Raw genomic sequence first — 56,673 nt, forward strand, 5'->3', positions numbered from 1 at the left:
AAGCGGCCATATTGTTGGTCATACGCGCTTTGCAGCTCGGAAATGCCCAGGGTGGCGCGCCAACCCTGTTCCGCATCCTGCTCGGACTGCGGCAGCATAGCCGTTTGCATGTTGACGTCGAGCATGCGCGCCGTGTTTTCCGCCCGCTCCGTGTAGCGGGCCATCCAGAACAAATGATCGGCAGTGCGGCTCAGCATGTTTTCTCTCCCGCAAAAGCGGCTGTGGCTTCCAATACCCAGGTATCCTTGGTGCCCCCTCCTTGCGAGGAATTGACCACCAGCGAACCTTCGCCCAGCGCCACGCGGGTCAGGCCGCCTGGCACCATGGAAATCGTCTTGCCGGACAGCACGAATGGACGCAAATCGATGTGGCGCGGCGCAATGCCGGCATCCACATAGGTGGGGCAGGCGGACAGGGCGAGTGTCGGCTGGGCAATGTAGCCGCCCGGATTGGCCAGCAGGCGCTGGCGGAAATCCTCGATCTGCGCCAGGCTGGACGCCGGCCCCACCAGCATGCCATAGCCGCCCGCGCCATGCACTTCCTTGACCACCAGCTTGGCCAAATTGGCCAGCACATAGGACAGGTCGGCGCTCTTGCGGCACTGGTAGGTAGGTACGTTGTTGAGTATCGGTTCCTGCGACAGGTAAAACTTGATCATGTCGGGCACGAAGGGGTAGATGGACTTGTCGTCGGCCACGCCCGTGCCGATGGCGTTCGCCAAAGTCACCCGGCCCGCCCGGTACACGGACAGCAAGCCCGGCACGCCCAGCGAGGAATCGGAACGGAAGGCCAGCGGGTCGAGGAAATCATCGTCGACCCTGCGGTAGATGACGTCCACGCGCTTGGGTCCCCGCGTGGTGCGCATGTAGACGGCATTGTCGTTGACAAACAAATCCTTGCCTTCGACCAGTTCCACGCCCATTTGCTGGGCTAAAAAGGCGTGCTCGAAGTAGGCGGAGTTGTACATGCCCGGCGTCATGACGACGACCGTGGGGTCATCCACGCCCATGGGAGCGACGGAGCGCAGGTTGTCGAGCAGCATGTCCGGGTAATGGTCGACGGGGGCGATGCGGTTGCGGGCGAACAGTTCCGGGAACAGCCGCATCATCATCTTGCGGTCTTCCAGCATGTAGGACACGCCTGAGGGCACCCTTAAATTGTCTTCCAGCACATAGAATTCACCCTGGCCCGCGCGCACGATATCGACGCCGGCGATGTGCGCGTAAATGTCGGAGGCGACGGCAATACCCTGCATTTCCGGGCGATATTGGGCATTCTTGTAGATTTGCTCGGCAGGAATGATGCCCGCCTTGATGATGTTTTTCCCATGATAGATGTCATGGATGAACATGTTCAAGGCTTGCACGCGCTGCACCAGGCCCGTCTGCATCTGCGCCCATTCGGCGGCGGGAATGATGCGCGGGATGGTGTCGAACGGTATCAACCGTTCCGTGCCGGCATCGTCGCCATACACGGCGAAGGTGATGCCGACGCGGCGAAACGTCAGGTCGGCTTCGGCCAGCTTGCGGGCGATGGTCTCGGGGGATTGCTGCGCCAGCCAGTTGTCAAATTCACGATAGTGTTCACGTACCTTGCTGTCCGACCCCACGTCATCCGCAGTCATTTCATTGAAAAAATTTGCCATGTTGTGATTTCCCTTGAGCCGTGTCTATGTAGAGCTCAGCAGGAAGCGTGCCAACAGCGGGGCCGCGAACAGGTGTAAATATGACCACTTTTGTGGCGTCGCACCGTTCTTCGCACCGATTTGGTGCGCTAGTTGTCACTCTTGGGGACGTCGGCGGGCTGGACGAAGGGACGGCAATCGACGGGCACGTCGAAGATGAAGCTGGTGCCCGTCTCTGGAGCGTTGTCGACGGCGATGCTGCCGCCGTGGCTTTCGGCCACGTTTTGCACGAAAGGCAGGCCGATGCCCCAACCTGGCGCGGGGTTGTCGTTCTCGCGGCGCAGGTAGTCGAAGATGCATTCGGCCTGTTCCGGCGCGATGGCGCTGCCGCCATTGTGGACGGTGACGATCAGGCGTTCAAGGACCGCTTCCACGTGCACACTGACGGGGGCGTCGTTGCCGTACTTGAGGGCATTGCTCAGCAGGTTTTCCAGCGCGCGGCGCAGCGAGTTCTCGCACCACCAACCGGTGATGGATTGCCCGCTGAGCTGGCATTTGTCGGGCCGTTGCAGGTTGACCTGGCTGGCCCCGGTGGTAGCTGAGACTATCGCGCAATTCTTCGATCATGCTGTCGAGCCGCTTGCTGTGCTCGGCAATCTTGTGCGCCAGCAATACCACCCGTTCCGGGTCCGCTGGCCTGAGCAGCAACTGTGCACTGGTGCTGATGACGGCCAGGGGATTGCGCATGTCGTGCGACAGGCCGGCCGCGATGCGGCGCCGGAAGCCTTGGTGCATGCTGGTAAATTCGCGTATCGATTCGGGGATGCCCATATCGATCGATGCGTTGAGCACCTGCCTATCCTTGCCGCGCAGGGTGATGCCGGACTCCTGCGCGACGGCGGCAAAGCAGTCGCGCAAGATCTGGTATTCCTGGATCACCTGTTCCGGTCCGTAATTGGTCATGCGTGCCCGTTCATTGCCATGCACGGCAGGCACGTTGCTGTTGCTGGCGGCGTTTTCGCGTGGGTGGCCCGGGGTCAGGGCTTCGGCCAGGTTATCGAAAAAGGCGGGCAAGGTATTGGTGAGTATGGGCGTGAGCCACTGATCCGCGCCGCGCACGCTGCAGTGGATGGCGCGCGCCTGCCTGATCATCCGTGGCAATATTCACCTGAACTCCCTGACAGGGCTATTCTCTTAATAGTATGCGCCGAATCCGCCGGCAGGGAAACGCCTTATTGTCGAGTATCGGCCTGCCCCAGGGCCGAATGCAGGCGGGAAAGCGAGGCTGACCACTCGGCCAGGGAAAAGTTCTGTGGATCATCATGACCGTTCGCAAAACCCGTATCGAGCACGGCGTGGAAGGCAGGGATCAGCCACTTGCCCTTGCGCACGCTGGCGGCGATGTACAGCAGGGCCAGCCGGTCGTATTGCGCGGGCGTAAAGCCCGGATCGGGCGCCAGGCCGTCGTTGCCCTTGCCGCCGCCAGGTACGGAATTGCGCGGCTGCACCAGCTCCACGTGCAGGAACAGGCCCGTCAGTGAAGGCTTGTCCTTTTCCAGTTTGCTGGCGTAGCCGGGCCTGCCAAAGTCGCGCACCGCCAGCGAGCCCCCCAGGCGGTTCACATACACATGGCCTTTCGGACCGCCGCCCAGCGCCGGATTGCGCAAGCTGAAGTCGTTGAAGTCCCAGTCGGCATCGTTGATGTGGGCAGGAATGGATTCCGCCAGGAAATTCGGGTAACTGGTGTCGTGGATGACAAAGTAGCGCGCCATGGGCGCCACCAGCCGGCCCACGGCGCGCGACAGCGGTGCGTCGACGGCGCCACCCACGTCCTTTTCATCGATACCGTGCGCGGCCAGGTAAGTGCGCAACCGGGCCGCTTCCAGCGTGATTTTCTTGCCGACATGGCTATCGAGAAACTCCGGCAGCGGCGCGCTGGCGCCCAGCCGCGCATATAGCTTGACGGGGCGCAACAAACACGTGGCTTGCGCCCGCGCATCGCCCTTGAAACCGCTTTTCCAGGCGGCATATGGGCATGCAGCTTGCTTTTGGGCAGCAGCGGGCAGGGATAGGCACAGCAAGAGCAACAGGGCAGGGAGTCGTTTCATGCGGGCATTGTCGCCGAATCGCGCGCCCAGGCACAGGCGCGCACGCGAAGCCGCCCCGGGAAGGGCAGCTTTTCGTGGTGCGACAGGTGTTCGGCCAGTTAAAACGCCACGCTGGCCGAGACGACCATGGTGCGCGGCGCGGCCAGCACCAGCGAGCCGATATTGAAGGACGATACGGCCGAGGACCAGTAATTGCGGTCCGTTACGTTGTCCACGCGGGCGCGCAAGGTCACGTCATGGCCCGCCACCTGGGTCAGGTAGCGCGCGCCGATGTCGAGACGGGTCCACGATGGCAGCTGCTTGCTGTTGGCCTGGTCCGCATACTGCGCCGAGGTGTAGATGCTGCGGGCGTTCAGGGTCATGCCTGGTGCGCCGGGCAGGTCCCATGCGCCGCCCACGCTCATCTGCGTTTCCGGTGCGCCGATGGGTTTCTTGCCATTATTCGCGGCCACGTCGGTATTGCTGAGCTTTGCATCGAGCCAGGTCAAACCGCCCAGCAGGCGCACGCCCTGCATCGGCGTGCCGAAAATCGACAATTCCAGGCCACGGTTGCGCTGCTCGCCATCGAGTTCGGCCCGCTTGCCGACCACGGCCAGCAGGGGCTTGGCGGTGCTGAACAGGGCGGCGCTCATGCCCAGCTTGCCGCCGTCATACTTGACGCCGATTTCCTTTTGCTTCGATTTGTACGGCGCAAACACGTCGCCCATGTTGTCGACATTGACCTGCTGGCCGTTTTCCACGTACGTTCCCGTGGCCGCCGGGCCCTTGACCAGCGCCTCGATGTAGTTGGCGTACAGCGACACGTTCCGGTTTGCCTTGAAGACGATGCCTGCCACGGGCGTCGTGGCGCGCTCGTCATAGGCCTTGCCTTGCGGCGCCGAGGTGTTGTAGTCGTAGCTGGCATCCTTGATCTGCTGGCGGCGCAAGCCCACGGTCAGCAGCAGCTTGTCGTCCAGGAATGCCATGGTGTCGGCCAAGGCATAGCTGCTGAGGATGGTTTTCTGGGTGATGCGCGGGTCGCTCATGATGCCGCCCGTGTACGGCGTTGGCGGCGGGGTCACGCTGACCGGCGCGTCAATGTTGGTGGCAAATTTGTCGCCGATGGCATACGCATTCTTCGCCTCATTCCAGTGCCCGGACCAGCTGGCCACCAGCGTGTGCTTGACGGCACCCGTCACGCGTTTGGCGCGAATGCCCAGTTCGCCCGTGCGGATTTCCTGCTTGCGGGCATTGTCGAAGCGCGACACCGTGGCGTCGCCATTGATCGAGGTCAACGACGGCTCGGCCAGGCTGTTGGCTTCCTTGGTCGAACGGCTGCCAAATGCGGCCCAGGCCACGACATCCCTGGCAAGGTCCACCTCGGCGCGCGCCGTGCCGAACACATCGTGTTCCTTCGAATAGCTCCACGGCTGGGCAAAGTTCTTCGAGGCATCTGGTGCGGATGGCAGCACGGCCACGGCGCCAATGGCGACGGACGGGCGCGGCGATGTCAGGTTGAAATTCTGGTAGCCGGCATCGGCCGACAAACGATAGCTGCGGCCGCGATAATCGAGGCCGACCGAGAACATGCCCACGTCGTGGTCTTCGCGCTTGATGCTGGTCTCGCCCTGGCGCTTGGCGGCGTTCACGCGCACGCCGAATTCCTGCTGCTCGCCAAAGCGGCGCGCCACGTCGATGGCCGCATAGGCGTGGCCGCCCGATTCCACGCCCAGCGTCAATTCCGTCAGCGGCGTGTTGCCGGCGCGCTTGGGCATCAGGTTGATGGCGCCGCCGATGCCGCTGCCGCCAGGCGCCGCGCCATTCAGGAAGGCGCTGGCGCCACGGAACACTTCCACTCTTTCCAGCAGTTCCGGCGATACATATTGACGGGGCAGCACGCCGTACAGGCCGTTGTAGGCCACATCGTCCGAATCGAGGGCGAAGCCGCGGATCACATACACTTCCTGGAAATTGCCGTAACCGCGCGACATGCGCACGGCCGGATCGCTCTGCAGCAAGTCGCCCACGCTGCGCGCTTGTTGGTCGGCAATGAATTGCTGCGTGTAACTGGTGCTGCCGAAGGGCGCATCCATCATGTCCACGGCGCCGAGAATGCCCATGCGCCCGCCGCGCGCCACCTGGCCGCCCGCATACGCCTTCGACAAACCTTCCGCCGATGCATCAGCCGAGGCATTCACGACCACTGTCGGCATGCTTTGCGCGTCGCCGGCCGGCGTGGCGGCAGTGGTTTGGGCGTGGGCGGCGCTGCTGGCCAGCAGGAAGGCGGCCAGGGCGAACGGGGTAGGGACGAGGTGGAAGGGGCGCATGGCGTTATCTGGATATCAATGAGAATGATTATCATTATATTCCAGCGCGGCGCGGGACGTGGGAAAGTGTGAGAATGTTGAAAAAAATTCGCCATTCGTACCACACACGTCAAGCCAAGGCACTGGAATCTGGCGTCAAAAGGCGCGCCAGACGATACCTTGTGGATTTATCAATGCTTGTCGCACCATTTCGCTAGAATGGGTGATCGCGCCCGGCGCCCACAAGAAACCGCATGCCATTGCACCGCCATCTACAGTCCGCTTCCAGGCGCATGCGCAGATGGCGCGGCTTGAGCTTGAGAAGCGCGGCCGTCGCGCTGATCCTGGCCATGCACGCGCTGGGCCTGTATTTCCTGCTCTTGCCGGCGCGGCAACTCAAGCAATACACGGAAGTGGCGTTCATGACCCTGCTGCCGTCCCGTCCGATGCCGCAGACGCCGCCGATGGCCTTGCCGTTGCCCATGCCGCTTCCATTGCCGCGCGCGCGGGCCAGTGTGCCGCCTGTCATCCTTGCGCCACCGGCCGTGGCTGCCGAAGCCATCACCGCTCCCGCCGAGGATTTCCCCGCCGCGCCCGCCACGGCGCCATCCACAGCGGACCTGCGCACGCGCGCCCGGCTGGCGGCGGGGGCCGCCGACAAGGCCCTGCGCAGCGAGCTGAAGCAAGACCAGCCGTGGCTGGCCGCCGCCGACCTGAAGAGCGAAAGCCGCTTCCAGAAGCTGGTCGCCTCCGCCTGGCGCGGCGGCCCCGTCATCCGCGTGGAGGAATACCTGACGGCCGATGGCCGGCCCGCCACGCGCGTCGTCAGCGCCGCCGGCGCCACCTGTTATGGCCTGGATGCAAATCCGGGCGCAGGCGCCGACCCGTTCAAGACGGGCGGCAAGGTGAAACGCGTGCCTTGCCCGGGCTAAAGACTGCGCAAGGCACAGGGTTATCACGGCGCTTGCGGGGCAGTCGCCCCCCGGCTGGGCGTCAACTATGCTAAGTTGCGTCTGCAATTCATGTGACACGACCCAGGACGCCCATGCCACCCGAACTCCTCATCCTCGCTCCCAGTCCCTCGGCTGCCGTCAACGCGCAGCTGGAACAGCAATATAGCTGTCACCATGCCTGGCAAGTGCCGGCGGACGAACGCCATGCCTGGCTGGCCCAGCGCGCACCTGGCATCCGCGCCGTCGTCACGACCGGCGCGCTGGGCTTGAATGCCGCCGACATGGCCTTGTTGCCCGCGCTGGAAATCATCGCCGTGAATGGCGTGGGCCTCGATGGCGTGGCGCTCGACGCAGCGCGCGCGCGCGGCATCGCCGTCACCACCACGCCGAACGTGCTGACGGACGACGTGTCCGATGTCGCGCTGGGCCTGCTGCTGGCCAGCGCCCGGCACATTGTGGCGCTCGACCGTTTCGTGCGCGATGGCGGCTGGGAACGCCGGGAAGCGATCGCCCCCGCGTCCAGCCTGCGCGGCAAGACGGCCGGCATCTTTGGTTTCGGCCAGATCGGCCAGGCCATCGCGCTGCGCCTGGCCGTTTTCGGCGTCCAGGTGCGCTACTTCCAGCCGCGCGCCATTGCCGGCACCAGCGTGCCGCGCGCCGAGTCTCTGCTGGCCCTGGCGCAGGAAAGCGATTATCTGATCGTCTGCGCGCCGGGCACGCCGGCCACGCGCAAGATCATCGACCGCAGCGTGCTCGACGCGCTGGGTCCGCAAGGCACCCTGATCAATATCGCCCGCGGCGCGCTGATTGATGAAGTGGCCATGATTGCCGCCTTGCAGGATGGCCACCTGGGCGCGGCCGGCCTCGACGTGTTTGCGGATGAACCGCGTGTGCCTGCCGCCTTGCGCGCCTTGCCGAACGTGGTGCTGACGCCGCACGTGGGCAGCCTGACCGTGGAAACGCGCCATGCGATGGGGCAACTGGTGGTCGATAACCTGCAAGCCCACTTTGCCGGCTTGCCGCTGCCCACGCCCGTGTCCTGACCTTGCACCGCCGCGTCAGGGCCGCACCACCCAGCGCACGTCGTCGAGCGACAGCAGCAGTTGCTCGGGCGCGCCGTCCGTAAAGAAGTTCAGGCGGAAATCCATGGCGGCGCCGCCACCCGTGGTCGGCTGCTGCGTGTCATACCATTGCTGCACCTGGGCCACCAGCGCCATGGGCGCGGCGGGAGGCTGGGCCGCATCGATGGGCGCAAGCACGGCCGGCAGCAGGCTGACCGGCAGCGAGGTGCGGGGAAAGCCTGCCACGGCCGGCATCACGCTGTAGGAATAGCTGCCATCCATGGCGATGCGCACGCTGCCCGAGGCGCCCGTGAAGAGGGCGTTGAAGAAGCCTCTCATGTAGGCCGCCACGTCGCTGCCGCCCACCGGTGCGACTTGCCGCAAATCATAGCCTTGCCAGCTCAGGCGTGGCAGGATGGGGTCACTGAACTTGACGACCGGCGTCTGGTACAGGAAGGCGGGCATGGTCGACACCTGCGTCTGGCTGGGCGGGCACAGGTAGCGGTTGCGCTGCACGTACAGCGAGGCCTGGGCATTCTTGTACACCATCACGTTCAGCCCCGGCATGCGCACCTCGCGGCCGGTATTGGCCAGCGCGGCGGCAAACGACAGGTCGGGCGCGTCGGCGGCGATGGCCGCGTAGCGGTAGGCCAGCAGCGCATCGGGCGGCGTGGGCGTGGCCGGCGTGGCCCGGTACTGCTGCGCATCGATGTCGAGCACTGGCACGGGCACGCTGACGGCCCCGTTGCTCAGGGTGCCGGCCAGCGGGTGGTAGGTGGCGGGCGCGCCGCCAACGGTGACATTGAGCAGCGCATACCAGGCGTCGCCGCCATGGTCTTCCAGGCGCGCGTCGAATTCCACGGCCACGCTGGCTTCGCCTTGCGCCGCCGCCAGCCGCGCCGCGCCGAAATGCCCGCCATAGCTGGCTGCCACCTGGGTCACCAGTTGCTGCAAGGCGGTGGTGGCCAGTGTTGCCTTGGCGATACTATCGGCCGTATCCTGCTTGCCATCGAGGGGCGCGAGGAACGCGTCGAGGTCAGCCGAGATGAGCGGATAGTTGCTGACGAAGGCGGCCAGCGCCGTAAACAGGTCGGGACCGGCCGCCGCGGACAGCCTGGCCGTCTGCGGCGGCACGTTGAGCACGACGCTGACGTGCACGGCATCCTGCGCCGCCTGGCGATAGGTATAGCTGAAGCTGTAATCCCACTGGGCCAGCTGGGCCGGCTGCAAGCCGGCGGCGGCCAGGCGCATGCGGCCGGCCTGCGGCGCGGCGGACGCGGTGGCGCTCTGCCGGTTGACCGTGGGCGGCACGGGCAGGGCGCGGTTCAGCACGGGGATATATTGCGTGCCATTGCCCAGCGCTACCTCGAACGGACCGGTGATGAACAGCAGCCACTGGCTTTGTGCGTAGTTTTCGATGCCGGGCACGAATTGCTGGTCGAATTCCATGTGCGTGATCTGATAGCGCAAGTCCAGCGGCACATAGGCCTGACCTTCGACATTCTTCGAGATGAAGTTGAATGACAGCCGGCTCTGCTCTGGCGCGGCCGTGCCTTGTAGCGGCAGCCGGGTCGGGAACAAGGTGTAGTTCTGGTTGCCGTCGCCGGCCGCGCCGTCCGCAGTGCCGCCGGCTGTGCCCGCGCCGGCGGGCTGGCCGTACAGCGCGGGCGGCCCGGCCGCGTAGATGCCGTCCACGCCCGTGATCTGGTCCACGCCGTACACCACCACGGCGCCGGCGGCAAAGGCCGGCCCCAGGGTGGTCAGCAGCTGCTGTCGCATGGTGGCGGCCGCGCTGACGCGCGTGGCTTCGTCCGCCGCGCTGCTGCTGAGCACGGGGCTGACCGTGGCGCTGATGGCGTCGGCCAGCGTCTGTTTCGCCTTGAGTACGAGGCCCAGTTGGCCGCTCTGCAGCGGATCGGCGATGCCGTTGAGGCGATCGAGGATGTAGGCGGGCGGCGCATAGGTGGCCGAGAGGAACTTGTCGATGGCGTCGAGACAGCTTTGCAGCCACAGGTTCAGGTCGACGCTATTGAGCGTCAGCGCATGCGGCGTATTGGTCGGATAGGCGTCGATGCTGACCATGCGACTTTCCAGCGAATTGGCGACGGGCAGCGGCGCGTAGTAGCTGGCCTGCTGGCCCAGGCGGAAATGGATGCCCTGGCCGGGCGTGTCGCTGAAACGCACGGCGAACAACTGCTGCGTCTGCTGACCGGCGCTGCCCACGCGCGTCAGACCCGCGCCAGCGCGCATCGACCATTGCGGCGTCTTCAGGCATGCTTCGAGCGCCTTGGCAAACGTGGTGTAGCTGGACGCGCCGCCATCCGTGTCGGCCTGCGGCAGCACGGCGCTGACCACGCTGGCGCCGTCCGGCAAGGCCGCCAGCACGGGGTCGAGCAGGATGGCCTGGCGCGTCAGCACCAGTGCCACGTCGAGTGCGATGCGGTTGGCGCCGGCCAGTTGCGCCAGTTGCACCGGCACCGACAGCGTGGCGGCGGGCGCCGTGGCGCTGCCGCCGCCGGCCAGCGCCTGCAAGTAGATGGCGCAGGCGGCGACGAAGTCGCGCACCTGCCGCGACTGGGCCTCGCCCAGCGGCTGCAACGGCGTGGCCAGCAGGGAGTTGCTGAGGGAGATGCTCACCGCATTGCCGCTCAGTCCGGGCACACCCAGGCCCGTATAGTCCTGGTGCAGCTGGAAGTACAGGCGCTGGTAGGTGGGCAAGTCTTGCGCCGCGTCGGCTGGCGTGGCATACGCCAGGCCATCCATGCGCAAGGTCAGCAGCAGCGCGGGTGCGCCGCCCGCATCCGTGTCGTACAGGTAGCTGGCCTGGACTTTCGGCCAGGCGGACAGGCCCAGCAGGCGATCCGTGTAGCGCAGCGCGGCGGGGGCCTGGTCCAGCGCCCCCGTGTAGCCGACCGGCGGCGCCTCGAACGGCGTGACGGTGGTGTTGCCGAACAGGTCTTGCCAGCGCAGGGCCAGCGACGCATGGCCGCCCACGCCCAGGTAGGGATTGTCGGCGGCGGGCGGCAGGCCGGCCGGCGGATTGGCCGGCGCCGCATTGAGCGTGGCGAACGGCCGTCCGTCGCTGTTGTTGCCCAGGTAGCCCAGCGCCTGGCGGTAGTCGTAATCGGCCAGGGCCGCGGCCGCATAGCGTCGGCGGTGCGCTTCGCCATCGCCGCCGTCGCTGTCGTTCGCATGGTCCTGCGGTCCGAAGGGCAGGCTGTAGGGACTGGGCAGGAAATATGGGTTGTGGCCCAGGCCGGCCGACAGCGTGTTGTACAGCGCAGACAGGGTCGCTTGCGCATATTGCTGCTGTTGCTGCGGCGTGGGATCGGGTGGCAGCACGGGCACGCCGTCGTTGCTTCGCTTGAGCTGGAACGACAGGTTGCCCGGCGCCAAGGTCGCTTGCGCATCGTGGGCCAGGCTGTCGATGTCGAGCACGGCACCATCGGCATACAGGCCCGCAGTGGCGGCCGCGCCCAGGGCCAAGGCGTCCACCGACAAGCCATAGTAGGCGGCCATGGCGGCGAAGGTATTGCCGGGACCGTCAGACGTGACTGGCACGCGATAGACGAGCGGCGGAATGCGCATGGTCGCGCCCAGCGCCACCGTCACGCCGGGATTGTAGGCGGCGATCTGCGCCGCGCTCAGCGCGGTGGCGCCGGCCGAGTAATACGCGGCCAGCTGCTCCAGCGCTTGCGCGGGCGTGGCCATGTCTTGCTGGTTCAGCTGGTGCAGAATGCCGGTCACGGGCACGCTGGCGCCGGCGCGCAGCGGCCGCACGGCGTTTTGCCGCGCCAGCTGCCCCACGCCCATGCCATACGTGGCGGCCAGGGCCGTCAGGGTGCTCGTGGCGGCGCTGGCCAAAGGCTGGGTCTTGGCCGGCTTGCTCAGCGATTCGAACACCAGCACGTCCTGCTGCGGATCGATCGCCTGCGTTGTCAGCAGGGCGTTGACGAAGTTCGGCACGGTGTCGGCGGCGCCAGCCGCCGGGCGCGCCAGCGGAACCACCAGCGTCAGCGTGGCCGTGCCCGTGGCGTCGAAGACGGATGGGGGCAGGCCGGCGCCCGACACCATGTCCTCGAAATACAGATAGTAGCCGCCGCCGCGCACCACCGATTGCTCCCACAGCAGCTTGATGAATTGCGAGGGGCTGTTAGCTATGCCGCGCGGAAAGGCCGTCCCCGCCGCGTCCAGCAGCATGCGGCTGGCCGGCGGATGGCTTTCCGTAGACAGATTGGTTTGCGTCAGGAAGCACAGGTAGTCGGCATCGGCCTGGCCCGTCAGCGCCACCTGGTCGCTGCCGCCTTCGCTATATAGCAGGAACAGGCCGGCCACCAGGGTTTCGCCCACGGCGGCCATGCCGCTCAGCAGGTATTGCAGACGCTGGGCATCGGCGGCCGACGGTCCCACCAGCTCGTAGACGTGGGCCAGGGTGGCGGCGCTGGCCAGCGCGGTGCCGCTGGCGTCGTTGGTGGCCACGGTGGCGGCCGGCATGCGCGTGATCTGGAAGTCCACGCGCGTGGCGTAGGCATAGCCGCTCAAGTCCTGGAACACCGTGCTGCTGCTGTTGGGCGGCGTGTTGCCGATGCGGGGACGATAGGCGGGCATCAGAGCCAGCATGTCCGCGTACTGCGCCTGCTTGTACAGCGCCTGCAGCGTATCCTGGCGCTGGGCGATGCTGGCCAGCATGGCGTCGGGAAATTGCCACAGATACGGCGCGGGCGTGGCCTGGCTGGCGGCGCGCGCCCCTGAAGCGGCTCCGGACGTCACGCCCGTCAGGCGCGCCAGGTCGGCGGTGATCCAGGCGGCGTAGCCTGCCGCAGGGAACTGCCGCGGCTGCAAGGAAGCCAGCGGCAAAATGTGCAGCGCAGGCGACGGCACGAAGCTGCCCGCCTGCGCATACGCCAGCACGCCCGACAGCAAGCCGTAGGCGGCGCCCAGGTCGATGGGCAGGCTGGTGCCGGGCGCGCCGGCGAAGGTGATGAAATCGAGGGCGACGCCATGCGAAATGGCATTGCGTCCCAGGCCGATGCGGTAGCCGTTGGCGGCGCTGGCGGGCGTGGGGAATTGCTGGCCCGTCAGCTGGTACAGCGCGTAGTCCGTTTGCGTCCTGCTATACAAAAAGGATGGCGACAGGCTCAGGCCCGTTGCCACTGGCAGGCGCAAGCCATAGGTGATGAAGCGCGCGACCTGGCCGGCGGCCTGGGCCACGGCGCCGCTCGCCTGCACGCCGCACCACAGCTGCTCCAGCGGCAAGGCGTCGAGGCGGGCGATGGCCAGCCGGCCCGGGGCCGCGGCGAACAGATTGGCGACGCCGGCATTGTCGCGCCCCAGGGCGGCGACCGTGGTGGCGAAGCGGCTGGCGATGCCGGCCAGGGTATCGCCGGCAACCGATGCATACGCCAGCGGCGGCACGGCGAGGAGGGCCGTCGGCAGCAGCAGGTCGGCGCGCGCATACAGCGATGCCTGCTGCGCCAGGGTGGCCAGTGGCACGCCCAGCGCGGCGGCGATGGCGCCGAAGCTGTCGCCGGGCGCGGTGACGTGGCTGACGGCGGCGGCGCCGAAGTCGAAGACCAATGTTACGCCCGTGCGCAGCGCGCGCGGCGCCGCATTCGCGCCGATCAGCTGGGCCGCAGTGGTTTGCCAGCGCCCGCCGGCGCCGGCCGGATCCGTGTAGCGGGCGGCGATGGCCGCCAGCGTATCGCCGGCCTGGATCACGGCGGACAGGCCGCCGACCTGCAGCGCCAGCGCGCCGTTCAGCCCATACGTGGCATTCGGCAGCGACACGTCGTCCGCGTCGACGGCGTTGCCGGCCAGGTTGAAGGCGGCGACGATGCTGGCGATGCTGTCGCCTGGCTGCAGCGCATAGCTGTAATTGTCGAAGGCGTCGATGGCCGATTGCAGCAGCGCGCGGCCGATCAGGCTGAAGACGTCGACGAAGATGAAAGCCGCCATCGATTCGGCGCCAGCGTCCTCCTGCGCCAGCAGCGCGGGCCTGGCGGGCGCCTTGCCCACCTTGGCGGCCACCTGGCGCAGCACGCCGGCCACCGTGCTGCGGTACTGTTCCGTCGCCGTCGCGTAGGTCTCGAGGTCGATCGCTTGCGTGCCGGCGCCGCCTTGCGGGTCGGGGACGTCCAGCCGCAGCCCGTCGAACAGCGGAAATAGCGTGGCGCCGTCCATATTCGCGCCCGGCGCGCTGATATTCACGCTGAAGCTGTCGGCAAGAAATTGCAGCAGGTCGCCCATGCCGAATGGTTGCGTGGCGGGGTCGGCCAGCACCTCGATGCCCGCCACCAGCTGCGCCAAAGTGACGCTGGCAGTCGCGGCGGCGGCCAGGTCCAGCGCCGCGCCGTCGGCCCGCATCGCCGGCTGCAAGGCGTCGAGCAGCCACGGAAAATACGCCTTGCACAGTAGGTCGAACGAGGTCGTGCCTGTCCCCGCGCCGCCGGCGGCCGGGTCAGGCGCATCCATGGCGAACAGGCAGACGAACGCGCCTTGCTGGGCGCTGCTGACGGTGGCGCCCTGCGGCGCCAGCACCGTGAATTGTGGCGCCGTCACCAGGTGCAGCAGCGGCTTGGCATCGGTGCGCAGCACGCGTCGCGGCTGGCGGCGCGGCCCGGCGCGCAGCATGGCGGCCTGCAGTTCCATCGGCAAGGTGCGCGCGCGGCCGCGCGCCAGGCTTTCCAGGCGCAGCGCGGCGCCGCCATCCCACGGCGCGCGGCTGTCGCTGCCGATGCGGAATTGCGCGCTGACGGTGGCGGAAAAGCCCACGGAAATGGTGAAGCTGAAGATGCCCAGGTCGATCTTGACGCGCAGGCTGATGCGCACCGAGGCCGTCACGGACAGGGGGATGGCGCGGTAGGATTCGTAGCCGATCTGCACCGACACGGTGATATTGACGAGCAGCGAAGCGCTGATGATCTTCAAGTCCACTTCGCCGTACAGCATGCCGATCACGCCGAACGTGCCCGTCAGCTTGAAGTAGCTGCTTTCCTGTACGCTGGCGGATGCGCCGGCGTTGGCCAGCGCGACGGCGTTGCTGCGGTCGTACGGATGGTAGGTGGCGATCACGCCTTCGATGATGCCGAACACGGTCAGCGCGAAGCCGGCTTTCAGTGGCCCCTTGACGAAGTTGTAGCCCAGGCCCAGCTGCAGGCCCAGGCCGAAGACGATGACGGGATTGAAATACCCGAGATCGGTTTTCGGCACCTGCGTCGCCGTAGCGCTCGACAGCTTGCCGAAATACACGCCGCCCGAGCCCATCACTGGCACGCCGTAGACGATGGCGCTAAAGCTGAACGAGCGCGTAAAGTCCATATTGTAGGGAAAGCCGATGTCGATCAGGAAATCGCCATTCGTGTAGATCTTGATGCCTATCATCGGCAGCACCACGCTGACGGCGCCGAAGTTCAGGTTGCGTATGCTGTCGGGGAAGGTGAAGTCGATCTGGAACAGGCCCACGTCGTCACTGATTTTCTTGTACAGGATATCGACTACCAGGCCGGCCAGGCCGCCCATCTTGGGGCTGCCGAGTGTCAGGCGCAAGCCGTACAGGTTGGGATCGTTGAAGACGATCTGTACGTCGACGGCCCACACGCCGGCTGTCTGCAGCACGCCGAAATGCGCGGCGATCAGCCAGTTGCTGTCTGGCTGGTAATACGGCTGGCCCTGCACGCCGCTGTCCGGGTTGACGGGATTGTTCTTGCCCGTGGTGGGCGGCACGCCGGCCAGCGCGTCGATCACGGCCTTGGTCGAACTGAAGTCGGACGCGCCGTTGATGGCCACGCGCTGGCCCAGCATCAGCAGGAAGACCTTGAAATAGCTGGAACCGGCGCCCGGCACGCTGGGCATCTCTTCCACGTCCTGTCCCTTGTCCGGGTCCAGCAAGTCGCCCATGCTGCCTTTAAGCAATGGGGGCACCGTGGCGTCGAGCGCCAGGGTCACCTTGCCGTCCGTATTGCGCTTGAAGACGATGCTGCGGATGACGATGAAGGCGAGGTTGAGGGGGGAACTGAGCGTGTAGGTGGCGCTGAGGCGGTTCTTTTCGCCGCTTTTCAGCGACACGTTGATGGACAGGCCGTCCAGCGTGACCTGGTTCAGCAAGTCCCACGGCGACGGCAGCACGAAATACGGATCTCCCAGCGTGCGTACGAGCGCCTGGATCAGGCTGCCCAGAGACCAGCCCGCCAGGGTGAAGCTGAGCATCTCGTTGCCGCTGGTATAGGTTGCCGTGAAACCTTCCCAGCTCACGTACAGCGTGTGGTTCGGCCCCTTGTCCGTCGGCTGGAACGCATAGCCGAAGCCCAGTTTCAGATTGATGGCGGTATAGATCCAGACGGCATCGGCCTTGCCCGAGAATTGCTGCGCGGCCGGCTTGGCGCCGTCATACTGCACCGAGAGCGTGGCTTTCTGCAAGCCGATCTGTTGCTGGCCAAGCATGAACAGCCAGGTAAAGGTGGTGTCGACCGTGTAGTTGGTGGCCAGGTCCGTGCTGGGCTTGCCGCTGGGAATGACCGCTTCGATGGCGAACGCGGAAATCTTCAGGTTGCCCGGCAAGAAGAGAGGGAAATCATAGATGCCGCCGGCGGCAAAGAATTGCTTGATCATCTCGCCCACGTCGAGTTCCTGCGCGAGGGAGGCGGAAAGGGTCCAGCGGGGCGGCGTTTCCTGGCTGCTGTAGGCCACGCTGACGGCCGCCTGCAGGCTGGCGCCCACGCCCAGCAAGCCGGAAATGGAACCGGCCCAGGCCGTGCCGGCGCCCGCCTTGCCGGCATCGACCAGGGCCAGCGCGCCTTCCTGCTTGTCCGCGGCTACGGTGGCGCTGATGCCCGACAGGCTGATCTGGCCTTCCGAAATGCTCAGGATGGGCGCGCCGCCCACCGTCAGGAAGGACAGGCTGATGGCGTAGTCGCTGGAAAACGCGAAGCACTGGGCCGCGCCGTCTATGCTCAGCGCGATATTCGACACCTCGGCCTGGATGCTGTCGGGAAGGCTGACGAGGCCGTTCGAGACGACGGACAGGAAGTCCGACAGCGTGGCCTTGCCGGGAAAGCGGGCCTGGAACAGTTGCGCCGAGCTGAACTGCACGTCGAATTCTCCGCCCGGCGTGCCGTCGAGGTTGCGAAATACCGTGGGCAACAGGGTGAAGGTAGTGCCGAACAGGTATTCATAGCGCGACTGTCCGCTGGCCTTGCTCGCCAGCGGCTGGTAAGCCGTCCAGTCGAGGAAGAACGAGGTGACGGTAAAGCTCAGCGCGGGCGTGGGCGCCGGGATAGGCTGCCAGCTGAGATCGCGCACGCTGCGCAACTGCAGCGTGACCTGGTCCACCGTGGGCGGCGCCTTGGGCGGGATGCTGCCGCTGATGGTCATGCCGCCGAGGCCGAACGACGTCAGGAACTCCTGCAGCACGGCCGGGGTGGCGCGGAAATAGCTGGCGCCCCCGCCGATCAGGCTGATGGCGGCGCCGGGACTGAGGGGCGGCCCGTCGCTGCCCGCTTCCAGACTGACCGCGTAGTTGCCGTCGCCGTCGGCGTTCGATGGCTGCAGCAGCAGCGACAGCGTGTAGTCGGTGGCGCCTGCGCCTTCCACGCTGAGCGTGGCCGTCAGGGCCAGCGTGGCGGCCTGGTCGCCGTCGGCCGCTTCCTCGTCGGCCAGTTCGCCGGTGCCGCGCAGCAGCAGCTGCATGCCGGCGTCGAGCAGCAGGGCGTCGGGCGGCGGCGCATCGACGGGCGGGGGGATCGTCACGGTCAGGCTGGGCGCAGCCACGCGCAAGTAACCGGCGAAGGTGCAGTCGAGCTTGCTGAGCGTGGCCGACAGCACGCCGCTGGGCATCAGGCCGCCCAGTTCGAACGTCTTGCCGTCGTACAGCGCCATGTCCAGGTAGCCGCCGATCTGCAGCTTGCCCGGCGGCGCCGCCAGGTCGGAAAGGAGTTCCAGAAATGGCGTCACGAAGGCGGGCAGGGCCACACTGGCGCTGAGGTTCTGCTTGGCGCCGCCCGTGACGGCCAGCGCACCGTCTTCGGCTCCCCACGGATAGACGCCGTCGACGCTGGAAAACACCAGCAGCGCGCCCGACAGCGGCAACTCGCTGAATGGCCAGCCGCCCATAAAGGGAAAGCTGCTGTCCCAGTTCCAGTCGGCGGGACTGGCGGCCACTTGCACCACCAGCACGGCCGCGTCATCGCCGTCTTCCTCGCCGTTGGCGCCCGGCTGCGTGGAAAACACCAGCGTGGCTGGGGTCTGCAGCAGGCCGCCGATGAAGGGCAGGCTCGCCCTGCTGACCGTAAAGACGCCGTCGCTCACGGCGCCCACGTCGGCTGCCGCGCAGCTGATCAGGAACTGCGCCGTGTCGATCTGGAATGCCTGGCCGATGATGGCGTCGAATTTTTCGGGCGGCGCGACGTCCGGGTCGGCCAGGCCCGCTTCCAGGAAGGCGGCATCGAGGGCGAACGGGCCGCGGCTGGCGGCGTTGACGATGGCTTGCTGCAGGTTTTCCAGCGCGGTATCGGTGGTGGCCATACGAACTTGCTCCTTGAATCAGTCATGATGTCCAGGGCGGACGCTTGCACCCGCCCGACGCTGTGTCTACAGCACGGCAAACAGCGCCAGGTGGTCGCTGGTGCTGCGCAGGTAGCCGTAATTGGCCCAGCCGTTCTGCGTGCGCGCCTGGCCAACGGCATACACGGCCGCCGGCGATTGCGGCCAGGCCATGCCGGCAGGCAAGTTCGTAAATTGCGCGGCCAGCGGGCGCGTGCCGATGGGCACGCCAGCGGGCATGGCGCCCGCCACCGTGAACGGCGTGCCCGACACGGGATTCATCACCGTGAACTGGTAGTTATTCGCCACTACCAGCGGGTTGACGAGCATATTGTCGATCGAGAAAAAGTTGCTCACCATATCGCTGCCGATATAGTTATAGCCTGGATACGGCGACGGCGTCAGCGCGCCGCCGGCCGTATTGTCGGACCACAGGAAGCGCGACTGCTGTGTCAGTTGCTGCTTCGTGCGTTTGGGGCGGATATGCGTGGCCAGGTAGCCCTGATACGCGTCCAGCGTCAGGTTCGGTGCCACCGGCATGGCAAGTGGTGGGTCCAGCAACGGCATGTAGTTAATCGCGCGCAACTGGTCGTAGGCCGTGGTGCGCCCGCCCGCGCCAGGCGGCAGCGCATAGATGGCGTTCAGATTGAAGTCGCCGCAGATCAGCTTGATTTCATTGTGCGGCGCGCCGGCCGGCGCCGCCGCTACGTCGAGCACGCCGCGTAGCAGGATATTGATGAAATTGGTGGCGCCGCCGTGGTTGGGCGGCGCATGCACGGCAAACAGGGTCAGGTTGCGCGTGATGACGTTGGCCTGGTTGGTTTCCACGAAACTGACCATGAAGGGCTGGCGCAAGCCGTTGAAGTTGACCAGGCCGCCAACGACGGGTGCCACGGCCGGCGCCGGTGCGGGCGCGAAGGCGATGCGCGCCGCCGCCATGCCCTCGGCCAGGCCGCCGTTGTACTGCGCGCCGGCCGGGATGATGCGCGCCGGCTGGCCCGGCGGGTTGAGCAAATCCTGGATGTTGGGCGCGCCGGCGCCGCCGGCCGGATAGGCAGCAGGCACGGCGCCGGCCGCCACAGCCGACACGCCGCCGCCCGTCCACACGTTCGGGCCCGTGAAATAGCGCCGCACTTCCGTGGGCGTGCCAGCCGTGCCCGATATGCCGCGGTACAGCACGGCGACCGATTCCGTGCGCCCGCCAGTGCCCACTTTTAGCGGCGGCACCATGCGCCAGGCCGCGCGGTTGGGGTCGGTGACGTCGTTGCGCAGCAGTTGCAGCAGGAAGAGCGCGCCCTGCAGGCCGCCCGTGTCGGGCGCCAGGTCGCCGGCGCCGGTCGCGCTGGACGACACCTCGATCAGGACGAAGATATCGGGCTGCGTTGCGCGCAGGATGGTCAGGATGTGGTTGCGGCGCTGCAGCGCGGCCACGGCCGGCAGGTTGCCGCCGCAGCGGCCGCCTTCGCCATAGCGGGGCCGCTTGCGGCTGGGATTGTTGACCTTGTTGATGGCGAACTTCTCGATATTCCAGTACACGACGTTGGTCATGCAGCGCTCCCCAATGAAATGGCAAGCAATGGCAGCGCGGCCTGCTCCTGCTCCTGCCGGGCGGCCGCATCGGCGATGTAGGCGGCATACCAGCCCAGGCTGCCCGTATTCTTCGGGTCGCCAAACAGGAAGAACTGGATGTTCGCGTCGGGCGGCAGCTTGGCAATGCCGAGGAACTTGATGGCGATATTGTCGAGCCGCAGGCAATAATAGTAGGCGTCGCCGTCGGGCACTTTTTGTCGCATCAGCCCGATATTGTCGATGGCCAGCTTGAAGATGCCTTGCAGGCTGATCAGCCTGGCGCCGGGCGCCGCGCCGGGCAGTGAGAGACCGACGAAGACGGCTTGCTCGTCGTCGCCGGCGGTACTGGCGGGCGACCAGGCCAGCAGCAGGGTCGAATGGAAGCCGGCGGCCGAGACGAGCGCACCCGGCCCGCCCATGGTGACGTCGTACACGACGCCGTGCCAGGGCCCGTCGAGCGTGCCCAGGTTCAGCGCCGTGCTGACGGGCAGGAAGCCGAAATCGGCCGGCTTTTGCCCGTCGGCGGCGGCGATAAAGCCCGACAGTTCCAGGCCGAAGCCCTTGAACATGCTGTCCGGCCTGGCCTGGCTGGCATCGAGGTCGTAGGCCAGATTGACCGTCACCTCGTCGAAGCGCACGGCCGACGGCGTCGTCTGCGGATAGCGCATGTCGATCACCAGGTTGGAGAAGGCCAGGCCTGCGCCGTCCGGCGGCAGATCCGGCGCCAGCGCGCCGAACGACAGCAGGTCCAGCACCGCGCCCGTGCGGTCGTCCAGGCTGGCGAAGTCCAGCGTGCCCCACACGGAAAAACGGTTCAGCACGGTCGCGCCCGCGTCGATGGTGCCCAGGCAGTTGAACTGGATGCGCTGGAAAGCCACGTGGCGCAGCAGGTTGCTGTCGAGGCTGAATATCGACGGCGTGGCTTGCTCGAAGATGTAGATGCCGGTGCCATTCTGGTCGATATAGCTGCCGTCGAGTACCACGCCGTTGTTCGGCATCGCATTGCCGCCGAAGGTGGTGGCCGTCACGCGCGAGCCGAGCAGGCCGTTGACGGCCAGTTGCACGTAGCTCTTGAAGGTCTTGATGACGGCATTGTCGAACAGGACCTGCAATTGCAGCACGCGGAACGCATAGTTGTCGGTGTCGGGCAGGGCGATGGGTGTATCGGGCGGCAAGCCGTTGCGCTGGCCTGCGGCGAAGGCCGGGTCCTGGTAGTCGACCAGGCCGAAGGTGCTGGAATTGCCGTCGAGGGTGATGCTGCCGTCGCCATGCACCGTCACGCGGCTGGCCGTGAAGCCGAAATGGTGGGCGACGAAGCGCGTCAGGTCGAGGCCGGCCGCGATGCCCTGCAGGCCAGCCGGCAGACTGGACGGATCCAGGTCCGCCTGCAGCACCAGCACGCCCGTCCAGGCGGGATCGCTGACCAGTTCCAGGAAATGCCGGTACGGCGATTCGGGCTTGTCCGCCGCCAGTACCTCGGCAGCTTCGATGACATCCTGCAACCACTGCGACAGTCCCGTGTAGGCGATGCCCTGGACGCTGGGGCCGGCGTCGGCGGCCAGCGAAAAATCGGGCGCGCCCGACCAGGCGTTCGGATTGGCGACGCGTTCCCTGACACTGCCGCTGCAATACTTGAGCAGCATCACGTTGCGGTAGGACGTGGGCGTCACGCCCAGGCCCACCTGCGCTTGCATGGTCCAGCCCGCGATGCCCACGGTACTGTCGAAACGTGCGCCGCCGTCCGACAGGTGGGCCGCGTTGACGGCCACCAGGAATAGCTGGTTGGTCTGCAAGGCATCCTGCAAGGTAGCGTCCGGGAAGCGGAAGCCGAACGGCAAGACCTGCCCGCCGTCGCCCAGGGTCTGGCCCAGGGTCACCGACAGGAAGGCGTCCTGGTCCTGCTCCTGGCTGGACACGGTGGCGACAGCTCCCTGCGGCGTGGTGCGGTAGTGCGGCGCTTCCGCCACCGCCTCGCCGGCGGCCAGCCCGCGCACGCGGTGGCTCGCGGCCGCGCGTGCCTGCCAGGTGGCGCCGGCGCCGCTGGAAATGACGGCCTTGCGCGTGGCGGCCACGATGCTGCTTTCAAAGCTCGACAGCAGGGCGGCGCTGATCTCCAGCGGGCCACCACTGACGGCGCCGCCATACGGCAGCAGGGGAAAGGCGTGCGCGGCGCCCTGCGGCACGGGCAACGCGGGCGGGGTCGAGGCGAGCACGGTATCGGCGGCCACGGCGCGCAGCAAAGCGGCTGCCCGGGCGGCAGGCGGCAGGCCGTACATGGGACTGCCCGCCGGCTCCGCATGGTATTGCGGCATGGCCGCGCCGCCCTTGAGCACGCTGGCCCAGGAACTGAGGTAAGCGGCCGTCAGCGGCGTGGCCACGTTACCAGAATCGGGCAAGTCCAGCGTCGCGGCCTGGAACGGGAAGACGGACGCGTAGGCGGGCGAGGCGGGCACGAACAGCAGGGGGTCATTCTCCGGCGCGGCGCCATCGTACGTTGTCATGCTCAGCTGTTCCGAGCCGAAGATGCCGCATAACAAGTTTGTCTGTGTCCCGGCAGCCTGGCCGCTGATGCTCAGGCCGAAGCGCCCGGCCGGCGTCAGCAGGGCCTTGCTGGTAGCGGGCTGTGAGGGTGACCGCGCGGCGCAGCCAAAGGCCAGGGCGCCCGACTGCAGGCCGACCACGGGCGGCTGCCCGCTGGTGGCGCCCAGCGGCAGGAAGGTCGTCGCATGGCCCAGCGCCGTGCGGTAGGTGGACGGCAAGGCGGGATGGCCGGCCGGCAGCAAGCCGCAGCGCAATACGCCTTCCAGCCTGGCCTTGGCGGACAGCTTCTGATTGTAGGGATCGAGCGGGTCGACCGTGCCGACCCAGGCCAGGTTGGCCGGCAGCGCGGCGGGCGCGCTCAGCGCCGGGTAGAACAGCTGCTGCAGCTGGCCGCTGGCCGTGTCGCGCGCGCTCAGGGGGAAGCCGACGGCCAGGCCGCCGGGGCCGAAGGTGACGGCAGGGTTGACTGTGGCCGTAAACGTCAGGCAGCCCGCATTCGGGCCCGCCAGCGGCACGAAAGTACGGATCGTGTTGCCGCTGCCCGTGACGCGTATGCCGATATCGCTGGCGTTGCGCTGGAAGGCCAGCGCCGGCGGCGTCGCCAGCGGCGCCGCCAGCCGCAGACTGCCGCTGGCGGCGTCGATGGACAGGCCGACGCCGGACAGCACGTTGAACAGCAGGTCCTGTCCCAGCCGGAAATTGACATTGCTGCTGGTGGCAAAGCCCTTGGTCAGCTGGTTATAGCTGTAGCTGCAGCCGTAGTTTTTGAAGGAATCGGCCGGTGCTGCATCGGCGTCGCGCAGCCACAGCAGCGCGTTCAGGTTCAGTCCCGGCGCCGGCGACTGCTGGTCGATATACGCGGCGAGGGCGGCGATAAAGGGGCCGGGTGCCGCGTCCAGCGCCACCGGACGGGCGCTGGCAAACACGTAGCCGCCCATGCGCTGCGGCGACAGGCTGTCGGCATAGCTGATGCTGTCCGGCGGCGTGGCCGGCGGCGCGACGGGCGCCAGCAGGTAGCCGGCCCAGGCATGGTCCGCCTGCGGCGGCGATTCATATAGGCTGACCTTGCTGGCGGGATCGGTGGCGACAAAGCTGAAACCCATGACTACCTCCACTCAAGACGCGACTCGGGCGGCAATGCGCCGGCATGGCGGCCGCGCGGCATCGCAATCGTATACAACGGGTGGGCCCGGAAGGGCGTCGGATGGCCAGGCTGCTTGCCTGGATGCGGTGGCGGGCGGCCATCCAGGGCGCCCGCCCGCAGGCGGGCGCGGAACCGCCGCTTACTGCGCGTTGGAGGTAAAGGTAGCCAGCACGAAGCCCGTGTAGGTATACAGGGTGCCGCTGTCGACGATGTCGCCGGAGAGCAGCACGTTATACAGCCCCGTGCTCTGCGGCGAGTAGGTGACCGTCAGGCCGGCTTTCCACGTGACGACGCCATTGCCCGTGTCGCTCGCCAGTTTGGCCGTCGTGAAACCGGTGCTGACGCTGGGATTCCAGTACGTGGTGCGGCCCTGGAACTGGAAGGCGATGCCGGTCTGGTTGTTGCTGTCGCTGCTGGCGATGGACAGCGCGATGCTGTTCGGCGTGGTGTTGGTGGTGACGCTTTGGCCGGAGGCCAGCGTATGGTTGCTGACTTCGACGCGAGGTAAGTTGGACATGACATTCTCCATGGGGTGATATCGGCCTGCACTTGCGGTGGGCGCCCCGTGGCCGACAGGTCCGGGGCAGTTGGGTAAGTCGGTGGAAACGGTATTGCAACGACTTTTCGACCATGCCATAAAAATATGGCGGGACAATACGCGATTTCAAATAAAGACAAGACATTTGATATTAATCAATCCGGAATTGATTAATATATTTTTCTATTTTCTTATTCGAAACATAGTTTCTGGCTATTCTAAATATAACCATGCCGGCTCTTGCACATCACGAGTAGCGATTCTAGGCCTATTTTTTTGCGCGATTCTCTCGAATTGTCGCAAAGGCAGTAATGGTGAGCTATCCGGACGCGGCGCGGGAAAACGCCGCCGTCCATTTTTCGCGGCGGCAGGCAATCCGGACAGGGAATGCAATTGAATATAAACGGTTTATTGACTTAAATAGATGGCATGCGCGGCTTTATTGCGCGGCTGGTGCGGGCAGGACCGGACAGCGTTCAAAAACGGCTATCACCTTGCCAGTCAGCGTGTACTGCGTGCCGTCATCGAGAATGGGGCCATCGATGAGGATTTGATATTGCTGCGGTCCGAGGGCCTGGAAACGCAGGGTCAGTCCTTTCTGGAATCTTACGATGGTATCGCCGCGCTCGACGCCCAGCTGCAGCAGGATATTCGCTGTCGACAATAAAACCGTCCAGTACGCGGTCCCGTTGGCGCGCAGCGCCACCAGGGTGTTGTCATTGATATCGTTGCTGGCCGTGGCGATGGCGTCGCTGTTGACCGTCAGCGCCATGGTTTGCGGGGCCCGGCACGCGGGGGCCGGTTCGGCCAGCTGGCGCGCCAGCGCCGGGGCGTCGCCGCCGAGCGATAGCAGCAGCACGGCAGCCAGCCAGGGGCCGCGCCAATTCAGCTGATACATGGTGGAGGTGGTGTCCCGCGCATGCGACCCATCGTAGCGAAATTCGGCCGGAAGAGCAAACGCCTGCCGACCGCAGCGCGCCGCCATGGCCGCCATCCCCATCTGCTATCATCGTGCCGTTTTGGCCGGTGCCGCGGGTGCCGGTCCGATATTTATGCAAGGAAAAAAATGAATAATCGCATTTCCCTGCTGCGTCAGCGCGGCGCGCAGGACAGCGGCAAGGTGGGCATGATCGAGCTGTTCTTCGACCTGGTGTTCGTGTTCGCCGTCACGCAACTGTCGCACGGCTTGCTGGCGCACCTGAGCGCCATGGGCTGGCTGCAGACGGGCTTGTTGCTGATGGCCGTCTGGTGGGTGTGGATCTTTACCTCGTGGATCACCAACTGGCTCGATCCCGAGCGCATTCCCGTGCGCATCAGCCTGTTTGCGCTGATGCTGGGCGGCCTCATCATGTCGGCCTCGATACCCGAAGCGTTCGGTACGCGCGGCCTGGGTTTTGCGGGCGCTTACGTCGCCATGCAGGTGGGCCGGCCCCTGTTCGCCTGGTGGGCCGTGCGCCATGAAGCGCTGGCGCGCCGCCGCAATTTCCAGCGCATCGCCTTGTGGGCCGTGTTGTCCGGTATGTTCTGGATCGCCGGCGGCATCGCGTCGCCCGAGCAGCGCATCTTCTGGTGGGGCGCGGCCCTGCTGATCGACCTGGCCGGTCCATGGATGCAGTTCAGCCTGCCCGGCCTGGGCCGCTCGACGATAGCCGACTGGGATGTCGATGGCAGCCACATGGCCGAACGCTGCGGCCTGTTCGTCATCATCGCCCTCGGTGAATCCCTGCTGGTGACGGGTGCCACCTTCGCGGGGTTGGCATGGACGCCCGGCAACTGGCTGGGTTTCCTGTCAGCCCTGGTCGGCAGCATCGCCATGTGGTGGATTTACTTCGACACGGGCGCCGAGGCGGGCCAGCACCGCATCGCCCACTCGAAGGACCCGGGCCGCATCGCCCGCAAGGCTTACACTTATATCCACGTGCTGATCGTGGGCGGCGTGATCGTCTGCGCCGTGGCCGATGAACTGGCCCTCGTGCATCCGGATGAGGCGAGCTTCGCCGGCATCAGCGCCTTGCTGGGCGGGCCGATCCTGTATCTGCTGGGCAATGCGCTGTTCAAATGGGTCAGCAACGACCGCGCCACGCCGCCGCTGTCGCATTTGCTGGGCATCTTGATCATCCTGGCGCTGATTCCGATGGCATATGGCCGGCTGTATTCACCGTTGACGCTGGCCTGCATCACCAGCTGCGTGCTGGTATTAGTGGCCGTGTGGGAACACATGGCCTTGCGCCGACCGCCACCGGAGATCGATCTTTAATGCGCGATCCTTGACGTCTGTTTGACATCAAGCGGGCGGCGCAATGCCGTCCGGGTCGCTGCGCGCATCGAGTTGCAGTTGCAAAAACGCCAGGTCCAGCCAGGCGCCGAACTTGGTGCCCACCTGGCGCATCAATCCCACTTCATCGAAGCCCAGCTGTTTGTGCAGGGCGATCGAACCGGCATTGCCCGCTTCGATGCCCGCCACCATCACGTGCTTGCCCCGGGCGCGCGCGCGCACGATCAATTCCCCCATCAAGGCCTTGCCGACGCCGGCGCCGCGGCGATCGGCGCGCACATACACGGAATGCTCGACCGTATGGCGAAACCCTTCGAACGGGCGCCAGTCGCCGAACGAGGCGTAGCCGGCCACATGTTGATCCGCATCCATGGCGACCAGCACCGGATAGCCGGCCCGCTCGCGCTCGGCCAGCCAGGCGGCGCGGTTGGCCGCATCGACCGTCCGTTCATTCCAGATGGCCAGGGTGTTGCTGACGGCATCGTTGTAGATGGCCGTGATGGCCTCGATGTCGCCCGCGTGGGCATCGCGTATGTGCATGTTGATCTCCTTGCTAGGCGTCTACTATAATGGACAAATCATAGATTGCCGCCCACGCCTTGTCCAATAGAATCCGAATGGAATCTGCCCCATGTCCACTAAACCAGACGAATTGAACCAGCGCATCGGCGCCAGGGTGCGCCTCGAACGGGAAAGCCTGGGCTGGTCGCTGACGGAGCTGGCGGCCCGTTCTGGCGTGTCGCGCGCGATGGTGCACAAGGTGGAACGCGGCGATTGCAGCCCCACGGCCACCCTGCTGGCGCGGCTGTCGGGCGCCTTCGGCCTGAGCATGTCCGAACTCATCGCCCGTGCGGAAATGCGCGCAGGCCGCTTGCTGCGCCAGGCCGACCAGCCCGTGTGGACCGACCCGCAGAGCGGCTATGTGCGGCGCCACGTGTCGCCCGCGTCCGACATGCCGCTCGACCTCGTGCATATCAGCTTGCCGCCGGGCGCCGTGGTGGCCATGCCGGCCGCCGCCTATGTGGCGCGGCGCCAGCTGATCTGGTCGCTCAGCGGCAGCCTCGTCTTCATCGAAGGCGATACCCGCCACGTGCTGGACGCGGGCGACTGCCTGGCGCTGGGTCCGCCCGCCGATTGCCTGTTCAAGAATGAAACGGCCAGCGCTTGCACCTACGCCGTGGCGGTATTGAAGAGCAGCAGAGGTTAAGCCAGCGCCACCGCGCGCAGCTGGGCGATGAAGGCGCGCGCGGCGGGCGCCTGTTCGTGGCGGCGGAAGGCCACGGCGATTTCCGAACTGATCTGCGGGTCTTCCAGTTCGCGGAACACCACGCCGGGCAATTGCACGCTGGCCATCACCGAGTGGGGCACGATGGCGCAGCCCACGCCCAGCGACACTTCCGTCAGCACGGCCACCAGGCTGCCCGGGCGCGACACCACCTGCGCCGCAAAGCCGCCGCGCCGGCTCACTTCCAGTGTTCCCAATTCCTGTTCCGGCACGATGAACGCTTGCTGCGCCAGCGCGGCCGGCCCCGCTACCTCCAGGCGGGCCAGGGCGCTGTCGGCCTGCACGGCCAGCACGAAGCGGTCGCGCAGCAAGACCACGCTGGCTATGCCGTCCGGCAAGTGCAGGGGCGGGCGCACGAACGCCAGGTCCACGCGTCCCTGGTCCAGCAAGGCGGGCAGCGCATCCATCGCGGTTTCGCGCGCACTGATGTGGATGCCGGGGTGGCTGGCACGAAAGCGGGCAAACTGGTCTTGCAGCACGCCGGAATAGGCGGCCGAGGCCACGTAGCCGATGTCCAGCCGTCCCAGTTCGCCCCGTCCCGCCCGCCGCGCCACTTCCTGCGCCTGCGCCAGCTGCGCCAGCGCGCGCGTGGCCTCGATGAGGAACAATTCGCCGGCGGCCGTCAGGGCCACGGCGCGCTTGCTGCGCTGGAACAAGCGCGTGCCCAGCAAGCTTTCCGTTTCCTGCACCTGTTTGGTCAGCGCGGGTGGCGAAATGCCCAGCTCGGCGGCGGCCCGTGCGAAATGCAGGCTGTGCGCTACGGCCAGCACGCAGCGGAAATGCCGCAGTTCCATCTCTTTTTCTGTCTTTACCATCGGTGAATTATAAGGTGCTTGTCTTGTAACAGGAAATAACACAAGCTTGCTTAAAATACAGGCATGAAGAATACCAACTGGACCTTATATACGTGCTCGGGCGTGTGCGCGCTGATCATGCTCGACACCAACGTCGTGGCCGTCTCGCTCCCTTCGATCGCCCGCTCGCTCAACGCCAGCTTCGTCGACGTGGAATGGGTGGTCAGCGCCTACATGCTGGCGTTTGCCGCGTTCCTCTTGCCGGCCGGCAGCATCGCCGACCGCCTGGGGCGGCGCCGGGTCATGCTGTTCGGCTTGGCCGTGTTCGCGCTGGCGTCCCTGCTGTGCGGCCTGGCGTGGACGCCGTTCGTGCTCAACGTGGCGCGCGCCATCAAGGGCCTCGGTGCGGCGCTGCTGCTGACGTCCGCGCTGGCCGTCATCGGCCATACTTTCCATGCGGAAAAGGAAAGGGCGCGCGCCTGGTCGGTGTGGGGCGCGGCCATGGGCGTAGCCATGACGGTGGCGCCGCTGCTGGGCGGCCTGATCACGAGCGCCATCAACTGGCGCTGGATTTTCTATCTGAACTTGCCCGTCGTCGCCATCTTGATGCTGTTGGTGAAGCGTCATGTAGAAGAATCGAAGGATGCGTCCAACGCCAGCTTCGACCCGTTGGGCGCGCTGCTGTTTTCGGCCGGCCTGTTCTGCATCATCTGGGGCTTGATCGACGCCAGCGTGGCAGGCTGGGCCAGCCACGCCACCGTGCTGCGCTTTTTGGCGGGCGCGGCGCTGCTGGCCGTGTTCGTGATGGTGGAACGGCGCCAGCGCGCGCCCATGGTCGATCTGTCCCTGTTTGGCCGCCGCGTGTTTGTCGGCGCCGTGCTGGGCATGTTTGGCTACGCCATCGCCGCCCAGGTGATGATGACTTTTTTGCCCCTGTATTTGCAGAACGCCTTCGGCTTTTCCGCTGTGCTGGCCGGCTGTGCCATGCTGCCGTTTGCCGTCGCCATGGTGGTGCTGTCCCGGCTGGCGCCGCGCGCCATGCGCCATCTGGATGACCGCGGCATCCTGGTGACGGGGCTGCTGATCGTCGCCGTGGGCAATGTCGCCACGGCGCTGGCCGCCGCCAGTTTGCAGTACGGCCTGGTGGCGGCCGGCATGGTCGTCACGGGCGCGGGCGCAGGATTGCTCAACGGCACGACGCAAAAAGCCATCCTCGCCTGCATTCCCCGCGAGCGCACGGGCATGGGTTCCGGCATCAGCACCACCACGCGCTTTGTCGGCATCGTGCTGGCCGTGGGCGCGCTGGGCGCCGTGCTGGCCATGCGCACGGCGACCTCGTTCGAGAAATTGGCGTGGCTGCACGGCTTGAAGGCTTCGCCCGAGATGATAGGGCGCATCGTCGCCGGCAACGCGGCCGAGGCCTTCGGCCAGCTGCCGCCCGCCATGCAGGCCGTGGCGCAGGAAGCGGCGCGCCACGCCTTCATCGACGGCTTTGCCAGCGTGCTGTACCTGGCTGGCGGCTTGGCGGCCGTGGTGGCGGCGCTGGTCTTCGTGCTGGCCAGGCCGCTGGAAAAAGTGTAACTGTTCAGCAATTTTTAAGTACACGGCCTCTGCTTATAATATGATGCCATCGAGCAATACATGGCAATCATATAACTACTGCAGGTAATCACATGCGCAGAAAACGCATTATTGTAACGAGCGTGCTGGTCGCAGTCCTCGGCGTGGTCGCTCCCCTGAGCCTGGCCTTTTATCTGTCGTCCATGCGCGCCGAGCAGGGCGAGCAGGAACGCCTGCGTCTGCTGGCCGACTACGCGCTCGAGCGCGCCCACCGTTCGATCGCCTCGGCCGGCGCCGCCCTGCGCAGCGCCGATGCGCTGGACCTGGCGCCGTGCTCGGAAGCGCATATCCAGCAACTGCGCCGCATCACCATCACCACGCGCAGCATCGACGATATCGGCTATGTGGAAAATGGCTTGCTCAAATGCACGTCCACGGGCATCGAGCAGGCGCGCATCGCCGTCACGCCCGCCGAATTCACGATGGACAATGGCCTGGGCCTCGATTTCAACCTGCGCCCCGTCGTCAGCGGCGGCAAGCGCATGGTGGGACTGTCCTACCGCGCCTATAAAGTGCTGATCGATCCCGTGCGCTTTTCCGACGTCATCATCGACAGCGATATCCAGATGGCCGTCGCCATCGGCAAGCACGGCGTGCTCGACACCTTGCACCATCCCGACCCTGTGCTGGTGCACGCCTTGCTCGCCGGCCAGCCAGCGGCGGACGGCAGCATCCATGCCATGCTGTACCGCGACGGCTTGACGGCTGTGATGATCGAGCCGCGCAGCAAGCTGAACGACAGGCTGCGCCGCGAACAGCTGCTGCTCTTGCCGCTGGGCTTGCTGATGGCCGCCTTCATCGTCGGCATCGTCGTGTGGCTGTCGCGCCGCCGTTTGTCGCTGATGGGAGAATTGCGCATCGCCATCGACCGGCGCGAATTCTTTGTCCATTATCAAGCCATCATCGCCCTCGACACGGGCGTGTGCGTGGGCGCCGAGGCGCTGATACGCTGGCGCCGTCCCGACGGCAGCATGATACGGCCCGACCTGTTCATCCCCGTGGCCGAGGATGGCGAGCTGATACTGCCCATCACCGACCAGGTGATCGCTTGCGTCATCGCCGACATGCGCGCCGCGCTGCTGGCCGACCGCGCGCTGCACATCGCCATCAACCTGTGCGCCAGCGATATCGAAACGGGCAGGGTGCTCGACGTGCTCGAACGCGCCCTGGAAGGCACGGGCATCGAGGCGCAGCAGATCTGGCTGGAAGCGACGGAGCGCGGTTTCATCAACGTCGAAGCGGCGCGCGCCACCATTGAAAAAGCCAGAGCGCGCGGCCATGCGGTGGCCATCGACGACTTCGGCACGGGCTATTCCAGCCTGTCGAGCCTGCAAAACCTGCCGCTCGACGCCTTGAAAATCGACAAATCCTTCGTCGACACCATAGCCACGGACGCCGCCACCAGCAGCGTCACGCCGCATATCATCGCCATGGCCCGCAGCTTGAACATGCTGATCGTGGCCGAAGGCATCGAAACGCAGCAGCAAGCCGATTATTTGCGCGAACGCAAGGTCGAATTCGGCCAGGGCTGGCTGTTTGCGAAAGCCCTGCCGGCCGGCGAATTTCTCGCCTTCTACGCGACCCGCCGCGCGCCATCATCCCCATGAAACGGCTACGCTTCCCTTATCCGCTGCAGCCGCTGCGCGTGCCCGGCGGCTGGCACATCACCGTCAATACGCTGTTCGAGGTGGAAGCGGGGCCGGACACCATGCAATGGTTCAGCAGCGCGCTGCTGCTATGGGGCCATTGCCGCGACACGGGCTATGGCTTCAACTCGCACTTCGAGCCGGAAGACGATCCGTACGGCGAGTTCGTGCTGGAGATGGGCAAGGTGGCATACGACCGCCATGGCAAGGCTGTCAAAGGCGGCGAGGTGTTCCTGGGTGAATATCGCACGCGCAGCAAGGCGGCGTTTGTCGACCGGGTCGAGCAGTTCATGCAAGACCCGGCCGCCTGAGCGCTACTGCTTGCGCGGCAAGACCACTTCCTGCCCACCCTGTTTGAGCACGGCGGCGGCGATCTTGCCTGCGTCATCGCGCGTAAAAGCCAGTTCCGCCTCGATGGCGCGGAAGAAAAACTGGTCTTTCGCGCTGGCAAACAGGGGCGCCGAACCGACACCGGTCCCAGCCGCTTCCAGGCCATGCTTGCCCAAGCTCACCGTCAAGGTGAAATGTTCCTCAGGGGAATGCTCGAGCACATAATCGGCCACGTATTGCGCCAACGCTACGCGCGGCAGTTCGATGGCGGCTTGCGGTTTTTTGAGCGGCGGCAAGGGCGTGCCGGGCAGCAGGGCGGACAAACCCAGGGCATCGACGGTGCGCGCCGTGTTCGTCAGCACCACCACGCCCCGCTTGCCGTCCGTGGTAAACGCCGCATAGCTGGTGTAGCCGCCCGTCTGGCCGCTGTGCCAGGCGTAGCTTTGTCCCTGTTGCTGTTCCAGCAGCCAGGCCAGGCCGACTTTGGTGTCGCTGTCCGGCGCCATTGGGCGCTGCGGCTTGATGGCCAGCGCATACGGGCGCAGCGGCTTGAACATGTACGCTTGCAGGTAGGCAATCATGTCGCGCGCGCTCGAATACACGCCGCCAGCAGGTGCCACCACGTTCAAGTCCCAGGCCGGCGTGGCTTCGCCCGTCATCAGGTGGCCCGGCGCCAGGCGCGCCAGCATGCCGTGCGTGGGCTGGTTCGAGGTCGAGCGCATGCCCAGCGGCACGGCGATGCGCGACTGCAGCAGGGCTTCATAGCTGCGGCCCTCCCGCGCCGCCAGGGCCGTGCCCAGCACGGCATAGCCGATATTCGAATAGTCAAAGACGCTGCCCGGCGCGCGCGGCAGCTGGTAGGCGGCGAGAAACTGCCGCTGTTTTGCTTCCGTGTAATCGGCATACGGGTTGGCAGGGTCCTTGGGCGCAAAGTTGTCGGGCAGGCGCGGCAGCGCAGAATAATGCGTGGCCAGGTCGAGCAGGCTGATCGGCTTGCCGTCGAAGGCAGGCAATGTATAGCCGGGCAATAATGCCGCCACCGGTTCTTCCAGCGTGACCTTGCATTCGATGACGGCATCGGCCAGCAGCAAACCCGTCATGGTCTTGGTGACGGAACCGATCTGGTAGACGGTATCGGCGCCCGGCTTGGTGTTCTTGCCTGCATGCACGCTGCCAAAGCCATACACGGCGCTGTCTCTGCCATCGATGACGGCGATGACGATGCTGGCGTGCAAGCCCGTGCGCGTGAGTTCTTCGGCGCGCTGACGCACGGCGTCGTCCAGCACGGGTGCTGCCAAGGCGGCGCTGCCGACGATGCAAAGGGGGAGGAGGGCGAAAGTGGGATTCATGGGAACCTGTCGAGTGATCAATGGAAAAGGCAAGTTCACGCCAGCCCCCGGATAAAGTGGCTGGGATGAATGCCGAGCATAGGCCGGTTATATGAAGGTTACCTGAGTTTCATGTCACTATTATCAATTTGGCATGTCACTGTCTGCAGGCGTCTCCAGCAAACCCGCCAGTTGCGCCCGCATGTCGGCGGACATGCATCGCAGCAATTCGCCACGCCGGCGCGTATCGGCCCGTTTCTTTGACGGCACGTCGGCCAAGTCCGGCACACGGTAGTGCGCGCAGGGCAGGTGATAGTTACCGTCGCGCATGCGCAAGGCGTGCAATTCCTGCCACGCCAGGTCATAATCGGCGGCAATATGGCGCCGGCGGCGCGCATTCAGGGCGATGCGGTTGTCATTGCTGATCAAAAACAGGTTATTGCAGGCAAAAAAATCGCCGAAATCGCGCAGGGCCGTCACCATCAGGTTTTTCGGGCGACAACCGTGCAGCGCCCGCGTGGCTTCCTTGACCGCCAGCTTGCCCGCCTCGGAGCGCAAGCCTTGCAGCGCGCCCAGCTGCAAGGACACCCCATCGGCGCGGGGCAGGAACAAAAAGCTGGCCAGGTACAGGGCCTGGCCATCGCGCGTCAGGTGCAGGCACAGTTCGCCTTCGCGGTAGCTGTCGTGGATGGCCGTCAGCTGCAAGCGGTACAGCGCCCCATCCTTGCCTTCGAACGCGGCCAGCACCACGGGCTGGCGCGCCGCCCGCTCGACCAGCGCCCGGGCGCCTAGCTGCCACAGGAAACGGTAGTGCCCTTCCAGCAAGGCCAGGCGATCCGTGCAACCGAGCTGACGTGATGCGTAAGGGCGGTAAATCTTGAAGCGCAGGCAGGGATGCAGCTGGGCCAGCGAGCGCATGCCAGGCATGTTGTCCAGGAAGGCTAGCCAACGCGTGCGCTGGCGGGGAAAGAAGAGGGCGCCCAGCGCCGCTTTCAACCGGTGTCCGCTGGCGGGATGTGGCGGCAGGGTGCTGCGGTGGTGCAGGGGTAAAGCGATGTCATTCATGATTCAGCCGGTGATGGCAGGCGCTGCACAATGAGAGCCTTGCCAGTCTGAATGCTACGTGGGCAAGGTGAATTTCATGTTAAGAAACGGGCGATACATCGAACGCGGCGCAACACGCGCCGGGCCATCGACATCCACGAAGGCGAGCAGCTCGATGCTGCGGCGATCTAGGCGCTGATACGCGCCGCCGTGGCAATGAATGCGGCGCCCAAACCGAAGCGGACGACCACTTGCGACACTATTTGTATATCTTTTGTATATCTGGCACGAGCCGGCCGAGCGCATGCTGGCCGCTTCCGGCATCGAATTCAAGGATTTTATCCCCGCCCTCGGCAAGGCCGGCGGCATCGTGCTGCGCAAAGGCAGCGCGGGCACGGCCAGGAAGCCTGCCGCTTGGCAGGCGCTGGCGCAGCAGCAATTGCCGGCCCTGGCGCACGACGATGGCTGGTATTTGTAACTGTTTTAGCGGCATGGGACGACGTGGCGGCTTTGCTCGCCGACGCCATTCCGCCTGCGCTGGGCACGCTCGATATTCGCGCGCTACAACAGGGTGGCGACGCTTACTGGCTGCAAAACGGTACGCGCAATGTGGAGCGGAAAACCCACGCTATCGACAGCGTGCTGAACCTGCGCCTGTAGCTGCTGCTGGCCGCCGTGATGGCGCGCTGCAGCCCCCATTTGAGCCTCAACGCAAGGGCACGGGACGCGTGCGCTTGCCGGCGCCAGCAGCGGCGCGCCTACCGGGCGTCAATGGGCAGGCGCAATAATGGGACAAGCCCAGAAAGCGGGCCCCGCCTGTCAGGGCGCGTCGCAGATAGCCCATGCCTGTAGACCGGTTCAAACATCGCCTTGCTCCTTGCAATCAATTAGCAGGCCCAGCCTGGCCGCCATGCCGGCATTCTCGCGCAGCAAGCCGTCACGCTCCTGCGCCAGGCTTGCCGCTTGCTGCTGCGCCGCCTGCGCATTTTCCGCCAGCATGTCGAGTTGGCGGTCTTGCGCGGCCAGCGCCACCCGGGCATCGTTCAGCGCCAGCAAGGCCGTATCCAGCTTGGCCAGCAGGGCGTCGGCAGACGCGGCTGCCTGCAGATATTGAAATTCGAACTGATCGCGCTCGGGGCGCACTGTCGCCAGGGCTGCGCGGTCGGCGGCCGCTTCACCGGATAAGCGCGCGTGCTCCGCCTGCAGTTGCGCCAGGCGCATGTCTTGCTGCACCAGGGTCGCTTGCTGGCCCTGCAAACGCTGCTGCAGCTGGGCGTTGTCCTGTTCCAGCCGGCTTACACGCTGCTGCGCCTGGGCGCGCTCTTCGCTGCGCTGGGTAGCGGCCGCTTCCTGGTAATGGTCGAACTGCGAGCGTACCTGCGCCAGCTGGCGGTTCAGGGCGGCGATTTCCTCGCCCCGGTCGGCCAGGCGCTGCGTCAGGCCCGCGTTGTCGCTGTGCAGGGTGGCCAGGGTGACGGCGCGAAAATGGTGTTCTTCCTTCAGTTGCGCCAGCGCGTGCTGGGTGGCGCGCAATTCCTGGGTGAGGGCGGCGCGCGCCTCCGTCAGTTTTAGCCTATCCGTTTCCGTCTTTTTCAGCTTTTCCAGCGCCGCGTCGCGTTCCGCGCGGTTGTGCTGCATGCCCGTTTCCAGCTGCTGCGCCACGTCGCGCTGCTGCTTCTCATACACGCCGCGCATCGCCTCCATCAACTCGGCCGGCAAGCCTGCTTCCGTTTTCACGGCCCCCGCGCCCTGGAACTCTTCCTTCCAGCGCTTCAGCAGGGGTGCGATGGTGCTCTTGCTGCCCGTGCTGCCCAGCGCTTCGCGCACATTGTCGACGGTGGGATTGCGCCCATCGGCAGCGACGATTTGGGCTGCTTTCATAACATCAGAGTACAGAATGCCGGTGCGGGCCATAAAACCACCTATGAGCGAAATTTAGTAACGTATTACATGATACGTAATATCAAATAATATTACGATATAAATTTGATGATTTTTGATAAATATAAGCTTCGATAAGATTGCTTATCGCGTGTTATGGGGGTGGTTTGCATGCTATTCTGTGACCCTCTCAGTACACAACCGCGATTTCGCTGCCGCCATGCCCGATTTGCCTCTCTCGAAACGTCGTATAGCCACTTCGAAAAACGCCGCCATCGCTCTTGCGCCGTTACACGGCGCCCTCATCGATGCGGAACTGGCCGCACGCCACCAGGCGTTTCTCGCCGCTGCCACCTCGGACAACACGCGCCGCACCTACCGTTCGGCCATCCGCCACTTCCAGGCCTGGGGCGGGGCGCTGCCCGCCGACGAGTCCACCGTGATTCGCTATCTGATGGCGCATGCGGACAACCTGAACGCGCGCACCCTGGCCCTGCGCCTGACGGCACTGTCGCAATGGCATGTGTACCAGGGCTTTGCCGATCCCGCGTCCACGCCCACCGTGCGCAAGACCCTGGCCGGCATCGCCCGCCTACATGGCAAACCGAAAAAGAAGGCCAAGGCCCTGCCTCTGGAAGACCTGGAAGTGATCGTCGGCAAACTGGCCGCGCTGGGCAGCAGCAAGGCCTTGCGCGACAGCGCCTTGCTGCAACTGGGATTTTTTGGCGGTTTCCGGCGCAGCGAACTGGTGGGATTGACACTGGACGAGGTGAGTTGGGAGCCGCAAGGCATGGTCATTACCTTGCCCCGTTCGAAAACGGACCAACTGGGGGAGGGCATCGTCAAGGCGATCCCGTTCGGCGATGGCGTCTGCTGCCCGGCCACGGCCCTGCGCGCCTGGCTGGCCGTGGCGCACATCCGCTCCGGACCGCTGTTGCGTCCCGTCAACCAGTGGGGCCATGTGAGCGTGAAAGCGCTGCACGCGAGCAGCATCAACACGATCTTGGCAAGCTGCGCCAGGCTGGCGCAGCTCGATTACGTGCCGGAATTATCGAGCCACAGCCTGCGCCGCGGCATGGCCACCAGCGCGCACCGGGCGGGAGCCGATTTCCAGGCCATCAAGCGCCAGGGCGGCTGGCGCCACGACGGCACCGTGCATGGCTATATAGAAGAGGCGGGGCGTTTCGAGGAAAATGCGGCGGGGAGCCTGTTAAAGGCGAAGAAGAAGACGGCGGGCTGAGGCGACCGACAGCGCCTTGCTGGCATCGGTCTGGCCGCGAACAGCATGGACAGCCTAATGCTCGCACCATGGCTAAGAGCCTATTCCCGTAGAAGGCCCCAGTCTAGAAGCGCGGCACGGCAGGGACAAGACACAAGGCGCCGCGTAGCAGCACATGCTGTATCAGTCGAACGACTGCTACAGGGGGATACAGGTCGCCTCGCCCCGCCACATGCAGGATCTCACAGGGCGGCGGCATACAGCGCGTCCACGTCCCCGCCCCGGATCAGGTCGAGGTGCCGGCCTATCCATTCTGCCGGGCGATCCCACCAGGCGATTTCCAATAGCCGTTGCACAGAAGCAGAATCGAAGCGCTCCCGGACGACACGTGCCGGATTGCCGCCTACGATGGCATAGGGTGGGATGTCGGCAATGACAACCGAGCGCGCGGCGATGATAGCGCCATCGCCGATCCGTACTCCAGGCATGATGAGTGTGTCGTAGCCAATCCAAACGTCGCTGCCGATAATCGTATCGCCCTTATATGGCAATTCTCCCTCGACAGGTCGTGCAGTTTCCCAGCCATTGCCAAAAATGAAGAATGGATAGCTTGAAATCCCGTTCATTTGATGGTTGGCACCGTTTATGATGAACTTCACTCCACGCGCGATGTCGCAGAATTTGCCGATTCTCAGGCGATCACCGATGAACGGGAAATGGTACAGGACATTGTCTTCGAACTGGCTGACGCCGTCCGGATCGTCGTAATACGTGTAATCGCCGATTTCAATGTTGGGTCGGGTGATAATATTCTTCAGAAAGCAGATTTGCGGGAATCCAGGCATCGGGTAGGTAGTATTTGGATCAGGACCTTCCATGCTCTCTCCGTTTTAATATTCCAGGTTAGCCCAGCTGGCAGCCGCTCCTGCAACTGCGCCAGGCTATCCTCGATAGTGTTGGGCCGTATCAGGCGGCCGCTTGTTCCCGGGGGCGGATGATCATGCAGGTGGCCGTCGCGTGCGCATACACTTTACCGGCTTCGTCGCGGATCGTGCCTTCGGAAATGACCAGGTTGCGTCCCGCGTTGATGACCTTGCCTTCCGCGTAGACCGTTACGTTAAAGGGCAGGGGACGGCACATCTTGATATTCAGATCCGTCGTGCCATAGCTTTCACCGGCCGGCAAGACCGTGTGCGTGGCGCAACCCGTGACCGTGTCGAGCACGGTGGCGGCGAAACCGCCGTGCACGCCGCCCATGGGATTGGTGTGCGTTTCATTCGCCGTGGCCGTGAAGATGACTCTGCCATGCTCCACCGTGTGCGCATCCATGGGCATGGTTTTGGAAATGCCAGGCCGGGGGGACAGGCCTTGCGCGAAAGCTTGCATCAGTTGCAAGCCGGTCATGTCGTTGGGGTGCATGGTAACTCCTGGGAGGTGAGAGATAAGTTAACTGTCTTGCTGGAACCGCAGCCGCGAGGCATGCAGCAGGAAGCGGGCGACGACGGCCAGTTCTTCCTCGCTGAAACCGGCTTTCAGTTGCGCATTCAGGCTGTCGAGCAGGGGCAGGGCGGCGGCCAGCACTTCGCCGCCCTTGCGCGACATGTGCAGGGTGCCGGCGCGCGCATCAAACGCCGACTGGCCGCGCACGATCAAGCCATTTTCTTCCATGCGCGCCACCAGGCCCGTGACGGCCGAGTTTTTCAGTTGCAACAATCGCCCCAGATCCTTCAATTGGCAGCCTTCCTCGCCCTTCAGGGCAAACAGGGCGACGACTTGCGTGCCGGAAAACCCCAGTTCGCCGCTAAAGACGGCATCGGCCGAGCGGAACAGGTTCTGGCGCGCCAGGTTGAGCAGGTTGAACAGACGCGGCGAGCGCTCGCCCAGCGGGCAGGCGGCATCGGTATCGGTATCGGTATCGGTATCGGGAAAGTCAGGCTGGGGAGGAGTATTGCTACGCATGCGAAGTATACTACTACGTATGCGTAATAAATCAAGCGGATATTGCTAGTCGCGCTGGTGCCGTCCGATGTAGCGGGCGCGGGGGCGTATCAGGGCCGCACTCGCGGCTTGCTCGGCGGCATGCGCGATCCAGCCGGCCGAGCGGGCCAGCGCAAACACGGTCATGCCCGCGCCCTCGGGCCAGCCGAACGCCAGCTCCATGGTGGCCAGCGCCAGGTCGGCATTCGGCTTGGCGCCGAGCAACTCGCCCGCCATGGCGCAGGCGGCCAGGATGGCGCGCAGTTGCGGGTGCTCGTGCGTCATCGCTGGCAGGCGTTCCAGCAGATACGCGGCGCGCGGGTCGCCCAGCGGATACAGCGGGTGGCCAAAGCCGGCAAATTCCGGCGCGATGGTCTTGTAAAAGGCGCTGATGGCGTCCCTGGCGTCCGGCGCGGCCAGCGCCTGCGTCAACATGCGCCGGGCCGCCGCGCTGCCGCCGCCATGCTTGTCGCCTGACAAGGCGGCCAGCCCCGCGCCCAGCGCGGCCGGCAGGCTGGCGCCCGTCGAGGCGACGCAACGCACGGCAAAGGTCGACGCATTCAACTCATGGTCTGCCAGCAACACCAGCGCCGCGCGCAGCAATTCATTTTGCTCCGCGTCGGCTAGCCACGCCTTGGCCAGTTGCCGGTGCAGCGGCAAGGCGGACGGCGCCGTCTGTAGCAGGGCGGCGGCCAGGATGCGCATCAATGCCGGGCCGGACTGCAGCGAGTGCGCAATATCCGCTGTTGTCAGCATGGCCATGGCCAACATGGCGCGCATCAAGGGCGGCGCGTCCGGCGTGCTGGCCAGCCCTTGCGGCAGAGCAGGCGCGTCTGGCTGAAAATAGTCGCTGGCGCCAGCGTCCCACAGCAGGCCGGCGGCCGCCTCCAGGGTCGCGTGCTGCGCCAGTGCCGTGGCATCGCAGCCACGGTACAGCAAGCGTCCGCCAGCAATATGCGAAATCTGCGTTTCCAGCACGGGCAAGCCCCAGTGCATGGTGGCCATGGCCGTCTGGCCGCCCCGCTTGGCGTCGTTCTTGCGCGCCGCCAGGCGCAGCACCTCTTCCTGCGGATAGCGCTTGCGGCGCGCCGCGCCATTGCTGACGGAGGCAAGCAAGCCCCGGCTCACATAGGAATACAGGGTGGGCAGGCTGACGCCCAGCAGGCGCGCCGCGTCAGGCGCGGACAGGTCGTTGTTCATGGCGTCCATTGTAGCGTTTGTCACTTCATATTGATTGATGGAATCAAGATTGACGGGCGAGGTGGCGTGTCACTAGACTCATGCCTTTCCAGGAGTCTCCATGAACACATTGACCATACGCACCCTGCGCCCGGACGACGCCGCGCCCTTGCTGGCCTTCGAACAAGCCAACCGGGCCTGGTTCGAGCGCCATATCGACCCGCGCCCGGACGCGTTTTACAGCGTTGACGGCGTCCAGGCGCACGTCGCGCAATTGATGGGCGAGCATGCACAGGGACGCTTGCATCCCTGCGTCATTGTCGACGAGCACGAACAATTGATCGGGCGCGCCAACCTCAAGGACATTGACCGGGAGCAAGGCGTGGCCGAAGTCGGCTACCGCATCGGCGAATTGCAAGCGGGCAAGGGCCTTGCCACGGCCGCGTTGCGCCACCTGATTGACCTGGCGCAAGACGAATGGCGGCTACACCGCCTGTGCGCCTACGCCATCGACGGCAATGCGGCCTCGATACGCGTGCTGGAGCGCTGCGGTTTCGTGCAGGGAATGGCCGTGCCCGATATTGCCATCGTGGCAGGCAAGGTTGTCGATGGCCATGTCTACGCGCTGGAGCTGCGCGCGGAGAGATGAGTCACACAGCCCTTCAACGCATCGTTGTCATCGGCGCCGGCATCGTCGGCGCGTCGCTCGCATATCAGCTGGCCAGCAAAGGAGTGCAAGTCACCGTGGTCGAGGCGGGCGGCATCGCTTTCGGCGTGACGGGCACCTCGTTTGCGTGGGTTAACACGTCCTGCGCGGGGGCCGCCCCCATTGCGGCCCTGCGCGGCGGCGCCCTCGACGCCGTTGCCGCCACGCACGCCTTGCTGGCTGCGGCCCGCGCGTTTTCTGGCGTGCTGATTCCTAGGGAACAGGCACGACAAACACGGGCAGGACGAAAGGCGCCGGCTCCTGTTCATCGCCTTGCTCCGTCGCGTCCTGCATATCATGCGCGTTGCGCCAGTCCCCGTTCACCACACGGTCGACGATCAGCGCCAGATCCTGCGTTTCGCGCAGCGCGCAGCGAAACGGCAGCCGCCCATGCGAGCGCGACACCAGGCTGTACCGCAACTGGCGGCATTGCGCATCGTGCCAGCAATAGAACAGCATATCTTCGCCCACGAGCGCGCTGCTGCGGGCCGCGATCACCTGGCCGATGAATTCAACGATCTCTGCCGCATGAATCTGCGGCGTTTCCTCGTCCGTGGGCGAAAAGCGCCACATATTGGTCGTGGCTTCGTGGTTGATGTCGTCGGGATCAATCTCCACGGCATCGTCTTTCGCCATGGCGAACCAGTTGTTGACGACAGTTGAGTGCATCATGTAAAGGTTTCCATATTTACTAATATCTGTTTATTTACGCATGCGCATGCCTTGGTAACGCGTGCCCAATCAAGATTTAACTTGACTGTTCAGCCCATTCAGAATTGTGCCATACCTCGACCTTTGCCCCTTAAGCTCCGGTTCCTTGACTCACCCCCTCGGCCCATCCGCCAACAACTCCGCCAGCCTGATCGTCAGCCACAAACTCGTCTCGCTCAGTTTCTTGCCATGGATCGACAGCCGCCGCACCGGCAAACGCGACAAAGCCAGCGCACGGCAGGGCACTTCCTGCAAATAGCCCTTGTAGTTGTCGTAATTGGCGATATTCAGCGGCAAAATCGCCCAGCCCAGCTCGTCCGCGACCATTTCCGCGATGCTGTAGAAACTGTCGGAAAACCAGACGGCGGGGCTGAAGGCGTGTTCGCGGTTCAGTTCGGAATCCATGATCAGCTGGCGGTAGCGGGTCAGCTCATTGCGGCTGACTTCCTGGCCGTGCGCCATAGCGTGGCCTTTCGCCACGAACACGCCTTGCGCCACGCTGCCGATGTGCTGCTGTTCCAGTACGGGCGATATCGGGCCGCGGTCAAAATGAAACGCCACGTCGGCTTGCTGCTGCTCCACGTATTGCGCCACCTCCGAGGCCGTGGCGTTGAGCATCACCAGTTCCAGCGCCGGGTAGCGTGCCGCCAGCTCCTTCACCAGCGTGCTGATGGCCAGATAGGGCAGGGCTTCGTCCAGCGCCAGGGTCAGCTGTGCTTCGGGCGCCTCGCTCAGCAGTTGGGCGCGTAGCTGCAAGCGCTCGGCCTGGCGCAGCAGTTCGCACGCTTCCAGGTGCATCACCTTGCCCGCTTCCGTCAGCACGGCGCTGCGGCGCGAGCGGTCGAACAGTTCCACGCCGAATTCCGCTTCCAGCAGCCCGATCGAGGTGCTGACCACCGATTGGGCGCGGCCCAGCCGGCGCGCCGCGCCCGAAAAAGAACCGGCCGCGACGGCCGCTTCGAAGTAGCGCATTTGTTCCAAAGTCCATTGCATGGCATCCACCTATCTGTTTTGCAGATGGATTTTAACTTGAATGCCACTCAGGGGCGACATAAAATGCCTTTACTAATTCAACAACACGAGATCCGCCATGAAAAACGCCCAAGCCAATTCCCCCTCCATCAGCTTTGCCTGGTGTCACGACGCCAGCGCCGAAGATGCGCTGTGCAAGTTATATCTTGATAACGTCAGCGCCGACTATATCTCCCATTCGGAGCTGCAGGGCGAACGCGCCGATGCGCCCGGCAACTGGCGCGCGGACTTGCCTGAAGTGATACGCGGCGAAATCCGCGCCGCCCTGTCGCATGACTGGGCGCATGGCGATTCGACCCTGCTGGCTGTCGCCACGGCGGGTGACGCCATCGTCGGCATGGCACTGGTTTCCATCGACACGCGCCAGCGCGCCTCGAAATCGTTCGCTGCGCTCGATGACCTGGTCTTGCTTCCCTCCGTGCGCGGCAGCGGCATCGGCAGCCAGTTGGTGGAGTGGGTGGCCGACGAGCTGCGCAACCACGACATCGCCCGCCTGTTCCTCGAATGCGGCGCGCACAACCTGACGGCGCAACAATTCTTCCAGGGCCGCGGCTTCAAGCAAGTGTCCGTCGTCATGCTGCGCGAACTCGACGCTGCCACAGCGAGCGCTGCAGTGGATGACAAGGATGGCGACCGTGACTGACCCCCGCCGCCCCCGCCAAACCCAGGCCCGTGGCCGCCTGGAACGTAAATATTTGCGCAGCACCCGCTTTATCCACACCGATAGTTGTTAAAAGTTACACTAAAATCCATGAGTTGTTTATGCATCCAATGAAAAAATGGCTGACGCTGGCCATCGTCTCCAGCGCACTGTTCCTGATCGTGGTCGACATGACCGTGCTCTACACCGCCTTGCCCGCGCTGACGCGCGACTTGCAGGCTACTTCCTCGCAAAAACTGTGGATCATCAACGTCTACGCGCTGGTCGTCTCCGGCTTGCTCCCCGGCCTCGGCACCCTCGGTGACCGTTTGAGCCACAAACCCGTTTTCCTTGCCGGCCTGGCCGTGTTCGGCATCGCCTCGCTGTGCGCCGCGTTTTCGCCCGCGCCAGAATGGCTGATTTTTGCACGCGTGCTGCTGGCCATCGGCGCCGCCTTGATGATGCCGGCCACCCTGTCCATCATCCGTCTGACCTTTACGGACAACCGCGAGCGCTCGTTCGCCATCGGCGTGTGGGCGGCGATTGCCTCGGGCGGCGCCGCGTTCGGCCCCGTGCTCGGTGGTTTCCTGATGGAACACTACTGGTGGGGTTCCGTCTTCCTGATCAACGTACCCATCGTGCTGCTGACTTTGGTGCTGGCCGCCGTCGTCCTGCCGAAACGGGCCGGTAACCGCGACAAACCGTGGGACTTGAAGGGTTCCCTGCAAATCATGATGGGTCTGCTGGGTGGCGTGTATGCGATCAAGGAGCTGGGCAAGTCGCAGCCCTCGTATGCGCTGGCCGCCGCTTCGTTCGCCGTGGGCGCCTTCTTCATGCTCAAATTCGTGCGCCGCCAGAAGCGGCAAGCCAAGCCGCTGATCGACTTCGCCCTGTTCCGCGAACTGCCGTTTTCCAGCGCCGTGGCCGCCGCCATGGTGGCCTCGGCCGCCCTGATCGGCATGGAACTGGCGCTGAGCCAGCACATGCAGCTGGTGCGGGAACTGTCGCCGCTGGAAGCGGGCTTGCTGCTGTTGCCGCTGCCGCTGGCGTCCGTGTTTGCCGGCCCGCTGACGGGTTTCATGCTGCCGCGCGCCGACAAGGCCAAGGTACTGTGGGGTTCGCTGTTGTTGTCCGGCATCGGCATGGCATCGTATCTGGTGCTGCATGACGCCGCCGTCTCGGCGCAGGTGGCCAGCCTGGTGATCCTGGGCCTGGGCCTGGGCGCCGTCATGACGGCCGCGTCCAGCGCGGTGATGCTGAACGTGGCTCCCCAGCAAGCCGGCATGGCCGCCTCGATCGAGGAAGTGTCGTATGAGCTGGGCGCCGTGATCGGCGTGACGGTGCTGGGCACGATTATGTCGGCCGTCTACAGTGCCACGCTGGTGATTCCGGAAAGCGCGGGCCTGTTGCCGAATGCGCATGACACCTTGGATGCGGCGCTGCTGGCCGCCGAGCAATTGCCAGCCGAACTGGGCTTGCAAGTGTCGGAACTGGCCCGCTCGGCCTTCGACAAGGCTTTTATTGTCGTGCTGGCCACGGCGTCGGGCATTTTGATGCTCTCTGCCATGGCGATTCGCCACCTGCATCTGCGGGCACGCCGCGCAATTTAATTACTCAGTGGCCGAGCAATGGCGCCACCTTGTCGCGCAAGATCGTCCATTGGGCGTCGAGCACGGCCTGGTTGGGGTCGTGTCCGGCCCGTTTCACCAGCGTAAAATCCTTGGCCGGCGCCGTGATGCTGTCAAAATACGTGCGCGCGATGGCGGGCGAGGTCAGCAGGTCCGCTTCGCCCATGATGAAGAAGACGGGCAGCTCAAAGCGCGTGCCCAGCGCGGGCAGGTCGACCCTGGCGAACATCCCGTCGCCGCGCATGCCGATGAACTGGATATACGAGTAATCATCGGCCGCCTCGGCATCGGCCAGGGCTTGCGGCGTGGCGTAGAACGGCGCCGGCTGCCACCAGTGTTTTGGCGGCGCATCCGTTGCCAGGGCTTCATATTTTCGGTCGTAGCGGCGCAAGATGCCGAAGTTGCGCGGGTCCGTCCATGGCGGCGCACCGAGCGCCGCCAGCTTGTCCACGGTGGTGGTATCGCCAGCCACTTGCGCCAACGCAAGCACTTCCCGGTACATGCCGGTCTCATTGTCCCGCGCATTGACCACCTGCGCCGTGCCGATATATGCGTGAAACAGGTCGGGGCGCGCCTTGGCCATGTGCACGCCCAGAATCGATCCCCAGGAACTGCCCATCAAAATGACCTTCCGCTGACCCAGATGCTGTTCAATATAGCGGGCCACGGCGATGCCGTCGTCGCGCATCTGTGCCACCGTCAAGGGAACGTCGTCCGTAGGCCGCTGTTTCGCATACGTCATGCCGGCGCCGCGCTGGTCCCACTGCACCAGGGTGTAGTGGCGTTCCCAGCCCGCGTAGATGGCAGCGGCATACGGACTCAAGGCGTTGCCGGGGCCGCCATGGAGGAAGAGGATCACGGGATTGCCGCAGGCGGCGCCCGTGACCGTGATCCATTGCTGAATGCCATTGATGGGCACGTAGCCTTGTTCGCGGATGGGCTGTGCGGGCGAGGTGCAGATGCTGCCGGCGAGGGCGGCGGGTTCGGCGTGCAAGCTGGTGCTGGACAGCAGCAGGGCGGACAGCAGGGCGAGGTGGGAAATGGGTCTCATCGGCTACTTTGATGGCTGTTATCGACAACCCTCAAAGTAGCGTTTTTTACATGAATTGTCCAGATGGAACTAATTCTCGAGGGATTTAGTGACTTTTCCCATGACGCAGCAATCTCAGCCCGTTGGCCACCACCAGCAGGCTGGCGCCCACGTCCGCGAAGACGGCCATCCACAGGGTCGCCATGCCAGCCAGGGCCAGGCCGAAGAAGACGGCCTTGATGCCGATGGCAAAGCTGATGTTTTGCACGAGAATACTGCGCGTGCGCTGGCTCAAGGTGATGAATTCGGGCAGTTTTCCCAGTTCATCGTCCATCAGGGCCACGTCGGCCGTTTCGATGGCCGTGTCGCTGCCAGCGGCGCCCATGGCAAAGCCGATGTCCGCCTGCGCCAGGGCCGGGGCGTCGTTGACGCCGTCGCCCAGCATGGCCACCACGCCGAATTGTTGTTGCAAGGCCTTGATTTCATCGAGTTTGTTTTCCGGCAGCAATTCCGCCTTGACCAGGCTCACGCCGACCTCGGCGCCGATGCGCTGCGCGGTCAGCAGGTTGTCTCCCGTCAGCATCACGGTGGTCACGCCCAGCGCAGTCAATTTGGCGATGGCAGCGGCCGCCGTCGGGCGCAGCACGTCGGCCACGGCGATCACGCCCAGTGCGCCGGCTTTGGTCGCCAGCACCATGGCCGTGTAGGCTTGCTGTTCCAACCGCGCCAGGATGGCTTGCAATTCCGGCGACAAGAGATTCAATTCCGTCATCAGGCGCGCATTACCCAGATAATAGGTCTGACCGGCGATATCGCCTTGCACGCCGCGCCCATGCAGGGCGGCAAACTGGGTGACGGGCAAGTGGCTGCTGGCGGGCGGGCCCGCCTTGACGATGGCGGCGGCCAGCGGATGGGCGGAATTGGCGTCCAGGCTGGCGGCCAACTGCAGGATGGCGTCGCGGCTGCTGCCTTCCAATGCGACCACGTCCGTGACGGCCGGTTTGCCCATGGTCAGGGTGCCAGTCTTGTCGACGGCGATGGCCTTGATGCGATAGCCCGTTTCCAGGAATTGCCCGCCTTTGACCAGAATGCCGCGCCGCGCCGCCGCCGTCAGGCCGCTGACCACCGTCACCGGCGTGGAAATGACCAGCGCGCACGGGCAGGCAATGACCAGCATCACCAGCGCTTTATAGACCCAGGCCATGAAAGGTGCGCCCATCAGCAGGGGCGGCAGGACGGCCACCAGGATGGCGAAGACGACGACGGCCGGCGTGTAGTAGCGGGCGAAATTGTCGACAAAGCGCTGCGTGGGCGCCTGTTTGCCCTGCGTTTCCTCGATCACCTTGACGATTTTTGCCAGGGTGCTGTTGCCGCTATTGGCCGTGACCGTGACGTCGAGCAAGCCCCGTTCATTGATGGTGCCCGCATACACGACGTCGCCCACGGCCTTGTCTACTGGCATGCTTTCACCCGTGATCGGCGCCTGGTTGACCGACGATGCACCGCTTTGCACCACGCCGTCGAGGGCGATGCGCTCGCCCGGCTTGACGCGCATCAGGGCGCCGATGGCCACGCTGCCGACGGCGACTGGCTGCCAGGCACCGCTGGCGTCGGCCACTGTCGCCGTGTCGGGCGCCAGCTGCATCAGGCTGTGCACGGCATTGCGCGCGCGGTTCAGGGACAAGCCTTCGATCAGTTCGGCAATGGCGAACAGGAAGATGACCATGGCCGCTTCCGGCCATTGCCCGATGGCGATGGCGCCAAATACTGCCAAGCTCATCAGGAAATTGATGTTCAGGGTGAAGGTTTTCAGGGCGATCCAGCCCTTTTTCAGGGTTGGCCAGCCGCCCGTGGCGATCGACAGCAGGGCCAGGGCGATGACGAGGGGCGAACTGTCTTCATGCGTGGTCCACGCCAGCGCTTCGGCGCCCGCCGCAGCCAGGCCGGACACCACCAGCAAGCCTTTTTGCAGGCTGCTGAGGCTGCCTTCGTTCGGGTCGCGCGCGACGGCAGCGTCCGCTTCCATGGGAATCGCCTGCATGCCGATGTCGTGCAGGGCCGCTTCCACCGTGGCCAGCGAGGGCAGGGTGTGGTGCACGTCCAGCACGCGGTTCATCAGCTTGAAATCAAGGCCCACCACGCCGGCCATATTGGCCAGCTTGTTGCGGATCAAACGCTCTTCCGTGGGGCAATCCATGTTGGCGATACGGTAGCGGGCCGTGTCGGCGCCGGCGATGGGGGCGCTGGGCAGGGCTGGCGCGGTAACGCCGGCAGGGGCGGCGTGGCTGTGTGAACAGCAGCCGCCGTGACTGGGCTTGGCGTCTTGTGCATGGTCGTGCGCGTGGTTATGGCTGTCGTGCGGCATCGCATCATCCTTCAGGATTGGTGTATGCTTCCATTAGAAACCCTGTAGCCGCTACAGGGTCAAGCAGAATTTGCACGAAAGAATGAAAAGGGGATGCCATGCGTATCGGAGAACTGGCCAAACGGACAGATTGTGACGTGGAAACGGTGCGTTACTATGAAAAGGCGGGCTTGCTGCAAGAACCGGGGCGCAACAGCGCCGGCTACCGCGAATACCGCGAAGAACACCAGGAACGGCTGCAATTCATCCGCCATTGCCGCTCCCTGCAGATCGGTCTGACCGATATCCGCGCCTTGCTGGAGTTTAAGAACAACCCGGCCGAAGGCTGCCAGAGCGTCAATGAGTTGCTCGACCACCATATCTTGCGCATCGCCGAGCAAATGGCGAATTTGCAAACATTGCAGCAACAACTGGTGACCTTGCGCCACCAGTGCGACCAGCCGCAGCCGTCGCAAGACTGCGCCATCCTGCAAAACCTGTCCGAGGCCGCCAGCGGACATGACTGCGCCTGCCATACCGAACTTCATTGATGATTGCTGCATGCTGAAACTGATAACTGGAAGTACTTTACTGACCTTATCGCTGCTGTCGCCGCTGGCCCAGGCCGCCGATGCGCCTGCCGCCGCCGGCCACTACCTGACGCTGTACGCCGTGCCCGGCGTGCCGCTGGACGATGACCCGTACACCTGGAGCACGGCGGGCGGCAAGCAACTGACAAAAGGCGTGACCAAGGCCGACGGCCGCGCCTATCTCAAAGGAGACGCGGGCGTAGAGACGTATATCCTGGAAACGCTCAGCATGCGTCGGACGTTCGCCGTACCGGCCCGCTGCTGGCAAGAAACGCCTGCCGCCTTCCAGTCATGCCTGAAACTCAAGCACAGCACCAGCCAATACGATCTCAAACAAGATGCGGAAACACTGGCCAGAGAGAAAAATCAACAGGCCAAGGCGGCCGCTTATGTACTGGCGGCCAGGGCCAACGACGATGCGCTGGCCTGGCTGGGCAAGCTGCCGCCGCAGTGGTCCATGCAGGAACACGCCAGGCGCCTGCTGTCCATCGGCGAAAAACTCCAGCGGCATATCGCCGACGGCTTGCGGCAAGGCGGCCCCGATGCGCGCCAGTTCGTCTGCAAGGCGCCCACGGCCTATGACGCGTTGCCACAGCAGCAAGCCGTGCTGGCCTATCAGTTGCAGCCACCGCCCGAGCTGCACGCCGGTGCCGTATGGGAGCAATTGCTTGCGGCTGCTGCACAGGGCAACTGGATGGCGCGCCTGGAAGTGTATTACGCGCTGGCGGAACGCAAGGTGAGCGAACTGAGCTATGTGGAGCAGGTGCGCCTGGTGCAATTGATGGAATGGCTGCACCAGCGTGAAATCGCCGGCCTGTACAGCTTTTTCAGCGCGCGCACCATCGGCGATGGCGCCACCCAAGAGCGCGTGGAACGCCTGGCCGCCATGCAGGGCAGCGTCATGGACCAGAGCGCCGTGGGGACGCTGCTGCAGGATGAGGACGATCCGGCGTTGGTGGCGGCGGGCAAGCGCATGCTCGACTGCGCAGCAAAGGCCATGCAGGCACCGCGCTAACGCGCCAGCAGCGGCGGACCGACATCGCCCAGGCGGAAGGCATCGACGACGCGCAGCAAGTCATGCGCCTGGTCTTGCATGCTTTGCGCGGCGGCGGCCGACTGTTCGACCAGGGCGGCATTGCGCTGGGTCAATTCATCCATTTCCGTGATGGCATTGTTGACTTCCTCGATGCCCTTGCTCTGGCGCTGGCTGGCCGCCGTAATGTCGTTCATGATTTCCGTCACTTGCTGGACGGAGGCGACGATGTCACCCATGGTGCGCCCGGCGCTGTCGGCCAGTTCGCTGCCCGTCTCTATCCTGGCGACGGAATCCTCGATCAGCTGCTTGATTTCGCGCGCCGCCGTGGCCGAGCGCTGCGCCAGGCCCCGCACTTCGGTGGCGACGACGGCAAAGCCGCGCCCCTGTTCGCCCGCGCGCGCCGCTTCCACCGCCGCGTTCAGGGCCAGGATATTGGTCTGGAAAGCGATGCCGTCGATGACGGCGATGATATCGACGATGCGCCCGGAACTGGCCTTGATCGAGCCCATCGTCTCAACCACCTGGCCCACCACGCGGCCGCCTTCCAGCGCCACGTTCGAGGTCGACAGCACCATCTGGTTGGCCTGGTGCGCATGGCTGGCATTTTCGCGCACGGTACCGGTCAGGGCATGCATGGCCGATGCCGTTTCCTGCAAGGAATGGGCTTGCGATTCGGTGCGGGCCGACAAGTCTGTATTGCCCAACGCGATTTCACGCGCTTCCACCGTGATGGTGGAGCCCGCCTGGCGTATCTCGCCCAATAAAGTGTTCCAGTTTTTCAGCACGGTGGCCAGGGCCCGCAACAGCTTGCCCACCTCGTCATTACCCCGGACATCGAGGTGCGTGGTCAGGTCGCCCGCAGCCAGGCTTTCGGCGGCGCGGCATGCTTCGTCGATGGGGCCCACCACGGAGCGCGCCACCCAGGTGGCGATCAGGGCCAGCAAGGCAAAGCCCACGGCCATGGTGCCCAGCGACAGCCAGCCGGCGCGCTGGCCCGCATTTTTTGTTTCCTGCAGCGCATCAACGGTGCGATGATCGAGATTGAGCAGCACCTGACGCAACTGCCCACGCACTTGCTGGTAGTGCGTGGCGGCATTTTGCATTGCCGCCACGCCCGTATTCGGGTCCATCGACGCCAGGTCCAGCGCCTGCGCCACGCTGGCGCGGTAGCGCTCGACGCCTGGCAGGGCCTGGGCCGCTTCCGTGGCGGCACCCGAGAATTGCTTGAGTTCCGTCAAGCCTTGCACGATGGCGTTCAGCTGGCCATCCGTTTGCGCGCCGAATAGCTTGAACTGCTCGTCCGACAGGCTGGCGGCGATGGCGATCTTCGCATACACATCGGCATGTACCTGGCCCAGGGCAATGGCTTGCTGGTTGGCAAGCCGCTCGGCCGTCAGGGTGACGTCTTTCAGTTCGCGCATGCGCTGCTCGTTCTGCTGCATGGCGAAGTAAGACAAGGCCCCCATGGCCAGCAGGCAAGCCAGCGCGAGCACCGGGACGATCAACATCTTCTGTGCGATTTTCATCGGAACCCATATCGTCAAGAGAGCGGAAAACCATTCCGGCGCCGGCGGCGCGGCGGCTGGCTACAGGTAAATGCCGCCGCAGACGACGGTATCGGCCAGCTTTTCGCAATACATCACCTTTGGTTCGATCTTCTTGCTTTCCGGATTCGTGAATTTGTATTCCTGCCAGAACGTGCCCTTGCTCTTGGCCAGTTCAACGCGCTCCTTGACGAAAGCCTTGCCATCGATATCTTTCAGCTCGATCAAGTTCTTGCCCACCATTTTCGGGTTGGCGCCATGCGCGGCGACCGTTCCGTCGAGCTTGTAGACCACCAGGTACAGGTCGTGCAGGATGAATTGCGGCGACTTGGCCGTGATCTCGCCATACGCCTTGGCGTCGCCGGCGCTCTTGATGTAGGCCACGCCTTTCTTGACCATGGCTTCGGCATCGGCGCGCGTGGCGCCGCCTTCGGCAGCGCTGGCGACACCGGGCAGCGTCGCGGCGGAAAACAGGACTGACAGGCAAATGGCAGCGGCGAACTTGGGCATGAGAATCTCCTTCACATTGCGGCAGGGAAAACCGGCGGCGAGCCGGTACGTCGGGGGCGTGCTGACGCTTCATAGTAGCGCGATGCCAGCGGGCATGCACTGGTGCAACAGATTTTTTTTGCGGATGGGTGTTTTTGCAACGCCGCTTGCACACTGCCGTGAGCGGGTTTTCATAGGAGGATTGGTATGGCGACTATCGGAACGCTAGTCTGCTTGCAGCGCCTGCGCCAGCACGGCCAGCAGCGCATGGCGGTGGCGGTAGCTCAGTTCCTTGTACTGCGACGTGATGTCGCGCCGCATCAGCGCCGCGCGCTGGACAGGATCGTTCCTGCAAGCATCCAGCCCCGGCACCTTTCAATCAGTCTTGAGGCGTACTAGACTTCGCAAATGGCAGCAGTGAGTCGATCTCGCTGTTCGGGCAGGTGGGGAGTTTTTCGAGGGCCTGGGTCAGCCAGCGCCTGGCACACGCTCTCCCACCGTCCAGACCTTTGCCGACATGTGCGCCAATGTCGCCACCGCATGGTCGGCCACCTCCTCGTTGAATCGCCTCTCCAGCCCCTGATCGGTGCCGAACACGATGGCGTCGTCTGACGCTTCCCTATCCGGGATTGCGGCGGCATATGTGGGGCAATGCACATACATGTGCTGCATCGACGAGTATAAACACTGTGAGAGACCATCAAGCAGCGCCGCTGCAACGGTCAATCACGAAGGAGAAGACCATGGCAGAGGTCCAAGTGGAGCGAAAGAGCGCGGTACCGTGGTGGCTTTGGCTGATCGGACTGCTGCTGATCATCGCCCTGCTCTGGTTCTGGCTCGGCCGCGATTATCGCGACCGCGTCGTCGGGGCACCGACTCCCGAGACGGCCGCAGCGCCGGCGAGTTCGGTCGCCAATGCACCGATACAGGCATTGAATCCGGCACCCGCCTCAGCGCAGGCAATGGGTTCGGCTGCGTCGAGCGCTGCCGTCACCGATCCCGGCATCTACGCAGCCACTGCCGACAAAGCCTCCCTAGCCGGCCGAGATGCGGCATTCGTCGGCGTGAAGGTGGTACGGATCGTGGGACCAAAGACCTTCACGGTCGCCTCCGGAAGCGACGAGTTGCTCGTGATGATAGACCAGGACGTCAGCAGTGGCGTCGGTAGCCAAGGCCGGATCGACATAGGGGTACTGGTCGACCTGAAAGGCACCTTCCAGCGGCTGGAGCCGGGAACGATCAACGACATTTCGAACCGGCGGTTTCGGGCGATGACGGAGCTGGAACGCGAAACGCTCGGCAAGACGCAGGTCTATCTCCACGTTACCGAAGTCGGTCGGCTCAAATGAGCTCAATTTCAAGCAATATCGCCGATGGCACTCACCCCTCTCGCAGAACGCCAGCACTTCCAATTGGTCGAGAGCGACGATGATTGCCGCCGGTGGCTAGTGCTGGGTGCTGCCGGCCAGTAGGTCGGTACTGTGCGCGAAACATTGATCGCAGTCAGCCGGAGCCGACCTCGACCGTAACGTAGAGCGAGGTCTCCCCCGCCGAACAAGGAGAGCCAATGGCGCGCTGGCTTTTTGCTGGGCGACGATGTCATTGAAATGGGACGGCTGGATGCTTGCCGTTCATCTCCCAGTTGCCCAGTTCCTCGCCCAGGGTTTCTTTGCGGTCATACCCGTCAAAGGGGCCGAGGAAATGGTGAAGCTTGGGAAGATAAAGAGCATCGCTCCAGGGACCGCGCAGCATAGGATCCTTCTACTGATCGCTAAATAATCACGCGCATTCGGGCAAGGTCCAGCCTTCGTAGCCCATGTCGGTCGGGTAGATGGCGCGGTTCTGGCCCCAGCGGGCATGGTCGAGGATGCCGTCTTCATGCATGTCCAGCACCCATTCCGTGCTTTCCAGCAAGGTGCCATCCTTGTGGTACACACGGAAGAACGTGGAGGTGCTGAGCGCGCGCACCATATTGTGCGGCACGCCGTTGCCGTAGTGGGGCACATAGGTCTTGATGACGCAGCTGCCTTGCTCGTTCCACTGCTGGGCATACACGGTGGCATTGCGCGCAGCGCTGACCTTGATGAACAGCCAGCCTGCCAGCAGGATCGCTAACAGGATGGAGGCGGCGATCAGGCCGGTTTTCTTGAGTAGCTGCATGAGGTCATGGCATGGCCGAAACGAAGTTGTCGCATTGTATGTCAAGAGCAGAGGTACTTGCCGTACAGCATGTACAGCACGCATTTCACCCCGTATGGCTGTCTACTTCGCCAATGCCGCCTGCAAGGCGTTCGCCATGTCCAGGTGATGTTGCAACGCTGGCAAGTTTTTCGTGGCGAAGGCCTTGATGTCGGGATCGCTGGCCATCCGGCTGGCATCGGTGAACAGTTTCACAGCCTCCTTGTGCGCGGCCACGCCGATGCTGGCCGCGTACTGCGCATCAAATTGTTTGCCTTCCAGGCGGCTCAGCTTGTCGATCTGCAGCTTGTGCCTTGCACCGGGTTGGTCGCTCACCTCGATCTGCTTGCCGCTGGCCAGCTGTTTCAATTCCCCGGCCACTTTCGCGTGGTCAGTGACCATGGCGTCGGCGAATTTCTTCACCTCGGGATTGCTGCTCTTGCTTTGCGCCACTTTGCTGGCGGCAATTTCCGTGCTGCCCGCGTCGGCGGCCTTGCTGAGGAATTGCTTGTCGTAGGCGCCCGGTGCGGCAGCGGCAATGCTGTTGATGGCAAAGCCGCCCAGCAGCGCGACGGCGGCGCCGATGGCCACGCTCTTCAGGGAGGGGATTCGGTAACTGGTGGTGGAGATGCGCATGGACGTCCTTTCGAGTATGGTTTTTTCTGCAAGCTGATGCCAATATTAAGCCCGCAGCCTGCGCACACCCATAGGACACGCACGAACATTCCCGTAGGACTAGTCCTGTTCGCTAGCGCACAATTCGACTTGTTTCAGCGCAAACAAGGCGGCGATGCCGGCATCGCGGCGCCAGGCGGGCATGCCGATGTCGAGCCACTGCGCCATCACCTCCAGGTGGGATGGCTCCGAGACGCTGTGTTCGAGTTCGTCGAGCAACGTGTCGCGGTCGATGTACAGGCTGTCCAGCCAGGCATCGAAGGAGGGCGCCAGTTCGATGAAACCGTGGGCGCGCTTGCCCGTCCATTCCGGCAACTCTTGCACATAGGCCAGCACGCGACCGCCGCCTTCTTGCGTCAGATCCAGGTAAACCATGGAATTGCCGCCATCGCGGGCGAAGGGCAGGATGCGCGCCGGCATATTCGTATGCTGGCGCGCGGCGCGGATTTCGCCCACCAGCGTTTCATCGCAGAAATCACCTTCGTCGGCGCTGAAGAAGGTGTTGAAGCCCATTTTTTCCACGCCGCCATCACCATCAGGCACATCCGTGGTGTAGTCGAACCAGGCGCCGTTGGCCACTTGCAGGAAGGCCAGGAAGGCGGGCGGCAAGGGTGCTTCCAGCAAGGTTTCAATGGCGGCGATCTGCTGCGCCGTGGGGGCAGGCTTGGCGCCCTCAAGCGCCAGGTGGCGGTACTGCGTGTAATAAGTCATTGATTATCCTTGTAAATTTCTTGCGATCGCCACACCGTCCTCGCAGCCCGTCTCTACCTTTGCCAGCGCATCGACGAGACCGGCGCGCAGCACGGCCATCGAACGCGCCTTGTCGTCGATCTGGGCGATTTTCGTTTCCAGCATGGCCCGCTTGGTCTCCCCATCGAGGGCATTTTCCTGCCAGACGGCAATGACTTCGGCGATTTCCTTCAAGGTAAAACCCAGCGCCTTGGCGTGGCCGATCAGCTCGATGCGCCGCAAGGCTTGCGCCGAGTATTCTTTATAGTTGTTCGTCATGCCCGGCTGCGGCGCTTCATCCAGCAGCCCCTGACGCTCGTAAAAGCGCACAGTGTCCTTGGAGACGCCCGTCAGGCGGGTGATTTCTCCGATACGCATCGATTCCCCTTGACCATGGACTAAAG

At 64.7% G+C, this 56,673-nt stretch carries 48 protein-coding genes and 1 pseudogene (1 of these 49 cut by a window edge); 17 read left to right on the forward strand and 32 right to left on the reverse strand.

Annotated features, from left to right (window positions below; genetic code table 11):
- The 6 genes from CSZ94_RS04135 to CSZ94_RS04160 form a co-directional block, all read right to left on the reverse strand.
- On the reverse strand, nucleotides 1-197 hold the start of the coding sequence (locus CSZ94_RS04135; protein WP_102120352.1) for an alpha-E domain-containing protein. 748 nt of this gene lie to the left of the window's left edge; the window shows 197 of its 945 coding nt (coding positions 1-197); its start codon is at nucleotides 195-197; the stop codon falls past the left edge of the window.
- The gene (locus tag CSZ94_RS04140; protein ID WP_102120353.1) at nucleotides 191-1,645 is read right to left on the reverse strand and encodes a circularly permuted type 2 ATP-grasp protein; all 1,455 of its coding nucleotides are present in this window, start codon (nucleotides 1,643-1,645) and stop codon (nucleotides 191-193) included. Before CSZ94_RS04140 ends, CSZ94_RS04135 begins: the two co-directional genes overlap by 7 nt.
- Before the next feature lie 128 nt (nucleotides 1,646-1,773).
- Complete coding sequence (locus CSZ94_RS27890) at nucleotides 1,774-2,157, reverse strand: sensor histidine kinase (protein WP_308410534.1); 384 nt, start codon at nucleotides 2,155-2,157, stop codon at nucleotides 1,774-1,776.
- Nucleotides 2,042-2,776 (reverse strand): histidine kinase dimerization/phospho-acceptor domain-containing protein, encoded by a 735-nt coding sequence (locus CSZ94_RS04150; RefSeq protein WP_102120355.1) that lies wholly within the window; start codon nucleotides 2,774-2,776, stop codon nucleotides 2,042-2,044. Before CSZ94_RS04150 ends, CSZ94_RS27890 begins: the two co-directional genes overlap by 116 nt.
- Nucleotides 2,777-2,856: 80 nt before the next feature.
- The gene (locus tag CSZ94_RS04155; RefSeq protein ID WP_146009733.1) at nucleotides 2,857-3,732 is read right to left on the reverse strand and encodes a hypothetical protein; all 876 of its coding nucleotides are present in this window, start codon (nucleotides 3,730-3,732) and stop codon (nucleotides 2,857-2,859) included.
- Between the two features lie 98 nt (nucleotides 3,733-3,830).
- Nucleotides 3,831-6,038: a TonB-dependent receptor gene (locus CSZ94_RS04160; protein ID WP_102120357.1), complete on the reverse strand. Its 2,208-nt coding sequence runs from the start codon at nucleotides 6,036-6,038 to the stop codon at nucleotides 3,831-3,833.
- A 290-nt stretch (nucleotides 6,039-6,328) separates the two neighbouring features.
- Between CSZ94_RS04160 and CSZ94_RS04165 the strand changes: the two genes are divergently transcribed.
- Entirely contained in the window at nucleotides 6,329-6,949 is a 621-nt protein-coding gene (locus CSZ94_RS04165) for a hypothetical protein (protein WP_146009734.1), read from the forward strand.
- A 113-nt stretch (nucleotides 6,950-7,062) separates the two neighbouring features.
- Nucleotides 7,063-8,013 (forward strand): 2-hydroxyacid dehydrogenase, encoded by a 951-nt coding sequence (locus tag CSZ94_RS04170; RefSeq protein ID WP_102120359.1) that lies wholly within the window; start codon nucleotides 7,063-7,065, stop codon nucleotides 8,011-8,013.
- 15 nt (nucleotides 8,014-8,028) lie between these two features.
- Here the strand turns inward: CSZ94_RS04170 and CSZ94_RS04175 are convergent, their stop codons facing one another.
- The 5 genes from CSZ94_RS04175 to CSZ94_RS04195 all read right to left on the reverse strand — a co-directional run bounded on the left by CSZ94_RS04175 (nucleotide 8,029) and on the right by CSZ94_RS04195 (nucleotide 25,257).
- The gene (locus tag CSZ94_RS04175; protein ID WP_219725962.1) at nucleotides 8,029-18,549 is read right to left on the reverse strand and encodes a LysM peptidoglycan-binding domain-containing protein; all 10,521 of its coding nucleotides are present in this window, start codon (nucleotides 18,547-18,549) and stop codon (nucleotides 8,029-8,031) included.
- 66 nt (nucleotides 18,550-18,615) lie between these two features.
- Nucleotides 18,616-20,115: an endonuclease/exonuclease/phosphatase family protein gene (locus tag CSZ94_RS04180; RefSeq protein WP_102120360.1), complete on the reverse strand. Its 1,500-nt coding sequence runs from the start codon at nucleotides 20,113-20,115 to the stop codon at nucleotides 18,616-18,618.
- Complete coding sequence (locus tag CSZ94_RS04185) at nucleotides 20,112-23,780, reverse strand: hypothetical protein (RefSeq protein WP_102120361.1); 3,669 nt, start codon at nucleotides 23,778-23,780, stop codon at nucleotides 20,112-20,114. Before CSZ94_RS04185 ends, CSZ94_RS04180 begins: the two co-directional genes overlap by 4 nt.
- A gap of 180 nt (nucleotides 23,781-23,960) precedes the next feature.
- On the reverse strand, nucleotides 23,961-24,338 hold the full coding sequence (locus CSZ94_RS04190; RefSeq protein ID WP_102120362.1) for a hypothetical protein: 378 nt from the start codon (nucleotides 24,336-24,338) through the stop codon (nucleotides 23,961-23,963).
- Nucleotides 24,339-24,798: 460 nt separating this feature from the next.
- On the reverse strand, nucleotides 24,799-25,257 hold the full coding sequence (locus CSZ94_RS04195; protein WP_146009735.1) for a hypothetical protein: 459 nt from the start codon (nucleotides 25,255-25,257) through the stop codon (nucleotides 24,799-24,801).
- A 168-nt stretch (nucleotides 25,258-25,425) separates the two neighbouring features.
- On the opposite strand from CSZ94_RS04195, the gene CSZ94_RS04200 reads away from it, so the two are divergent.
- Nucleotides 25,426-26,616: a low temperature requirement protein A gene (locus CSZ94_RS04200; protein WP_102120364.1), complete on the forward strand. Its 1,191-nt coding sequence runs from the start codon at nucleotides 25,426-25,428 to the stop codon at nucleotides 26,614-26,616.
- Nucleotides 26,617-26,643: 27 nt separating this feature from the next.
- On the opposite strand, the gene CSZ94_RS04205 is transcribed toward CSZ94_RS04200, so the two are convergent.
- Nucleotides 26,644-27,174, reverse strand: a complete 531-nt coding sequence (locus tag CSZ94_RS04205) for a GNAT family N-acetyltransferase (RefSeq protein ID WP_102120365.1) — start codon at nucleotides 27,172-27,174, stop codon at nucleotides 26,644-26,646.
- Between the two features lie 91 nt (nucleotides 27,175-27,265).
- On the opposite strand from CSZ94_RS04205, the gene CSZ94_RS04210 reads away from it, so the two are divergent.
- Nucleotides 27,266-27,841: a helix-turn-helix domain-containing protein gene (locus tag CSZ94_RS04210; RefSeq protein ID WP_102120366.1), complete on the forward strand. Its 576-nt coding sequence runs from the start codon at nucleotides 27,266-27,268 to the stop codon at nucleotides 27,839-27,841.
- Here the strand turns inward: CSZ94_RS04210 and CSZ94_RS04215 are convergent.
- Entirely contained in the window at nucleotides 27,838-28,713 is an 876-nt protein-coding gene (locus CSZ94_RS04215) for a LysR family transcriptional regulator (RefSeq protein WP_102120367.1), read from the reverse strand. The genes CSZ94_RS04210 and CSZ94_RS04215 overlap by 4 nt on opposite strands.
- Nucleotides 28,714-28,797: 84 nt before the next feature.
- On the opposite strand from CSZ94_RS04215, the gene CSZ94_RS04220 reads away from it, so the two are divergent.
- From CSZ94_RS04220 to CSZ94_RS04230, 3 genes are all read left to right on the forward strand, one after another.
- Nucleotides 28,798-30,294 (forward strand): MFS transporter, encoded by a 1,497-nt coding sequence (locus CSZ94_RS04220; protein ID WP_102120368.1) that lies wholly within the window; start codon nucleotides 28,798-28,800, stop codon nucleotides 30,292-30,294.
- A gap of 92 nt (nucleotides 30,295-30,386) precedes the next feature.
- Complete coding sequence (locus CSZ94_RS04225; RefSeq protein WP_102120369.1) at nucleotides 30,387-31,940, forward strand: EAL domain-containing protein; 1,554 nt, start codon at nucleotides 30,387-30,389, stop codon at nucleotides 31,938-31,940.
- Entirely contained in the window at nucleotides 31,937-32,290 is a 354-nt protein-coding gene (locus CSZ94_RS04230) for a hypothetical protein (RefSeq protein WP_102120370.1), read from the forward strand. Before CSZ94_RS04225 ends, CSZ94_RS04230 begins: the two co-directional genes overlap by 4 nt.
- A 3-nt stretch (nucleotides 32,291-32,293) precedes the next feature.
- Here CSZ94_RS04230 and CSZ94_RS04235 read toward each other — a convergent pair whose 3' ends face one another.
- Nucleotides 32,294-33,658, reverse strand: a complete 1,365-nt coding sequence (locus CSZ94_RS04235; protein ID WP_102120371.1) for a serine hydrolase domain-containing protein — start codon at nucleotides 33,656-33,658, stop codon at nucleotides 32,294-32,296.
- Nucleotides 33,659-33,781: 123 nt separating this feature from the next.
- Entirely contained in the window at nucleotides 33,782-34,702 is a 921-nt protein-coding gene (locus tag CSZ94_RS04240) for a VirK/YbjX family protein (RefSeq protein WP_102120372.1), read from the reverse strand.
- A gap of 253 nt (nucleotides 34,703-34,955) precedes the next feature.
- Here CSZ94_RS04240 and CSZ94_RS04245 point away from each other — a divergent pair, with 253 nt between their 5' ends.
- Nucleotides 34,956-35,159 (forward strand): hypothetical protein, encoded by a 204-nt coding sequence (locus tag CSZ94_RS04245; protein ID WP_102120373.1) that lies wholly within the window; start codon nucleotides 34,956-34,958, stop codon nucleotides 35,157-35,159.
- 23 nt (nucleotides 35,160-35,182) lie between these two features.
- A complete protein-coding gene (locus CSZ94_RS27895; RefSeq protein WP_180977357.1) occupies nucleotides 35,183-35,341 on the forward strand; it encodes a hypothetical protein in 159 nt (52 codons plus the stop codon).
- A 198-nt stretch (nucleotides 35,342-35,539) separates the two neighbouring features.
- Here the strand turns inward: CSZ94_RS27895 and CSZ94_RS04250 are convergent, their stop codons facing one another.
- Complete coding sequence (locus CSZ94_RS04250; RefSeq protein WP_258000758.1) at nucleotides 35,540-36,562, reverse strand: DNA-binding protein; 1,023 nt, start codon at nucleotides 36,560-36,562, stop codon at nucleotides 35,540-35,542.
- A 181-nt stretch (nucleotides 36,563-36,743) separates the two neighbouring features.
- On the opposite strand from CSZ94_RS04250, the gene CSZ94_RS04255 reads away from it, so the two are divergent.
- Nucleotides 36,744-37,802: a tyrosine-type recombinase/integrase gene (locus tag CSZ94_RS04255; RefSeq protein ID WP_258000759.1), complete on the forward strand. Its 1,059-nt coding sequence runs from the start codon at nucleotides 36,744-36,746 to the stop codon at nucleotides 37,800-37,802.
- A 221-nt stretch (nucleotides 37,803-38,023) separates the two neighbouring features.
- On the opposite strand, the gene CSZ94_RS04260 is transcribed toward CSZ94_RS04255, so the two are convergent.
- The 4 genes from CSZ94_RS04260 to CSZ94_RS04275 form a co-directional block, all read right to left on the reverse strand.
- The gene (locus tag CSZ94_RS04260) at nucleotides 38,024-38,659 is read right to left on the reverse strand and encodes a CatB-related O-acetyltransferase (RefSeq protein WP_102120375.1); all 636 of its coding nucleotides are present in this window, start codon (nucleotides 38,657-38,659) and stop codon (nucleotides 38,024-38,026) included.
- Between the two features lie 88 nt (nucleotides 38,660-38,747).
- Nucleotides 38,748-39,200, reverse strand: coding sequence for a PaaI family thioesterase (locus CSZ94_RS04265; protein WP_102120376.1), 453 nt, complete (start codon nucleotides 39,198-39,200; stop codon nucleotides 38,748-38,750).
- Nucleotides 39,201-39,227: 27 nt separating this feature from the next.
- Entirely contained in the window at nucleotides 39,228-39,740 is a 513-nt protein-coding gene (locus CSZ94_RS04270) for a MarR family winged helix-turn-helix transcriptional regulator (RefSeq protein ID WP_102120377.1), read from the reverse strand.
- Nucleotides 39,741-39,785: 45 nt separating this feature from the next.
- Nucleotides 39,786-40,982 carry a citrate synthase gene (locus CSZ94_RS04275; protein WP_258000760.1) on the reverse strand — a complete coding sequence of 399 codons (1,197 nt, stop codon included), beginning with the start codon at nucleotides 40,980-40,982 and terminating at the stop codon, nucleotides 39,786-39,788.
- Nucleotides 40,983-41,058: 76 nt separating this feature from the next.
- Here CSZ94_RS04275 and CSZ94_RS04280 point away from each other — a divergent pair, with 76 nt between their 5' ends.
- On the forward strand, nucleotides 41,059-41,586 hold the full coding sequence (locus CSZ94_RS04280) for a GNAT family N-acetyltransferase (RefSeq protein WP_102120378.1): 528 nt from the start codon (nucleotides 41,059-41,061) through the stop codon (nucleotides 41,584-41,586).
- A pseudogene (locus CSZ94_RS28265) lies at nucleotides 41,583-41,831 on the forward strand (FAD-dependent oxidoreductase); the annotation flags it as partial. The gene CSZ94_RS04280 and the pseudogene CSZ94_RS28265, both read left to right, overlap by 4 nt.
- A gap of 25 nt (nucleotides 41,832-41,856) precedes the next feature.
- Here the strand turns inward: CSZ94_RS28265 and CSZ94_RS04290 are convergent.
- Both CSZ94_RS04290 and CSZ94_RS04295 read right to left on the reverse strand, forming a co-directional pair.
- Nucleotides 41,857-42,315 (reverse strand): hypothetical protein, encoded by a 459-nt coding sequence (locus tag CSZ94_RS04290; protein ID WP_258000761.1) that lies wholly within the window; start codon nucleotides 42,313-42,315, stop codon nucleotides 41,857-41,859.
- 150 nt (nucleotides 42,316-42,465) lie between these two features.
- A complete protein-coding gene (locus CSZ94_RS04295) occupies nucleotides 42,466-43,347 on the reverse strand; it encodes a LysR family transcriptional regulator (RefSeq protein WP_180977358.1) in 882 nt (293 codons plus the stop codon).
- Nucleotides 43,348-43,444: 97 nt separating this feature from the next.
- Between CSZ94_RS04295 and CSZ94_RS04300 the strand changes: the two genes are divergently transcribed.
- Nucleotides 43,445-44,029, forward strand: a complete 585-nt coding sequence (locus CSZ94_RS04300; protein ID WP_102120380.1) for a GNAT family N-acetyltransferase — start codon at nucleotides 43,445-43,447, stop codon at nucleotides 44,027-44,029.
- Between the two features lie 128 nt (nucleotides 44,030-44,157).
- Entirely contained in the window at nucleotides 44,158-45,636 is a 1,479-nt protein-coding gene (locus CSZ94_RS04305; protein ID WP_308410535.1) for an MFS transporter, read from the forward strand.
- 4 nt (nucleotides 45,637-45,640) lie between these two features.
- Here CSZ94_RS04305 and CSZ94_RS04310 read toward each other — a convergent pair whose 3' ends face one another.
- The gene (locus CSZ94_RS04310) at nucleotides 45,641-46,705 is read right to left on the reverse strand and encodes an alpha/beta fold hydrolase (protein WP_102120382.1); all 1,065 of its coding nucleotides are present in this window, start codon (nucleotides 46,703-46,705) and stop codon (nucleotides 45,641-45,643) included.
- An 85-nt stretch (nucleotides 46,706-46,790) separates the two neighbouring features.
- Entirely contained in the window at nucleotides 46,791-49,049 is a 2,259-nt protein-coding gene (locus CSZ94_RS04315) for a heavy metal translocating P-type ATPase (RefSeq protein WP_102120383.1), read from the reverse strand.
- A gap of 98 nt (nucleotides 49,050-49,147) precedes the next feature.
- Between CSZ94_RS04315 and cadR the strand changes: the two genes are divergently transcribed.
- Both cadR and CSZ94_RS04325 read left to right on the forward strand, forming a co-directional pair.
- Entirely contained in the window at nucleotides 49,148-49,579 is a 432-nt protein-coding gene (cadR, locus tag CSZ94_RS04320) for a Cd(II)/Pb(II)-responsive transcriptional regulator (protein WP_034787498.1), read from the forward strand.
- 10 nt (nucleotides 49,580-49,589) lie between these two features.
- Nucleotides 49,590-50,633 carry a hypothetical protein gene (locus CSZ94_RS04325; protein ID WP_102120384.1) on the forward strand — a complete coding sequence of 348 codons (1,044 nt, stop codon included), beginning with the start codon at nucleotides 49,590-49,592 and terminating at the stop codon, nucleotides 50,631-50,633.
- Here CSZ94_RS04325 and CSZ94_RS04330 read toward each other — a convergent pair.
- The 3 genes from CSZ94_RS04330 to CSZ94_RS27900 all read right to left on the reverse strand — a co-directional run bounded on the left by CSZ94_RS04330 (nucleotide 50,630) and on the right by CSZ94_RS27900 (nucleotide 53,059).
- Nucleotides 50,630-52,180 carry a methyl-accepting chemotaxis protein gene (locus CSZ94_RS04330; protein ID WP_258000762.1) on the reverse strand — a complete coding sequence of 517 codons (1,551 nt, stop codon included), beginning with the start codon at nucleotides 52,178-52,180 and terminating at the stop codon, nucleotides 50,630-50,632. The genes CSZ94_RS04325 and CSZ94_RS04330 overlap by 4 nt on opposite strands.
- A gap of 60 nt (nucleotides 52,181-52,240) precedes the next feature.
- On the reverse strand, nucleotides 52,241-52,708 hold the full coding sequence (locus CSZ94_RS04335; protein ID WP_102120385.1) for a cache domain-containing protein: 468 nt from the start codon (nucleotides 52,706-52,708) through the stop codon (nucleotides 52,241-52,243).
- 204 nt (nucleotides 52,709-52,912) lie between these two features.
- A complete protein-coding gene (locus CSZ94_RS27900) occupies nucleotides 52,913-53,059 on the reverse strand; it encodes a hypothetical protein (protein ID WP_180977359.1) in 147 nt (48 codons plus the stop codon).
- A gap of 371 nt (nucleotides 53,060-53,430) precedes the next feature.
- Between CSZ94_RS27900 and CSZ94_RS04345 the strand changes: the two genes are divergently transcribed.
- Complete coding sequence (locus CSZ94_RS04345; protein WP_102120387.1) at nucleotides 53,431-54,036, forward strand: hypothetical protein; 606 nt, start codon at nucleotides 53,431-53,433, stop codon at nucleotides 54,034-54,036.
- Between the two features lie 250 nt (nucleotides 54,037-54,286).
- Here the strand turns inward: CSZ94_RS04345 and CSZ94_RS27905 are convergent, their stop codons facing one another.
- The 5 genes from CSZ94_RS27905 to CSZ94_RS04370 form a co-directional block, all read right to left on the reverse strand.
- Entirely contained in the window at nucleotides 54,287-54,439 is a 153-nt protein-coding gene (locus CSZ94_RS27905; RefSeq protein WP_180977360.1) for a hypothetical protein, read from the reverse strand.
- Between the two features lie 27 nt (nucleotides 54,440-54,466).
- Nucleotides 54,467-54,847, reverse strand: a complete 381-nt coding sequence (locus tag CSZ94_RS04355) for a hypothetical protein (protein ID WP_102120389.1) — start codon at nucleotides 54,845-54,847, stop codon at nucleotides 54,467-54,469.
- 102 nt (nucleotides 54,848-54,949) lie between these two features.
- The gene (locus tag CSZ94_RS04360) at nucleotides 54,950-55,501 is read right to left on the reverse strand and encodes a DUF4142 domain-containing protein (protein WP_102120390.1); all 552 of its coding nucleotides are present in this window, start codon (nucleotides 55,499-55,501) and stop codon (nucleotides 54,950-54,952) included.
- 99 nt (nucleotides 55,502-55,600) lie between these two features.
- Complete coding sequence (locus CSZ94_RS04365; protein WP_102120391.1) at nucleotides 55,601-56,251, reverse strand: SMI1/KNR4 family protein; 651 nt, start codon at nucleotides 56,249-56,251, stop codon at nucleotides 55,601-55,603.
- Nucleotides 56,252-56,254: 3 nt separating this feature from the next.
- On the reverse strand, nucleotides 56,255-56,647 hold the full coding sequence (locus CSZ94_RS04370) for a MerR family transcriptional regulator (protein WP_102120392.1): 393 nt from the start codon (nucleotides 56,645-56,647) through the stop codon (nucleotides 56,255-56,257).
- Nucleotides 56,648-56,673: the final 26 nt, after the last annotated feature.

This window comes from Janthinobacterium sp. ROICE36 (genome assembly GCF_002869965.1).
GTDB lineage: Bacteria > Pseudomonadota > Gammaproteobacteria > Burkholderiales > Burkholderiaceae_D > Janthinobacterium.

Bases quoted from the DNA above. Each gene is read 5' to 3' on its own strand.
- CSZ94_RS04150 (WP_102120355.1), bottom strand. From the start codon at position 2,776: ATGATCAGGCAGGCGCGCGCCATCCACTGCAGCGTGCGCGGCGCGGAT.
- CSZ94_RS04365 (WP_102120391.1), bottom strand. From the start codon at position 56,251: ATGACTTATTACACGCAGTACCGCCACCTGGCGCTTGAGGGCGCCAAG.
- CSZ94_RS04230 (WP_102120370.1), top strand. From the start codon at position 31,937: ATGAAACGGCTACGCTTCCCTTATCCGCTGCAGCCGCTGCGCGTGCCC.
- CSZ94_RS04300 (WP_102120380.1), top strand. From the start codon at position 43,445: ATGAAAAACGCCCAAGCCAATTCCCCCTCCATCAGCTTTGCCTGGTGT.
- cadR (WP_034787498.1), top strand. From the start codon at position 49,148: ATGCGTATCGGAGAACTGGCCAAACGGACAGATTGTGACGTGGAAACG.
- CSZ94_RS04175 (WP_219725962.1), bottom strand. From the start codon at position 18,549: ATGGCCACCACCGATACCGCGCTGGAAAACCTGCAGCAAGCCATCGTC.
- CSZ94_RS04160 (WP_102120357.1), bottom strand. From the start codon at position 6,038: ATGCGCCCCTTCCACCTCGTCCCTACCCCGTTCGCCCTGGCCGCCTTC.
- CSZ94_RS04195 (WP_146009735.1), bottom strand. From the start codon at position 25,257: ATGTATCAGCTGAATTGGCGCGGCCCCTGGCTGGCTGCCGTGCTGCTG.
- CSZ94_RS04295 (WP_180977358.1), bottom strand. From the start codon at position 43,347: ATGCAATGGACTTTGGAACAAATGCGCTACTTCGAAGCGGCCGTCGCG.
- CSZ94_RS04220 (WP_102120368.1), top strand. From the start codon at position 28,798: ATGAAGAATACCAACTGGACCTTATATACGTGCTCGGGCGTGTGCGCG.
- CSZ94_RS04310 (WP_102120382.1), bottom strand. From the start codon at position 46,705: ATGAGACCCATTTCCCACCTCGCCCTGCTGTCCGCCCTGCTGCTGTCC.
- CSZ94_RS04200 (WP_102120364.1), top strand. From the start codon at position 25,426: ATGAATAATCGCATTTCCCTGCTGCGTCAGCGCGGCGCGCAGGACAGC.
- CSZ94_RS04370 (WP_102120392.1), bottom strand. From the start codon at position 56,647: ATGCGTATCGGAGAAATCACCCGCCTGACGGGCGTCTCCAAGGACACT.
- CSZ94_RS04290 (WP_258000761.1), bottom strand. From the start codon at position 42,315: ATGATGCACTCAACTGTCGTCAACAACTGGTTCGCCATGGCGAAAGAC.
- CSZ94_RS04260 (WP_102120375.1), bottom strand. From the start codon at position 38,659: ATGGAAGGTCCTGATCCAAATACTACCTACCCGATGCCTGGATTCCCG.
- CSZ94_RS04225 (WP_102120369.1), top strand. From the start codon at position 30,387: ATGCGCAGAAAACGCATTATTGTAACGAGCGTGCTGGTCGCAGTCCTC.
- CSZ94_RS27905 (WP_180977360.1), bottom strand. From the start codon at position 54,439: ATGCTGCGCGGTCCCTGGAGCGATGCTCTTTATCTTCCCAAGCTTCAC.
- CSZ94_RS04330 (WP_258000762.1), bottom strand. From the start codon at position 52,180: ATGAAAATCGCACAGAAGATGTTGATCGTCCCGGTGCTCGCGCTGGCT.
- CSZ94_RS04335 (WP_102120385.1), bottom strand. From the start codon at position 52,708: ATGCCCAAGTTCGCCGCTGCCATTTGCCTGTCAGTCCTGTTTTCCGCC.
- CSZ94_RS04170 (WP_102120359.1), top strand. From the start codon at position 7,063: ATGCCACCCGAACTCCTCATCCTCGCTCCCAGTCCCTCGGCTGCCGTC.
- CSZ94_RS04360 (WP_102120390.1), bottom strand. From the start codon at position 55,501: ATGCGCATCTCCACCACCAGTTACCGAATCCCCTCCCTGAAGAGCGTG.
- CSZ94_RS04250 (WP_258000758.1), bottom strand. From the start codon at position 36,562: ATGAAAGCAGCCCAAATCGTCGCTGCCGATGGGCGCAATCCCACCGTC.
- CSZ94_RS04235 (WP_102120371.1), bottom strand. From the start codon at position 33,658: ATGAATCCCACTTTCGCCCTCCTCCCCCTTTGCATCGTCGGCAGCGCC.
- CSZ94_RS04155 (WP_146009733.1), bottom strand. From the start codon at position 3,732: ATGAAACGACTCCCTGCCCTGTTGCTCTTGCTGTGCCTATCCCTGCCC.
- CSZ94_RS04355 (WP_102120389.1), bottom strand. From the start codon at position 54,847: ATGCAGCTACTCAAGAAAACCGGCCTGATCGCCGCCTCCATCCTGTTA.
- CSZ94_RS04140 (WP_102120353.1), bottom strand. From the start codon at position 1,645: ATGGCAAATTTTTTCAATGAAATGACTGCGGATGACGTGGGGTCGGAC.
- CSZ94_RS04180 (WP_102120360.1), bottom strand. From the start codon at position 20,115: ATGACCAACGTCGTGTACTGGAATATCGAGAAGTTCGCCATCAACAAG.
- CSZ94_RS04280 (WP_102120378.1), top strand. From the start codon at position 41,059: ATGAACACATTGACCATACGCACCCTGCGCCCGGACGACGCCGCGCCC.
- CSZ94_RS04305 (WP_308410535.1), top strand. From the start codon at position 44,158: ATGAAAAAATGGCTGACGCTGGCCATCGTCTCCAGCGCACTGTTCCTG.
- CSZ94_RS04265 (WP_102120376.1), bottom strand. From the start codon at position 39,200: ATGCACCCCAACGACATGACCGGCTTGCAACTGATGCAAGCTTTCGCG.
- CSZ94_RS04205 (WP_102120365.1), bottom strand. From the start codon at position 27,174: ATGCACATACGCGATGCCCACGCGGGCGACATCGAGGCCATCACGGCC.
- CSZ94_RS04345 (WP_102120387.1), top strand. From the start codon at position 53,431: ATGGCAGAGGTCCAAGTGGAGCGAAAGAGCGCGGTACCGTGGTGGCTT.
- CSZ94_RS04325 (WP_102120384.1), top strand. From the start codon at position 49,590: ATGCTGAAACTGATAACTGGAAGTACTTTACTGACCTTATCGCTGCTG.
- CSZ94_RS04270 (WP_102120377.1), bottom strand. From the start codon at position 39,740: ATGCGTAGCAATACTCCTCCCCAGCCTGACTTTCCCGATACCGATACC.
- CSZ94_RS04215 (WP_102120367.1), bottom strand. From the start codon at position 28,713: ATGGAACTGCGGCATTTCCGCTGCGTGCTGGCCGTAGCGCACAGCCTG.
- CSZ94_RS04210 (WP_102120366.1), top strand. From the start codon at position 27,266: ATGTCCACTAAACCAGACGAATTGAACCAGCGCATCGGCGCCAGGGTG.
- CSZ94_RS04315 (WP_102120383.1), bottom strand. From the start codon at position 49,049: ATGCCGCACGACAGCCATAACCACGCGCACGACCATGCACAAGACGCC.
- CSZ94_RS04240 (WP_102120372.1), bottom strand. From the start codon at position 34,702: ATGAATGACATCGCTTTACCCCTGCACCACCGCAGCACCCTGCCGCCA.
- CSZ94_RS04185 (WP_102120361.1), bottom strand. From the start codon at position 23,780: ATGGGTTTCAGCTTTGTCGCCACCGATCCCGCCAGCAAGGTCAGCCTA.
- CSZ94_RS04190 (WP_102120362.1), bottom strand. From the start codon at position 24,338: ATGTCCAACTTACCTCGCGTCGAAGTCAGCAACCATACGCTGGCCTCC.